Annotated in this window: 55 protein-coding genes (1 of these 55 running past the window's edge); 30 read left to right on the top strand and 25 right to left on the bottom strand. The window is 65.1% G+C overall.

The genetic code is table 11. From position 1 onward, the window contains the following. Positions 1–327: the 3' end of a heavy metal translocating P-type ATPase gene (locus ACYVOC_RS15285; RefSeq protein WP_461162352.1), read on the top strand. It extends 2,007 nt beyond the left edge of the window; the window shows 327 of its 2,334 coding nt (coding positions 2,008–2,334); its start codon lies beyond the left edge, outside the window; it ends in the stop codon at positions 325–327. Between the two features lie 2 nt (positions 328–329). On the opposite strand, the gene ACYVOC_RS15280 is transcribed toward ACYVOC_RS15285, so the two are convergent. Then, positions 330–1,430 (bottom strand): alkene reductase, encoded by a 1,101-nt coding sequence (locus ACYVOC_RS15280; RefSeq protein WP_116006208.1) that lies wholly within the window; start codon positions 1,428–1,430, stop codon positions 330–332. Between the two features lie 233 nt (positions 1,431–1,663). Between ACYVOC_RS15280 and ACYVOC_RS15275 the strand changes: the two genes are divergently transcribed. Then, entirely contained in the window at positions 1,664–2,911 is a 1,248-nt protein-coding gene (locus tag ACYVOC_RS15275) for a YbfB/YjiJ family MFS transporter (protein ID WP_461162351.1), read from the top strand. Between the two features lie 69 nt (positions 2,912–2,980). On the opposite strand, the gene gstA is transcribed toward ACYVOC_RS15275, so the two are convergent. Then, complete coding sequence (gene gstA / locus ACYVOC_RS15270) at positions 2,981–3,589, bottom strand: glutathione transferase GstA (protein ID WP_116005532.1); 609 nt, start codon at positions 3,587–3,589, stop codon at positions 2,981–2,983. A gap of 142 nt (positions 3,590–3,731) precedes the next feature. Next, the gene (locus tag ACYVOC_RS15265) at positions 3,732–4,649 is read right to left on the bottom strand and encodes a LysR family transcriptional regulator (protein WP_461162350.1); all 918 of its coding nucleotides are present in this window, start codon (positions 4,647–4,649) and stop codon (positions 3,732–3,734) included. A 104-nt stretch (positions 4,650–4,753) separates the two neighbouring features. Between ACYVOC_RS15265 and ACYVOC_RS15260 the strand changes: the two genes are divergently transcribed. Together ACYVOC_RS15260 and ACYVOC_RS15255 are read left to right on the top strand one after the other, a co-directional pair. Continuing rightward, entirely contained in the window at positions 4,754–6,400 is a 1,647-nt protein-coding gene (locus tag ACYVOC_RS15260) for an NADH-quinone oxidoreductase subunit L (protein WP_461162349.1), read from the top strand. Beyond that, positions 6,397–8,868 carry a YbcC family protein gene (locus ACYVOC_RS15255; protein WP_461162348.1) on the top strand — a complete coding sequence of 824 codons (2,472 nt, stop codon included), beginning with the start codon at positions 6,397–6,399 and terminating at the stop codon, positions 8,866–8,868. Before ACYVOC_RS15260 ends, ACYVOC_RS15255 begins: the two co-directional genes overlap by 4 nt. Here ACYVOC_RS15255 and ACYVOC_RS15250 read toward each other — a convergent pair. Next, on the bottom strand, positions 8,852–9,109 hold the full coding sequence (locus ACYVOC_RS15250) for a YkgJ family cysteine cluster protein (protein ID WP_461162347.1): 258 nt from the start codon (positions 9,107–9,109) through the stop codon (positions 8,852–8,854). The genes ACYVOC_RS15255 and ACYVOC_RS15250 overlap by 17 nt on opposite strands. Before the next feature lie 68 nt (positions 9,110–9,177). Then, positions 9,178–9,765 (bottom strand): NADPH-dependent FMN reductase, encoded by a 588-nt coding sequence (locus ACYVOC_RS15245; RefSeq protein WP_461162346.1) that lies wholly within the window; start codon positions 9,763–9,765, stop codon positions 9,178–9,180. A gap of 248 nt (positions 9,766–10,013) precedes the next feature. Between ACYVOC_RS15245 and mnmG the strand changes: the two genes are divergently transcribed. The 11 genes from mnmG to ACYVOC_RS15190 all read left to right on the top strand — a co-directional run bounded on the left by mnmG (position 10,014) and on the right by ACYVOC_RS15190 (position 21,007). After that, positions 10,014–11,993, top strand: coding sequence for a tRNA uridine-5-carboxymethylaminomethyl(34) synthesis enzyme MnmG (gene mnmG, locus ACYVOC_RS15240; RefSeq protein WP_461162345.1), 1,980 nt, complete (start codon positions 10,014–10,016; stop codon positions 11,991–11,993). Then, on the top strand, positions 11,990–12,673 hold the full coding sequence (rsmG, locus tag ACYVOC_RS15235; RefSeq protein ID WP_461162344.1) for a 16S rRNA (guanine(527)-N(7))-methyltransferase RsmG: 684 nt from the start codon (positions 11,990–11,992) through the stop codon (positions 12,671–12,673). Before mnmG ends, rsmG begins: the two co-directional genes overlap by 4 nt. A 123-nt stretch (positions 12,674–12,796) precedes the next feature. Then, entirely contained in the window at positions 12,797–13,609 is an 813-nt protein-coding gene (locus ACYVOC_RS15230) for a ParA family protein (RefSeq protein ID WP_116005540.1), read from the top strand. A 45-nt stretch (positions 13,610–13,654) separates the two neighbouring features. After that, positions 13,655–14,194, top strand: a complete 540-nt coding sequence (locus ACYVOC_RS15225) for an RBBP9/YdeN family alpha/beta hydrolase (protein WP_461162343.1) — start codon at positions 13,655–13,657, stop codon at positions 14,192–14,194. A 7-nt stretch (positions 14,195–14,201) separates the two neighbouring features. After that, a complete protein-coding gene (locus ACYVOC_RS15220) occupies positions 14,202–15,122 on the top strand; it encodes a ParB/RepB/Spo0J family partition protein (protein WP_116005542.1) in 921 nt (306 codons plus the stop codon). Between the two features lie 227 nt (positions 15,123–15,349). Then, the gene (locus tag ACYVOC_RS15215; RefSeq protein ID WP_461162342.1) at positions 15,350–16,120 is read left to right on the top strand and encodes a class I SAM-dependent methyltransferase; all 771 of its coding nucleotides are present in this window, start codon (positions 15,350–15,352) and stop codon (positions 16,118–16,120) included. A 318-nt stretch (positions 16,121–16,438) separates the two neighbouring features. Next, complete coding sequence (locus ACYVOC_RS15210) at positions 16,439–17,950, top strand: COG3014 family protein (protein WP_233521187.1); 1,512 nt, start codon at positions 16,439–16,441, stop codon at positions 17,948–17,950. A 39-nt stretch (positions 17,951–17,989) separates the two neighbouring features. Continuing rightward, positions 17,990–18,385: a YcfL family protein gene (locus ACYVOC_RS15205; protein WP_116005544.1), complete on the top strand. Its 396-nt coding sequence runs from the start codon at positions 17,990–17,992 to the stop codon at positions 18,383–18,385. 25 nt (positions 18,386–18,410) lie between these two features. Further along, on the top strand, positions 18,411–19,019 hold the full coding sequence (lpoB, locus tag ACYVOC_RS15200; protein ID WP_116006209.1) for a penicillin-binding protein activator LpoB: 609 nt from the start codon (positions 18,411–18,413) through the stop codon (positions 19,017–19,019). A gap of 14 nt (positions 19,020–19,033) precedes the next feature. Beyond that, on the top strand, positions 19,034–20,002 hold the full coding sequence (locus ACYVOC_RS15195) for a hypothetical protein (RefSeq protein WP_116005545.1): 969 nt from the start codon (positions 19,034–19,036) through the stop codon (positions 20,000–20,002). A gap of 12 nt (positions 20,003–20,014) precedes the next feature. Beyond that, positions 20,015–21,007: an alpha/beta hydrolase gene (locus ACYVOC_RS15190; RefSeq protein ID WP_116005546.1), complete on the top strand. Its 993-nt coding sequence runs from the start codon at positions 20,015–20,017 to the stop codon at positions 21,005–21,007. A gap of 39 nt (positions 21,008–21,046) precedes the next feature. Here ACYVOC_RS15190 and ACYVOC_RS15185 read toward each other — a convergent pair whose 3' ends face one another. The 3 genes from ACYVOC_RS15185 to ACYVOC_RS15175 form a co-directional block, all read right to left on the bottom strand. Then, positions 21,047–21,667, bottom strand: coding sequence for a flavin reductase family protein (locus ACYVOC_RS15185; RefSeq protein ID WP_116005547.1), 621 nt, complete (start codon positions 21,665–21,667; stop codon positions 21,047–21,049). 99 nt (positions 21,668–21,766) lie between these two features. Next, positions 21,767–22,261 (bottom strand): hypothetical protein, encoded by a 495-nt coding sequence (locus ACYVOC_RS15180; RefSeq protein WP_461162341.1) that lies wholly within the window; start codon positions 22,259–22,261, stop codon positions 21,767–21,769. Between the two features lie 316 nt (positions 22,262–22,577). Beyond that, positions 22,578–22,721 carry a DUF3149 domain-containing protein gene (locus tag ACYVOC_RS15175; RefSeq protein ID WP_116005549.1) on the bottom strand — a complete coding sequence of 48 codons (144 nt, stop codon included), beginning with the start codon at positions 22,719–22,721 and terminating at the stop codon, positions 22,578–22,580. Between the two features lie 235 nt (positions 22,722–22,956). On the opposite strand from ACYVOC_RS15175, the gene ACYVOC_RS15170 reads away from it, so the two are divergent. Continuing rightward, the gene (locus ACYVOC_RS15170) at positions 22,957–24,207 is read left to right on the top strand and encodes an MFS transporter (protein WP_461162340.1); all 1,251 of its coding nucleotides are present in this window, start codon (positions 22,957–22,959) and stop codon (positions 24,205–24,207) included. Between the two features lie 86 nt (positions 24,208–24,293). Here the strand turns inward: ACYVOC_RS15170 and ACYVOC_RS15165 are convergent, their stop codons facing one another. Next, positions 24,294–25,718, bottom strand: coding sequence for an FAD-binding oxidoreductase (locus ACYVOC_RS15165; protein WP_461162339.1), 1,425 nt, complete (start codon positions 25,716–25,718; stop codon positions 24,294–24,296). Between the two features lie 91 nt (positions 25,719–25,809). Beyond that, positions 25,810–26,187 carry an EF-hand domain-containing protein gene (locus tag ACYVOC_RS15160; RefSeq protein WP_461162338.1) on the bottom strand — a complete coding sequence of 126 codons (378 nt, stop codon included), beginning with the start codon at positions 26,185–26,187 and terminating at the stop codon, positions 25,810–25,812. A gap of 184 nt (positions 26,188–26,371) precedes the next feature. Here ACYVOC_RS15160 and ACYVOC_RS15155 point away from each other — a divergent pair, with 184 nt between their 5' ends. The 3 genes from ACYVOC_RS15155 to ACYVOC_RS15145 all read left to right on the top strand — a co-directional run bounded on the left by ACYVOC_RS15155 (position 26,372) and on the right by ACYVOC_RS15145 (position 29,195). Then, the gene (locus ACYVOC_RS15155) at positions 26,372–26,938 is read left to right on the top strand and encodes a cob(I)yrinic acid a,c-diamide adenosyltransferase (RefSeq protein ID WP_116006210.1); all 567 of its coding nucleotides are present in this window, start codon (positions 26,372–26,374) and stop codon (positions 26,936–26,938) included. A gap of 203 nt (positions 26,939–27,141) precedes the next feature. Continuing rightward, the gene (locus tag ACYVOC_RS15150; RefSeq protein ID WP_461162337.1) at positions 27,142–28,722 is read left to right on the top strand and encodes a methyl-accepting chemotaxis protein; all 1,581 of its coding nucleotides are present in this window, start codon (positions 27,142–27,144) and stop codon (positions 28,720–28,722) included. Positions 28,723–28,760: 38 nt separating this feature from the next. Beyond that, a complete protein-coding gene (locus ACYVOC_RS15145; RefSeq protein ID WP_133243641.1) occupies positions 28,761–29,195 on the top strand; it encodes a bacteriohemerythrin in 435 nt (144 codons plus the stop codon). 64 nt (positions 29,196–29,259) lie between these two features. Here ACYVOC_RS15145 and ACYVOC_RS15140 read toward each other — a convergent pair whose 3' ends face one another. The 9 genes from ACYVOC_RS15140 to ACYVOC_RS15100 all read right to left on the bottom strand — a co-directional run bounded on the left by ACYVOC_RS15140 (position 29,260) and on the right by ACYVOC_RS15100 (position 38,747). Beyond that, positions 29,260–29,682: a hotdog fold thioesterase gene (locus ACYVOC_RS15140; protein ID WP_116005555.1), complete on the bottom strand. Its 423-nt coding sequence runs from the start codon at positions 29,680–29,682 to the stop codon at positions 29,260–29,262. Positions 29,683–29,769: 87 nt separating this feature from the next. Further along, complete coding sequence (locus ACYVOC_RS15135) at positions 29,770–31,332, bottom strand: acetyl-CoA hydrolase/transferase family protein (RefSeq protein WP_461162336.1); 1,563 nt, start codon at positions 31,330–31,332, stop codon at positions 29,770–29,772. Between the two features lie 47 nt (positions 31,333–31,379). After that, on the bottom strand, positions 31,380–32,696 hold the full coding sequence (locus tag ACYVOC_RS15130; protein WP_461162335.1) for a solute carrier family 23 protein: 1,317 nt from the start codon (positions 32,694–32,696) through the stop codon (positions 31,380–31,382). An 87-nt stretch (positions 32,697–32,783) separates the two neighbouring features. Beyond that, entirely contained in the window at positions 32,784–34,127 is a 1,344-nt protein-coding gene (fahA, locus tag ACYVOC_RS15125; protein ID WP_461162334.1) for a fumarylacetoacetase, read from the bottom strand. Positions 34,128–34,129: 2 nt separating this feature from the next. Beyond that, positions 34,130–34,939 (bottom strand): cyclase family protein, encoded by an 810-nt coding sequence (locus ACYVOC_RS15120; RefSeq protein WP_116005558.1) that lies wholly within the window; start codon positions 34,937–34,939, stop codon positions 34,130–34,132. Between the two features lie 28 nt (positions 34,940–34,967). Next, complete coding sequence (locus tag ACYVOC_RS15115) at positions 34,968–36,287, bottom strand: TRAP transporter large permease (protein ID WP_461162333.1); 1,320 nt, start codon at positions 36,285–36,287, stop codon at positions 34,968–34,970. Next, the gene (locus ACYVOC_RS15110; protein ID WP_116005559.1) at positions 36,284–36,865 is read right to left on the bottom strand and encodes a TRAP transporter small permease subunit; all 582 of its coding nucleotides are present in this window, start codon (positions 36,863–36,865) and stop codon (positions 36,284–36,286) included. The genes ACYVOC_RS15115 and ACYVOC_RS15110 overlap by 4 nt, the downstream gene beginning before the upstream one ends. 116 nt (positions 36,866–36,981) lie before the next feature. Next, positions 36,982–38,055 (bottom strand): C4-dicarboxylate TRAP transporter substrate-binding protein, encoded by a 1,074-nt coding sequence (locus ACYVOC_RS15105; protein ID WP_116005560.1) that lies wholly within the window; start codon positions 38,053–38,055, stop codon positions 36,982–36,984. Between the two features lie 11 nt (positions 38,056–38,066). Further along, on the bottom strand, positions 38,067–38,747 hold the full coding sequence (locus ACYVOC_RS15100) for a TetR/AcrR family transcriptional regulator (protein WP_116005561.1): 681 nt from the start codon (positions 38,745–38,747) through the stop codon (positions 38,067–38,069). 90 nt (positions 38,748–38,837) lie between these two features. Between ACYVOC_RS15100 and ACYVOC_RS15095 the strand changes: the two genes are divergently transcribed. Continuing rightward, positions 38,838–41,054, top strand: coding sequence for an acetoacetate--CoA ligase (locus ACYVOC_RS15095; protein ID WP_461162332.1), 2,217 nt, complete (start codon positions 38,838–38,840; stop codon positions 41,052–41,054). An 80-nt stretch (positions 41,055–41,134) separates the two neighbouring features. Beyond that, positions 41,135–41,767, top strand: coding sequence for a CDP-diacylglycerol--serine O-phosphatidyltransferase (gene pssA / locus ACYVOC_RS15090; RefSeq protein WP_116005563.1), 633 nt, complete (start codon positions 41,135–41,137; stop codon positions 41,765–41,767). 86 nt (positions 41,768–41,853) lie between these two features. Here pssA and ACYVOC_RS15085 read toward each other — a convergent pair whose 3' ends face one another. Next, entirely contained in the window at positions 41,854–42,777 is a 924-nt protein-coding gene (locus ACYVOC_RS15085) for a DMT family transporter (RefSeq protein ID WP_461162331.1), read from the bottom strand. Positions 42,778–42,925: 148 nt separating this feature from the next. Here ACYVOC_RS15085 and minC point away from each other — a divergent pair, with 148 nt between their 5' ends. The 3 genes from minC to minE all read left to right on the top strand — a co-directional run bounded on the left by minC (position 42,926) and on the right by minE (position 44,984). After that, positions 42,926–43,693, top strand: a complete 768-nt coding sequence (gene minC / locus ACYVOC_RS15080; protein ID WP_461162330.1) for a septum site-determining protein MinC — start codon at positions 42,926–42,928, stop codon at positions 43,691–43,693. Positions 43,694–43,898: 205 nt separating this feature from the next. Further along, on the top strand, positions 43,899–44,714 hold the full coding sequence (minD, locus tag ACYVOC_RS15075; protein ID WP_116005567.1) for a septum site-determining protein MinD: 816 nt from the start codon (positions 43,899–43,901) through the stop codon (positions 44,712–44,714). Between the two features lie 3 nt (positions 44,715–44,717). Next, positions 44,718–44,984 carry a cell division topological specificity factor MinE gene (gene minE, locus ACYVOC_RS15070; RefSeq protein WP_116005568.1) on the top strand — a complete coding sequence of 89 codons (267 nt, stop codon included), beginning with the start codon at positions 44,718–44,720 and terminating at the stop codon, positions 44,982–44,984. A gap of 94 nt (positions 44,985–45,078) precedes the next feature. Here the strand turns inward: minE and ACYVOC_RS15065 are convergent, their stop codons facing one another. The 4 genes from ACYVOC_RS15065 to ACYVOC_RS15050 form a co-directional block, all read right to left on the bottom strand. Beyond that, positions 45,079–45,669, bottom strand: a complete 591-nt coding sequence (locus ACYVOC_RS15065; protein WP_461162329.1) for an MOSC domain-containing protein — start codon at positions 45,667–45,669, stop codon at positions 45,079–45,081. Between the two features lie 7 nt (positions 45,670–45,676). Next, on the bottom strand, positions 45,677–46,132 hold the full coding sequence (locus ACYVOC_RS15060) for an SH3 domain-containing protein (RefSeq protein WP_461162328.1): 456 nt from the start codon (positions 46,130–46,132) through the stop codon (positions 45,677–45,679). Positions 46,133–46,244: 112 nt separating this feature from the next. Further along, positions 46,245–46,892: a response regulator transcription factor gene (locus tag ACYVOC_RS15055; protein ID WP_116005571.1), complete on the bottom strand. Its 648-nt coding sequence runs from the start codon at positions 46,890–46,892 to the stop codon at positions 46,245–46,247. Further along, positions 46,889–48,919 carry a sensor histidine kinase gene (locus tag ACYVOC_RS15050; protein ID WP_158550318.1) on the bottom strand — a complete coding sequence of 677 codons (2,031 nt, stop codon included), beginning with the start codon at positions 48,917–48,919 and terminating at the stop codon, positions 46,889–46,891. The genes ACYVOC_RS15055 and ACYVOC_RS15050 overlap by 4 nt, the downstream gene beginning before the upstream one ends. 205 nt (positions 48,920–49,124) lie before the next feature. Between ACYVOC_RS15050 and ACYVOC_RS15045 the strand changes: the two genes are divergently transcribed. The 4 genes from ACYVOC_RS15045 to ACYVOC_RS15030 all read left to right on the top strand — a co-directional run bounded on the left by ACYVOC_RS15045 (position 49,125) and on the right by ACYVOC_RS15030 (position 53,122). After that, complete coding sequence (locus ACYVOC_RS15045) at positions 49,125–50,156, top strand: DctP family TRAP transporter solute-binding subunit (RefSeq protein ID WP_116005573.1); 1,032 nt, start codon at positions 49,125–49,127, stop codon at positions 50,154–50,156. Between the two features lie 113 nt (positions 50,157–50,269). Next, positions 50,270–51,253, top strand: a complete 984-nt coding sequence (locus ACYVOC_RS15040; protein ID WP_116005574.1) for a TRAP transporter substrate-binding protein — start codon at positions 50,270–50,272, stop codon at positions 51,251–51,253. Positions 51,254–51,314: 61 nt separating this feature from the next. Further along, complete coding sequence (locus ACYVOC_RS15035) at positions 51,315–51,842, top strand: TRAP transporter small permease (protein ID WP_116005575.1); 528 nt, start codon at positions 51,315–51,317, stop codon at positions 51,840–51,842. Then, positions 51,839–53,122 carry a TRAP transporter large permease gene (locus tag ACYVOC_RS15030; protein ID WP_116005576.1) on the top strand — a complete coding sequence of 428 codons (1,284 nt, stop codon included), beginning with the start codon at positions 51,839–51,841 and terminating at the stop codon, positions 53,120–53,122. The genes ACYVOC_RS15035 and ACYVOC_RS15030 overlap by 4 nt, the downstream gene beginning before the upstream one ends. Positions 53,123–53,155: 33 nt before the next feature. Here the strand turns inward: ACYVOC_RS15030 and ACYVOC_RS15025 are convergent, their stop codons facing one another. After that, positions 53,156–53,599, bottom strand: a complete 444-nt coding sequence (locus ACYVOC_RS15025) for a flavin reductase family protein (RefSeq protein WP_116005577.1) — start codon at positions 53,597–53,599, stop codon at positions 53,156–53,158. Positions 53,600–53,755: 156 nt separating this feature from the next. On the opposite strand from ACYVOC_RS15025, the gene ACYVOC_RS15020 reads away from it, so the two are divergent. Then, complete coding sequence (locus ACYVOC_RS15020) at positions 53,756–54,697, top strand: M14 family zinc carboxypeptidase (RefSeq protein WP_461162327.1); 942 nt, start codon at positions 53,756–53,758, stop codon at positions 54,695–54,697. 180 nt (positions 54,698–54,877) lie between these two features. Continuing rightward, on the top strand, positions 54,878–55,456 hold a 579-nt coding region (locus ACYVOC_RS15015), incomplete at its 3' end, for an ABC transporter substrate-binding protein (RefSeq protein ID WP_461162326.1).

Raw genomic sequence — 55,456 nt, 5'->3', positions numbered from 1 at the left:
GTGGGCGACGGCGTGAACGATGCGCCCGCGCTGGCCGCCGCCGATGTGGGCATGGCCATGGGCAACGGCACCGACGTGGCCATGCACGCGGCCGGCATCACGCTGATGCGCGGCGACCCGGCGCTGGTGGCTGCGGCGCTCGATATTTCACACCGCACGGTGCTGAAGATCCGGCAGAACCTGTTTTGGGCGTTTGCCTACAACGTGGCCGGTATCCCGCTGGCGGCGCTGGGTTACCTGAGCCCGGTGGTGGCAGGCGCCGCCATGGCGCTCAGCTCGGTCAGTGTGATGACCAATGCGCTGCTGCTCAAGCGCTGGCGGCGGTAGGCTCAGTCCAGCGCCGGGTAGTCGGTGTAGCCCTGGGCGCCGCCGCCGTAGAAGGTGGCGCGGTCGGGGGTGTTGAGCGGGGCGCCGCGCTGCAGGCGTTCTACCAGGTCGGGGTTGGCGATGTAGGGGCGGCCGAACGAGACGATGTCGGCGCCTTCGGCCACGGCGCTTTGCGCCATGGCCAGGTCGTAGCCGTTGTTCACCATCCAGGCGCCCTTGCCGCCGCTGTTGCGGTACACGGCCTTGAGGGCGGCGTAGTCGAAAGGGCGTTCGGGCAGTTCGCGCGGGCCGCCCGTGGAGCCTTCGATGATGTGGATGTAGGCCAGGCCCAAAGGTGCCAGGTGGTGCAGCAGGTAGTCAAACAGCTGCTGCGGGTTGTCGTCGACGATGTCGTTGGCGGGGGTGACGGGCGAGAGCCGGATCGCGGTGCGGCCTGCACCGATTTCGTCGGCCACGGCGTGCACCACTTCCAGTGCGAAGCGGGCCCGGTTCTTGATGCTGCCGCCGTAGTCGTCCTGGCGCTGGTTGGCGCCCGTTTTCAGGAACTGGTCGATCAGGTAGCCATTGGCGCCGTGGATCTCGACGCCATCAAACCCGCAGGCAATGGCGTGGCGTGCGGCGTGCCGGAAGTCCAGCACGATGCCCGGCAGCTCGGATGCGTCCAGCGCGCGCGGCTCGGAGGTCTCGGTGAAGGTGGGAACGCCGTCGCGAAGGAGTACGGTCTTGGTCTTGGCGCGCACAGCCGAAGGGCCGACAGGCGACACATTGCCCGGCTGCAGCGAGGTGTGCGAGACGCGGCCCACATGCCACAGCTGCGCGACGATTTTGCCGCCTGCCTTGTGCACGGCGCTGGTGACTTGCTTCCAGCCGTCGAGTTGCTCTGTGCTGTAGAGGCCGGGCACATCGGCATAGCCCTGGCCTTGCGGGCTGATGGCCACCCCTTCGCTGATGAGCAGGCCGGCACTGGCGCGCTGGGCGTAGTACTGGGCCATGAGGGCCGTGGGAATGGCGCCCGGGGCACGGTTGCGGGTGAGCGGCGCCATGGCGATGCGGTTGTCCAGGGCGATGTCGCCTGCGTGGATGGGTTCGAAAAGGGTCGGCATAGTGGTCTTCAAGGTAAAGCGTTGCGGCCAAGCGTAGTGCTGCTGTGGGCGCAGTGCAATGCTGCAGGCGACAGCAGGGTTCTGGTAGGTGGGGCTCAATCATGGATTGAAAAGGGGCTTGAAGGCAAATTTCACCAGCGGTGGAAGCTATTGTTGTGATAGCAAATTTTGCTGCGAGACAGTGCCTTGTCCCAGGGGCAGGCGCGCCGGGCTGCTGCGGCACAATCTGTGCGATGCACGAACGTCCTTCTCCCGCTCCGGCGCCGCGTGGCCAGGTGGTGTGGCTGGCCCTGGCGCTTTCGCTGGGGGCTGCGGTGTCGCTGGGGATTACGCGCTTTGCCTACGCGCTGCTACTGCCGCCGATGCGCGAAGACCTGGGTTGGTCGTACACGCTGGCGGGGGGCATGAACACGATCAATGCGCTGGGCTACCTGCTGGGCGCTCTGGCCACGCCGCTGCTGCTGCGGCGCTATGCCCCCGGGCCGTTGCTGCTGGCCGGGGCTGTGCTGGCCACGCTGTTCATGGGCTCGTGCGGTTTCTTTCTGGATGCGCCTTCGCTGCTTTTGCAGCGCTTGCTGGCGGGTGTGGCCAGCGCGCTGATCTTTATTGCCGGCGGGCTGATGGCTGCGCGCCTGGGGGCACTGGATGCCCCACGCAGCGGCTTGCTGCTGGGGCTGTACTACGGTGGCACGGGCTGGGGGATCAGCCTGTCAGCATTCTTGGTGCCCGCGGTGCTGGCGGCCGCCCCTGGCCCGCACAACTGGACCTGGGCCTGGTGGGCGCTGGCGCTGGCCTGCGCTGTGGCCACGCTGGGCATGGTGTGGCCGGTGCGCGTGCTGCGCCGCCTGGACGCCGCGCCCGCCGTGGTGCCGGTCGCTTCAGCCCCCGGCGCGCCTGCAACGCTTGCGCCTGTTGCGCCACGGCTGTTTACGGTGCGGGCCTTTGCCCCGGCGCTGGCAGGTTATGCCATGTTTGGCGTGGGCTATATCGGCTACATGACCTTTGTCGTGGCGCTGCTGCGCACACAAGGTGTGGGCAGCGGGGCCATCACGCTGTTTTATGCGTTGCTGGGGCTGGCGGTGGTGCTGTCGTCGCGCATCTGGGCCGGTCTGCTCGACCGCAGCCGGGGCGGACAGGCGCTGGCTTTGCTGAGCGGCCTGCTGGGGCTGGCCACGGTGCTGCCGGCCTTGACGGCCTCGTGGCCGGTGGCGCTCGCCTCGGGCCTGCTGTTTGGCGGGGTGTTTTTGTCGGTCGTCGCTTCGACCACGGCCCTGGTGCGGCACAACCTGCCGTCCTCGCAGTGGGCGGTCGGTATCAGTGCGTTCACCATTGTTTTTGCGGCCGGGCAGATCATGGGGCCCACGGTGGTCGGCGCGATTGCCGACGGCCCGGGCGGGCTGGCACGCGGGTTGGTGTTTTCGGCCGGGGCGCTGTGGCTGGGCGCGCTGCTGGCGTGGCGCCAGCAGGCGCTGCAGGGGTAAGACTTCCCGCACTTACCCGCGTTGCGTGGTCACACGATGGGCCGTGCATCGCGCAGGGCAGCGGAGTGCTTATGCGATCAGGCCTTCGGCTTTCATGGTCGCCACGACGGCGGGGCGCTCGCCCACGCGCTTGCGATAGGCGGTGAGGTGGGGGAGGTGGGCCAGATCCATGCCCACCACGCGCGGCCAGCCGCTCACGGTGAACAGGTAGGCGTCGGCCACGGTGAACTGGCCGCCCATCAGGTAGTCGCGCCCGGCCAGTTGCGCATCTACCCAGGCCAGGCGGCCCAGCAGGCGCTCTTTGACGGCGGTCTTGTATTCCTCGTTCGCGTTGCCGCCAAACAGGGGTGAGAAGCCCTTGTGCAGTTCGGTGCCGATAAAGGTCAGCCATTCCTGCAGTTGGTAGCGCTCGAAACTTCCCGCGGGCGGGGCGAGCTGCTTGTCAGGCACCAGGTCAGCCAGGTACTGCACGATGGCTGGGCCTTCGCGCAGGGTGCGGCCATCGTCGAGCACGAGGAAAGGTACGTAGCCCAGGGGGTTGATCGTGTAGAAGTCGGTACCGTCCGGCAGCTTGTGTGTCTTGGTGGGCGCGGCGATGGCTTCGTGCGGCAAGCCCGCTTCGTGCAGAACGATGTGCGGTGACATGGAACAGGCGCCGGGAGAGTAGTACAGCTTCATGAACGGTTTCCTTGGGTCAAAAGTCGAAGCCGCCATGGTAGGCCCAGCGGTGCGGGCGTGCTGTTGCGTGGGCAGAAACCATGCAGTTCAAGATGCTGTGCCCCGGTGCTGCAGGAGGCGTTGCAGCGCAGGAGCACGCCGATCAGTCCATGGGCTGCACTGCTGTGGTTCCCAGCACCACCGCCTCGGGCCGCTGCAGCAGAGCCTTGAGCAGCGGAGGCTCGAAGTGCCGGCGCACCGAGATGGCGTAGAAGTTTTCGTACAAATCGGGCACCACGCCGTGGTTCACCAGGCGGCCGCTGCGCAGCTCGTCTTGCACCACCACGCTGGGCAGCAGGGCGATGCTGTCGGAGTCGCGCGCCAGCAGGCGCATCAGCGCCATGTCGTCCACCTCGGCGCGCAGCCGGTAGCGGATGCCGCGCTGCTCGCACATCAGGTCGAACGCGGCGCGGATGTCGTTGTCACGCCCGGGCAGCAGCAGCGGCGTATCGGCCAGGTCTTGTGGAAAGCGAAAGGGTTTGGCGCCAGGCCGCGCCTTGCCCACCAGGCTCACGGGCTGGCGCGCGATGCGCTGGCAGCGCCAGGGGTTGTCGGTGCTCGCGTGCACGCGCTGGTTTGACAAGATCAGGTCGAGCGTGTGCACGCGCAGGCGGGCCAGCAACTCCAGCAGGTTGCCCGAGTGCAGCACCAACTCGACGTCATCGCGTTCGAGCAGCGGATGCAAAAAGTTCTCTTGAAAATTGCGCGACAACGTGGCTACGGCGCCGATGCGCAGCACCTGGCGCTCGTCACGGCGGCCCTCGCGCATGAGCGCCATGAGCTCGTTGCCCGAGGCAAAAATCGACTCGGCATAGCCCAGCGCGAGCTGCCCCGCCTCGGTCAGCTGCAGGCTGCGGCCCACGCGCGCAAACAGCGGCTGGCCGAGCTGCTCTTCGAGCTGCCGGATCTGCGCCGACAGCGCCGATTGCGAGACATGCAGGTGCGTGGCTGCGCGCGTGAGGTTGCCCTCTTTGGCAACCGCCCAGAAGTAGTGCAGGTGGTGGAAGTTGAGGCGTGACACCAGTTGAACGTTCTTTTAAACAGTACAAAATGTGCTTAAAAATGCATTTTACAGAATGATTCCAGATCGGCAAAGTCACAGTATTCGTGAGAAAGGACACTGTGATGGCTGGATTTTTTTCGGTGAGCAGTGCGGACTTGCCCTTGTGGCACGCCGCGCTGGTGGGGGCCCCGGCGCTGTGGGCCGGGCTGGCGGCAGCGCTGGTGGCTGGCGTGGCCCGCAAAGACACAAGCCCGGTGGTGGCCTGGCGCATCGCAGGTGTGGCCAGCCTGGCTGCTCTGGTGGCTGCGGGTTTAGGCCTGCTGGCGGTGGCGCTGGGCTCGGCAGGCGTGGGCTACGGGGTCCGCGCCGATGTGGTCGGGGCACTTGCCATGCTGCTGGTGGCCTTTGTGGGCTGGGTTATCGTGCGTTACTCGCAAACCTATCTGCAAGGCGAGCGGCGCGAAGTGCATTACGTGCGCTGGCTCCTGGCCACGCTGGCCACCGTGCTGGTGGTGTTGGCCACGGACCACCTGCTGGTGCTGGCTTTGGCATGGACGGCCACCAGCCTCACGCTGCACCATTTGTTGACCTTCTTTGGTGACCGGCCCGCCGCAGTGGTGGCCGCGCACAAGAAATTCATCGTAGCCCGACTGGCCGATGTGTGCATGCTGGGTGCCGTGGCGCTGCTGTGGATGGCTTACGGCACGCCGCATATCCACGCCATGGTGGCGCAGGCTGCGGGAGCGCCCCTGCCGGGATCGGTGCAGTTGGCCGTGGTGCTGCTGGCATGTACGGCGGTGCTCAAATGTGCGCAACTGCCGTTCCATGGCTGGCTCATCCAGGTAATGGAGGCACCCACGCCGGTGTCGGCCCTGCTGCATGCGGGCATCGTGAACCTGGGCGGCTTTGTGTTGCTGCGTTTTGCCCCGCTGGTGTCTGAGGTGTCTGCTGCGCAAACCCTGCTGGTGGTGGCTGGTGCGGCCACGGCCGTACTGGCGGCGCTGGTGATGACGACGCGCATCAGCATCAAGGTGATGCTGGCCTGGTCCACCTGTGCGCAGATGGGTTTCATGCTGATGCAGTGCGGCCTGGGGGCCTGGGACATGGCGCTGCTGCACCTGCTGGCGCACTCGCTCTACAAGGCACATGCCTTTTTGGGCGCAGGCGGTGCCGTGCGGCGTGCGCAACTGGTGCAACTGACGCCGCAGGCGCCAGCCTGCGGGCTGGGCGCGACGCTGGTGGGTGCTGTCACCGGCATGGCCATGGTGCTTGTCGCCGGTGCTCTGTGGAGCCTGTGGATGCCGGGTTTGGTGGCATCGCCTGCGATGTGGGTGCTGGCGGGTGTGGTGTCGCTGGCGCTTACGCCCCTGGTGCGGGCGCAAGCACAAAGCGCCTCGTGGATCGCGTTGGCGGGTGCTGCGCTGTGTGTGGCGCTGACGTATTTCGGACTGCATGTGCTGCTGGGCGGTTGGCTGGGTATGCCAGCGCCGCAGCCGGTGACCGCACTCTGGGTGGGCGCTGCGCTGGCTTTTGTCGTCCTGTTCGTGTTGCAGTCGGTCGTCACCCTGGCCCCAGGGGGGGTGCTGGCGCAGCGTCTGTACCCGTGGTTCTACGGCGGGCTGTTTTTGGATGAAAAGTTCAACAGCCTGGCCTTTGCGCTGTGGGCACCGCCTGCACCTGCGCAGCAGGCCACCGCTTTGCCCATGCTGTCCGTGGTGGCTGCCCCGCCCGCACACCTGCATCCCGCCGCCTCTGGAGTGACACCATGACCGCACTTGCCCAGGACATCGATCGGGCCTGCGCCTGCATTGCGCCCACTTGGCCGCTGGACCAGTTCATTGCCGTCAACCCTTACTGGGGCTGGGTCGATAAGCCCATGCCACAGGCGGCGGCGGCATTGGAGGCCTTGGGCGGCACGCGCCTGACCATGCCGCGCAACTGGTTCGCCGCGCAGTGGCAAGCGGGGCATTTGCAGCGCCAGCACCTGCAAGCAGCAGCAGAGCGTGCCGCAGGCGACACCGCCGCTGCAGGCCGTGTGGAGCAGGAGGTCAATGCCCTGGTGGCTGCGCTGGAAGCGCCCACTGCTCCCTCTTTGCACCGGCTGCCCCTCATCACGGATCTGCGCGATGCCGGTGTGCCCCCACGCCCTGGGGTGTCGTGGGCTGAGATGGTCACGCACCAGGTCAGCCAGCACTGCGCGGCATTTTTTGACACGCAGCAGGCCAGCTGGGGCATGCCGCAGTCGGCGGGCTTGTGGGGCACCTGGCGCCAGCAGTTGGCAGTCGACCATGGCCTGCCGTGGCACCACGGCCATGCGGCGCTGGCCCAGCGGCTGGCGGCTTTGCCCGGCGATGCGCGGGCGGTGATTGCGCAGGCGCTGGCCGGGCTGGGCATGGATGCGCGCGGCCAGGCCGCTTACCTGAGCGCAGTGCTCATGGCGATCGGCGGCTGGGGCGCCTGGTGCGCATATGAGCGCTGGCAGGCGCGGTTGGCAGGCAAAGACGACGACCAGCTGGAGCAGCTTTTGGCGATTCGCCTGACCTGGGAATGGTTGCTGCACGACGATGCGCCGACGGGTACGGTGCCCGCAGGCTGGGCCGCGCAGTGGAGTGCCGCCGATGCCCTGGCCCGGCAATGCGAGGGCGCCCAGGCGCTGGACTGGCTGCTGCAGGACGCGCTGGAGACGGCCTACCAGCAGCCCTTGCTGGCGGGGTTGTCGAAGGCTGCGGCGGCCCCCGCCAAAGCACCCCAAGTGCAGGCACTTTTTTGCATCGACGTGCGCTCGGAAGTCTTTCGCCGGGCGCTCGAAGGCGTGGATGCGAGTGTGCAAACCCGTGGCTTTGCCGGGTTCTTTGGCTTGCCCATCGCCTATGCGCCAGTGGGCAGTGCGCTGACCCGCCCGCAGCTGCCGGGTCTGCTGTCGCCCGCGCTGTGTGTGACTGAAAGCGCGGGCGATGCCCACCTGGCGCAGGTGCTGGCGGGCCAGCGGCGCCGTGCGCTGCAATGGCGTGCACGGTGGGACCAGTTCCGCGCTGCACCAGCGTCGGGTTTTAGCTTTGTGGAATCGCTGGGGCTGCTGTACGGTGCCCAGCTGGCCCGGCAAAGCCTGCCGTCGGGCGCAACGCCTGCGCGCTGGGAAGATGCGGGCCTGCCCCCCGCAGAGGCCGCCAAACTGCGCCCCCAGATGCCCCAGGCCTTGAGCGCGCCCGAAGAGGGCGCTGCCATCGCCCACCGCGTGCTGACTGCCATGGGCCTGGTGCGCGATTTTGCCCCGCTGGTGCTGGTGGCCGGCCACGGCAGCCAGAGCGCCAACAATCCCCACGCAGCCGGGCTGGACTGCGGTGCTTGTGGCGGCCAAACCGGCGAGGTCAACGCCCGGGCGCTGGCCGACCTGCTCAACACTCCTGCGGTGCGCGAGCACCTGGCACCGCTCGGTATCACCATCCCTTCCAGCACGCACTTTGTGCCGGGCCTGCACAACACCACCACCGATGAATTGGTGCTGTTGGATGCCGATGCGGTGCCGCCCAGCCATACCGCCCGGCTAGAGCGCCTGCGGGCCTCTCTGCATGCCGCGGGACAGCGCGCGCGGGCAGAGCGGGCCGCCAGCCTGGGGCTGACAAGCCTCGAAGGCAACCCGCAGGCCTTGCTGCAATCGCTGCGCGAGCGCGCCAATGATTGGGCGCAGGTGCGGCCTGAGTGGGGTCTGGTCAACAACGCGGCCTTTATCGTCGCGCCGCGTGCGCGCAGCCAACATCTGAACTTGGGCGGCCGCGCGTTCTTGCACGACTACGACCACCGCCTGGACCCAGACAACGCGGTGCTCACGCTCATCATGACGGCGCCCATGGTGGTGACGAACTGGATCAACCTGCAGTACCACGCCTCGACCGTGGACAACCGCCGCTACGGCAGCGGCAACAAGCTGCTGCACAACGTGGTAGGCGGGCGGCTCGGCGTGTTTGAGGGCAATGGCGGTGACCTGCGCATTGGCCTGCCGATGCAGTCGCTGCACGACGGGCAGGTGCTGCGCCACACCCCGCTGCGCCTGAGCGTCTTCATCGAAGCGCCGCGCGAGGCCATCGACGCGGTGATGGCGCAGCACGCCGTGGTGCGCGATCTGGTGGGCAACGGCTGGATGCACCTGTTCTGGCTGGAGCCCCAGGGCCCGCGCATGGCGCAGTGCTGGCAGGGGCGGTGGCTGGAGGTGACCCCGCGGGCTAGTCCGGCTGGGTGAGCGCTTCCAATTGCGCCAGATAGTGCAGGGCGTGTGCCTGGTGGGCGCCGCACATCTCCACCGACGGCATGAGTCCAGCACACACCGCAGGTCGGGTGGGTTGGCCAAAGATCAGGCAGCGTGCGTCGTCGCCGAGCTGCACGCAGCGCACCCCGGCGGGCTTGCCCCGTGGCATGCCGGGAATCGGCGAGCTGATGGAGGGTGCGGTGCAGCAGGCGCCGCAGCCGGGGCGACAATCCATGCGACTATCGTTTCAATAGCTACCCGCGCTTGCCCAGTAAGCGCTAGTGGCTGTTTCTGCTTGAAGTTTCAAGCGTGACTCGCGTGCAGACGGTCTGCGGCCCACAGCACCTGCTCCACGACGCCGTGCACGCGCTGGCGGTGTGCCTCCTGCACCAATGCGCCGTGCTCATCGAAGGCGCTGGCGGCCTGGCCCAGGGCAAAGGCGCGCGGGGCCAGCCAGCATTCCAGGTTGATGAGCAGCGGCGCCAGATGGCTTTGCGAACGCAGACCACCCAGGGCGCCGTTGGACGCACTGAGCATGCCCACGACTTTGCCGCGAAAAGGTTTGACGCCATCCTGCCAAGCGGGGTCGCCCTTGACGGGACTCGACGCCCAGTCGATGGTGTTCTTGAGCAGCGCGGTGTAGCTGCCGTTGTATTCCGGCGAGCAGATAACCCAGGCCGGGTGCTCCCACAGTAGTTGTTTGAGGCGCAGCACATCGGGCGGTGTGCCACGTGCCTCCAGGTCTGCGTTGTACATCGGGATGTCAAAGTCCGACAGCTCCAGCAGGGTGGTGTCGGCGCCTGCATCGCGGGCCGCGTCGGCTGCTACCTGGGCCAGGCGGCGGTTGAAGGATTGCTGGCGGGTGCTGCCCGCGAAGACGAGAAGTTTCATGTCTGGCATTGGATCACAGGCCTGCCGCAGGAAAACTGCAGCCGGTACAAGCCCCTCGGTCGGGGGTGTGTTTCACGTGGAACACTGCGGCGCCATCTCCACGCAAAAACATCGGCACCACAGTGCATGCGCAAAGGTGGGAAAATTACGCCCCTGCGTCTGCCCCTGTGTGGGCGCGGTATCCGCCTTCGAGAAGTTCTCAGGCGGTTGTTTGTTGACTATCGGGCCCGTGGGCCCCGGAGCCTTGCATGTTGTACCCCCAGGAATTTGATGTCATCGTTGTCGGCGGAGGCCATGCAGGCACCGAAGCGGCGCTGGCGGCCGCGCGCATGGGCTGCCGCACGCTACTGCTCACGCACAACATCGAGACACTGGGGCAGATGAGTTGCAATCCGTCCATCGGGGGTATCGGCAAGGGCCATCTCGTGAAGGAAGTGGACGCGCTGGGTGGTGCCATGGCGCTGGCCACGGATGAGGCGGGGATCCAGTTTCGGATTTTGAACAGCAGCAAAGGCCCTGCAGTGCGCGCCACGCGGGCACAGGCCGATCGCATTCTGTACAAGGCTGCCATCCGGCGCATGCTGGAGAACCAGCCGAACCTGTGGTTGTTCCAACAGGCGGTGGACGATCTGATGGTGGAGGGTGACCGGGTGGTGGGCGCCGTCACGCAGGTGGGTATCCAGTTTCGCAGCCGCACGGTGGTGCTCACGGCAGGCACTTTTTTGGACGGCAAGATCCACGTAGGCCTGAACAACTATGCCGCAGGCCGCGCGGGCGACCCCCCTGCAGTGAGTCTTTCGAGCCGCCTCAAAGAGCTGCAGTTGCCGCAGGCGCGCCTGAAAACCGGCACGCCGCCGCGCATCGATGGGCGCAGCATCGATTTTTCGAAATGCGAGGAGCAGCCCGGTGACGGTATGCCCGGCGGCATCAACGAAGGGCATGTGCCCGTGTTCAGCTTCATGGGGAATGCAGCCATGCACCCCCGGCAGGTGCCGTGCTGGATTACGCACACCAATGCGCGCACGCACGACATCATCCGCAGCGGCTTTGACCGCAGCCCCATGTTTACCGGCAAGATCGAAGGCGTGGGACCGCGCTACTGCCCGAGCGTGGAAGACAAGATCAACCGTTTTGCCGACAAGGAGAGCCACCAGATTTTCCTGGAGCCCGAAGGTCTGACGACGCACGAGTTCTACCCCAACGGTATCAGCACCAGCCTGCCCTTCGATATCCAGTACGCCTTGGTGCGCAGCATGCAAGGGCTGGAGAATGCGCACATCCTGCGGCCCGGTTATGCCATCGAATACGATTATTTCGACCCGCGCGCACTCAAGAGCAGTTTTGAGACGCGCCAGATCCAGGGGTTGTTCTTTGCCGGGCAGATCAATGGAACCACAGGCTATGAAGAGGCTGCGGCCCAGGGTTTGTTTGCCGGTGCCAATGCTGCACTGCAATGCCGGGGCGAGGCGGCCTGGCTGCCGGGGCGTGATGAGGCCTATCTGGGCGTGTTGGTGGACGACCTCATTACCAAGGGCGTGACCGAGCCCTACCGCATGTTTACCAGTCGGGCAGAGTTCCGCCTGCAACTGCGTGAAGACAACGCCGACATGCGCCTCACCGAAGCAGGGCGGCGTATGGGGCTGGTGGACGATGCGCGCTGGGATGTTTTTAGCCGAAAGCGCGATGCTGTTTCACGTGAAACGGAGCGCCTCAAAGCAACCTGGGTGAATCCGCGCAACTTGCCTGCGGCAGAGTCTGAGCGGGTGCTGGGCAAAAGCATCGAGCATGAGTACAACCTGTTCGAGTTGCTGCGCAGGCCCGATGTGGACTACGCCAATCTGATGTCGCTGGATGACGGCAAGTATGTTTCGCCCGATGTTTCACGTGAAACACTGGGTGTACTCAGCGAGGCTGTAGTGGAGCAGGTGGAGATCGCTGCAAAGTATGCGGGCTATATCGACCGGCAGAAGGGGGAGGTGGAGCGTGCAACGCACTTTGAAAAACTGCGCCTCCCGCTCGATCTGGACTATATGCAGGTGACGGCCCTGAGCATCGAGGCGCGCCAGGTGCTCAGCCGTCACCGGCCTGAAACCCTGGGCATGGCTTCGCGCATTACGGGCATTACGCCAGCGGCCATCTCCTTGTTGATGGTGCATCTGAAGAAGGGTGGCTTTAAAGATTTTGCTCTGACGCGCTCTGGTCCGGTCGATGGCGAGGTTGCGGCATGAGTGCGGCATTGCAGGCGCGCCTGGAGGCGGGCGTCCAGTCCCTGGGGCTGAGGTTGGACGCTGCGCAAATTGCACACCTGATGGATTTTTGGACCTTACTGCAAAAGTGGAACAAGGTTTACAACCTGACCGCCGTGCGCGACCCTGAGGAGATGTTGACGCACCACCTGCTCGATAGCCTGGCCGCTGTGCTGCCGTTGCAGCGGCATGTGGCGCAGGCGGGCCTGGCAGTGCCGGTGCGCCTGCTGGATGTGGGCTCTGGCGGCGGCTTGCCCGGTGTCGTTTTTGCGATCTGCTGCCCTGGGGTGGATGTGAGTTGTGTGGATACGGTGGGCAAGAAGGCTGCCTTCATCCAGCAAGTGGCGGTGCAGTTGCGCCTGTCCAACCTGCACGGTGTGCATGCCCGGGTGGAGTCGCTTGCCACACCTTTTGATGTGGTGAGTTGCCGGGCCTTTGCGGCATTGGCAGATTTCACCCATTGGTCCCGCGAGGCGCTGGCACCGCACGGCGTGTGGCTGGCGATGAAGGGCAAGCACCCGGAGGACGAACTGGCGGCGTTGCCCGCTGATGTGCAGGTGTTTCACGTGGAACAACTCGCAGTGCCGGGCTTGGGCGCCGAGCGCTGCATTGTCTGGATGCGCCCGGCAGCGCAAGATGGGCGGGGTGGGGCGGTCGCGTAAACTCGGGTGATTGGTGGTGCCCGTGTGTGCCAACCCCGTCATTGTCCGCGTGCGGGAAAAATTCGCAGGCGTGTTCTTCATCGGCTTTGGCATCACGCTGGCCTTTTCCAAGTAAAGCATCCTATGGCCAAGATTTTTTGCGTTGCAAATCAGAAGGGTGGTGTCGGCAAAACCACTACCACCGTCAATTTGGCGGCGGGGCTGGCCAAGATTGGCCAGCGCGTGCTGATGGTCGATCTGGACCCCCAGGGCAATGCCACCATGGGATCGGGCGTGGACAAACGCAGCCTGGAGCTCACGGTGTACGACGTGCTGCTCGAATCTTCCTCAGTGCAAGAGGCGGCTGTGTTGGCAGAAAAATGCGGTTACTGGGTGCTGGGCGCCAATCGTGAGTTGGCCGGTGCCGAGGTGGAACTGGTGGAACTGGAGCGCCGCGAAAAGCGACTCAAGACCGCGCTGGCCCAGGTCGATGGTGACTACGATTTCGTGCTTATCGACTGTCCGCCGTCACTCTCGATGCTCACGCTCAATGGTCTGTGTTCGGCGCATGGCGTGGTCGTTCCCATGCAGTGCGAATATTTTGCGCTCGAAGGCCTGACCGATCTCGTCAACACCATCAAGCAGGTGCATGCCAACCTCAATGCCGATCTGCAGATCATTGGCCTGCTGCGCGTCATGTTCGACCCGCGCATCACGCTGCAGCAGCAGGTGAGCGAACAGCTCAAGGACCATTTTGGCGACAAGGTGTTCCACACGGTGATCCCGCGCAACGTGCGCCTGGCCGAGGCACCCAGCTACGGCTTGCCTGGTGTCGTGTTCGACCCTGCGGCCAAGGGCAGCCAGGCCTTCGTGGAATTCGCCCAGGAAATGGTCGACCGCGTTCAGCGCATGCCCGCTCCCGCAAAAATTGAAGCGAAATTGGCTTCTGGCGCTTGATGGTCAAGCGTGAGTAGCTATCAAAACAATAGTACACAATCGTACATGGCATCTTCCAACATCCTGCTGCTGCCCGGGTGGCAGAATTCCGGGCCGGGGCATTGGCAAAGCCACTGGGAAACGTTACATGGCTACCAGCGCGTCGAGCAGCACGACTGGATGCGCCCGCTGCGTGGTGACTGGACAGCGCGGCTGGACGAGGTGGTGGTCGATGCCGACGGCCCCGTGGTGTTGGTGGCACATAGCCTGGGCTGCATTCTGACCGCGTGGTGGGCGGCACACTCGCAGCACACCGCCAAGGTCCGTGGCGCCTTGCTGGTGGCGCCGGGCGATGTCGAGCAGCCCGACGTGGCCGGGTACCTGCCCGGCTGGGCGCCCATTGCACGCCAGCGCCTGCCTTTCCCGTGCGTGCTGGTGGGGAGCCGCAATGATCCCTATTGCCGCTTCGAGCGGGCGCAGGCGCTTGCCAATGGTTGGGGTGCGCGCTTCATCGATCTGGGGGCGCGCGGCCACATTAATGCCGAATCGAACCTCGGTGTCTGGCCTGAAGGCCAGACACTGTTGCACTCCTTGTTGAAAGACTGAATCCACCATGGTGACCAAAAAACCCAAAGGCCTCGGCCGTGGACTCGAAGCATTGCTAGGCCCCAAGGTGGCCGAAGCGGTGGAGCAGGCGCAGGCCGCCGATGCAGGCCTGCCCAGCAGCCTGCGCTTGGACGATATGGTGCCTGGCATGTACCAGCCGCGCACACGCATGGACGAGGGCGCTCTGTACGAGCTGGCCGAATCCATCAAGGCCCAGGGCATCATGCAGCCGATTCTGGTGCGCCGCCTGGCCGAGGGCGAGAGCGCGGGCAAGTATGAAATCATCGCGGGCGAGCGGCGTTTCCGTGCGGCGCGGCTGGCGGGGCTGGCCAGCGTGCCCGTGCTGGTGCGCGACGTGCCCAACGAGGCCGCCGCCGCCATGGCGCTCATCGAGAACATCCAGCGCGAAGACCTCAATCCGCTCGAAGAAGCCCAGGGCCTGCAGCGACTGGTGAAAGAGTTTGGCCTGACACATGAGCTGGCGGCCCAGGCCGTGGGCCGCTCGCGCAGCGCAGCCAGCAATCTGCTGCGCCTGCTCAACCTGGCCGAACCGGTGCAGACCATGCTGATGGCCGGCGACATCGACATGGGCCATGCGCGTGCGCTGCTGTCGCTCGACCGTGCGGCGCAGATCACGGCGGGCAGCCAGATCGCGGCCAAGAAGCTCTCGGTGCGCGAGGCCGAGGCCCTGGTCAAGCGCATTGGCGCCGATTTCAGCCTGGTGCCGCAAAAGCCCAAAAAGGAAAAATCCCGCGACCTCAAGCGTGTGGAAGAAGAGTTGTCTGACCTGCTCATGGCCGACGTGGAAGTGCGCGTGAAAAAGCGCGTGAAGCGGGCAGGGCGCATGGAAGACATGGGTGAGCTGGCGATCCAGTTCGGTTCGCTCGAGGCTCTCAACGGCCTGATCGACAGGCTGCGCGGTCATTGAATTCCCGTGGTGTGACATAGCGCACGCCACGCTGCGCTGCGGGCGTGCGCGTGGTATGAAAAGCACCGTGGTCGGCCTACACTGGCACGTGGACACGGGAGAGGCGGCGCATGCAGCGCTCGCTGCCCGGGTTGCTTGTATCGGAGCCGGCATGACCCCTTTTTACCGCCCCTTCTCTTGTTTGTTGCTGGCACTGTGCCAGCACACCATCGCTGGGCGTTGAATCCATGGCCTGGCTGTGGCGTCCTCCCTGGCCTTTGCCCGCGCTGCTGGCCTGGGGCAGTGCCTGGTTGCTGTTTCTGGGGCTGCAGCGTATTACGACGCCTGTACTGGCTTTGTTGCTGGCCTGCACTCTGGCTACAGCAGCGAGCGTGCTGGGCAGCAACTGGTGGCGGCGCGGGTTGATCGCCGCCGGGTTTCCGCTGGCACTGGCCCTGGCGGGCGGCGCGGCGGTGCCCGCCTGGGCTTGGCTGGTGCCGCTCGTATTGTTGGCGTTGGTTTATCCGCTCAATACCTGGCGCGATGCGCCCCTGTTTCCCACGCCACCCAACGCCTTGCAAAGTCTGGCCGCCCAGGTGCCGCTGGCACCGGGCGCGCGCGTGCTCGATGCTGGTTGCGGCCTGGGCGATGGACTGCGTGCTTTGCGCAGCGCCTACCCCCAAGCCCGGCTGGAAGGAGTGGAGTGGAGCTGGCCGCTGCGCTTTCTGTGCGCCTTGCGTTGCCCCTGGGCCCAGGTGCGCCGGGGCGACATGTGGCGTACCGACTGGAGTGCCTACCAACTGGTGTATCTTTTCCAGCGCCCGGAAAGCATGGCCCGTGCCGCCGCCAAGGCACAGGCCGAAATGGCGCCAGGCACCTGGCTGGTAAGCCTGGAATTTGCTGTACCCGGCGTACTGCCGCAAGCGCAGCTGCGCTTGCCGGGCAGCCGGGTGGTCTGGATTTACCGCATGCCTTTGTGCGCGAGTACGCGAAGAACGGCGGAGGTGGCGCATGGCTGATCAAGTGCGTTTTTGTCCTGGTCGTGGCGCCTGCTTTTGGAGAAGCTGCAGACAGCTTCTTACACAAAATGGTCTGGATACAGGCAGAAATAAAGGGTTGCATTTGCTACATTCCCTGCTGGCTGCTGAAACACCAAGAACCAGATACCAGCAGCCGGGGGCTATGCCGTTTGCGCAGTCAAGGCGCGCCAGAGGGGGCGCGAGCGTCGATGCGGCCGCCCTTGCCTGTGCATCCTCGGCGCTGCGGCCTGACCGCAGTGGTGGTGGGGTGGCCGGGCCTTTCCTGGTCGACCCATTCAATTCACTGCAAGGACATCCATGAAATTCTGGCCATTGCCGCACGCCCGACTGTGGGGCGCACTCGTTCTGGGCATCGCCCTGACCGGCTGCGCCAACATGCAAAGCCACGACAAGTTGGCTTCCGAGATGCAAACCGCAGGCCAGACCAATGGCATCCCCGCCGCGCTGGCGCGGCTGGAGGCCTCGGCCACTACGGCCGACGAGAAGGCGGCGCTGCTTTACAACATGGAACGCGGCGAGCTGCTGCGCATGGACCGCCGCTACGAAGACAGCACGGGCGCCTTCATGCTGGCCGATACCAAGGTCAAAGAGTGGGAAGAAACCGCCCAGACCAATCCCAGCAAGCTCATGGGCACCGTGGGCGCTGCGCTGATCAGCGAGCGCCTGAAGGCGTATGAAGGCCAGGATTATGAAAAAGTCTGGCTGACCACGCGCCTGGCGCTCAACCGCCTGGCGGTGGGCGATTTTGAAAACGCCCGCGTGGACATCAAGCGCACCCACGAGCGCGAAGCCATCATTGCCGAGTTCCGTGCCAAGGAAACCCTGGCAGCCGAAGAAGAAGCCAAGTCCAAGGGAGCCGCTTCCGGCAGCAAGGAGATCAACGGCTATCCCGTCGAGACGCTGAACGACCCCGAGGTGCTGGCGCTCAAGAATGGCTACTCCAACGCCCTGTCGCACTACCTGGCGGGCTTCCTGTACGAAGTGCTGGGCGAATCGGGCCTGGCCGCACCCGGCTACCGCAAGGCGATTGAACTCAAGCCCGAAACCGGCGTGCTCGAAGAAGGCCTGCGCGGCCTGGACAGCCGCACCAGCTTCACTTGGAAGCGCCGCCAGCGCATGACCGACGTGCTCTTCCTGGTTGAAGCGGGCGATGCCCCGGCGCGCAAACCCAAGGCCTTTACGCTGCCTGTGCCCACGGGCAGTGGTCTGGTAACTGCCAGCCTGTCCTACCCGGTGATCGAGCCCTCGAATGACCCCTTGCTGAGCCAGCTCTCGGTGGCCGGTTACGACTTCAAGCTGGAAAAAGTCGTGGACGTGAACGTCATGGCACGCCGCGCCCTGAAGGACGAAATGCCGGGTATGGTGTTTCGTGGCGTCACCCGCGCCATTGCCAAAGGCGTGCTGCAGAACGAACTGCAAAAACGCGGCGGCCTGATCGGTGGCCTCATCGGCGCTGCCGCCTCCGTGGCGACCGAACAGGCGGACGACCGCATGTGGCGCATGCTGCCCGGCCGCGTGTACGTGGCCCGCGGCTACCTGCCGCCCGGTGAGCACCGCATCAGCATCAATGGCCGTCTGATCGACCAGCCCATCCAGATCGATGGCCAGTACGCCTTGGTGCCATTGCGTATTTACCACAACAGCGTGCTGACCGGCCAGGTGGCCAGCATCGGCCAACTGGCCGCGCAGGCCGCAGCGCCCGCACCGCAAAAACCTGCCGTGGTGGAAGCCGCAAAGCCGGAAAAGCCGGTGCGTGCACGCCGTCCAGCCCGTACCCCACGCCCGGTCGCCGCTCCTGCGGCCCAGTAAGGCATTGAATTGACAGCAACTCCTCGAAAGGAACACCGCATGACCCCCCGCATGACCCTGGCCGCCTTGTGTACGGCCATTCTGACGCTGGCCGGTGGCGCACAGGCCCAGCAGCACGACCCGGCCACACCGGTTGCGGTGGCCTCCAAGGTTGCGCTGCGTGGCGAAGCCAACAACATCGCCGTGCGCGAGATCCGCATCGTGCGCAAGAACGACGTGCTGGTGGTTCAGGCCGACCTGGCCAACATGGGCCGCAGCGACCGCACCGTGTTCTACCGCTTCAAGTGGCTGGACAACGTGGGCAACCAGGTGGGCGACGGTGAGTCGTGGAAGCAACTGGGCGTGCTGGGCCTGGGCCAGCAGACCATCAAGAGCGTGGCGCCCGGCGGCGCAGCCACCGATTTCCGGATTGAGATGAACGTAGAAACGCGCTGAGCGCAGCGCCTTGCAGGAGAAAACCATGAAAAAGACTTTCCAACGCCCCCTCGCCTGGGGTCTGGCGGCAGCCACGCTGCTGCTGGCCGGCTGCCAGAATCTCTCGTCTCCCGTCATCCGCTTTGACCGCCAGGTCAACTACGGCGACGCCAAGGGCGTGGAGCTGGTGACCAACGAGTTCGGCTCGTCCGATCTGCAGATGATTGCCGAGAAGATGACCGGCAGCCTGCTGGAGACCGGCATCTTCCAGGGCCGTCCCACGGTCACCATCTCCACGGTGAAGAACAAGACCAGCGAGTACATCGACACGACCAATGTGATGAACTCCATCCAGACCGCGCTGGTCAAGTCAGGCAAGGTGCGTTTTGTGCGCTCCATCAAGGAAATGCAGTCGGGCGTGGACGAGCTGCAGCGCCAGAACCAGAGCGGTCTGTACAAGCAGAACAGCACCGCAAAAATCGGCAACATGACGGCCGCCAAATACAGCATGGAAGGGGAGCTGACCAGCATCGTCAAGCAAAGTGCCTCGACCAAGGATGTGTACTACAAGTTCACGCTCAAGCTGTTTGACGTGGAAGAAGGCACCATCGAATGGCAGGACGAAAAAGAAATCCGCAAAACCAGCACCCGCTGAGCCAGGAGCCCACCATGCAACGCAAAACCACTTTGAACGCGGCCCTGGCCGTCCTGGCCGCTACGGCCCTGGCCTGGGGCAGCGCGGCCCAGGCCCAGAATGCGGCCCCCCGCATTGCGGTCACCGATCTGGCTTACGCCCAGCGCGTGTCCGAGTATTTCATGGCGGGCCAGTATCAGCGCAGCAGCCAGATGAGCGCGCAGGGCAGCAGCGGCGGTGGCTACAGCAATGGGCCTTACAGCGGCTCGGGCTCGCACCACAGCCAGGGTTCCATGCAGGCCTCCGAGCAGGCCAGCGGCACCTACGTGGCCGGGCGCTACAGCTACATCGAGATGCGCGAACTGGGGGGCTACACCAACGACATCAAGGGCGCCATCCTGCAAGGCACCTACTTCAAGCTCGTGCAGGGCAAGGGTTTTGACGCGGGTGCGCCGCAAAACTCCAAGGCCGAGCAGGTCCTCAACCAGGTGCAGGGTGGCAAGATGGCCAAGCCGGTGCGCCAGAACGATGTGACCGACGTGATTGCCCGTATCAAGAAGGGCGAGTTCAAGGGCGCAGACTACGTGCTGTTCGGCGTGGTCTCCAGCATCGAGTTCACCGATGCGCTCTCGCCCTTGCAGGGCACGACCAGCGCGACGCGCCAGTACGGCCTGCAACTGCTGGCCGACTTTTCGCTGATCAACACCAAAACGTATGAAATCAAGGCGGCGTTCTCGGCACAGGGCGCGGGCAATGACACCAAGATTCTGTCGAACCGGGGCGACATTGCGCCGCCCAATCGCTCCAAGGTTATGAAGGAAACCTCGATCAGCCTGGCGAACGACGTGTACCAGCAGTTGGCCGGGCAACTGGGCTACACCGACGCCAACCTCGCGCGCGGCGTGCGCTCGGCGCCGCCGCCCCTGCCGGGCGGTGGCCAGCCGTATCCGGGGCAGCCCATGCCCGCGCCCCAGCCGCAAGAGCAGGTCATCATCCTGCGCTGATGGCGGGCTGGCGTGGCCTGTCCTAAGGCAGCTTCCCAGGCCAGCCCGGTGCTGGCCTTTTTCTTGGGCGCGGCGCTGGCGTTGGGGGGCTGCGCCCGCCCGCCAGCGGTTTCAACGTTGGAGAGCGTCCAGGCGGTCGAGGGATCGGCATCCGCATTCCAGGTGCACCCGCTTCCCGCAGCGCAGGGCGCCACCTTGCTGGCCCTGGAACGCGCACCCCGGGTGCTGCCCTTGCGCTACCGCGTCATCGTGGTGCCTGGCTCAGGCTGTGCGGGTATGGGGGCCTGGGCCGACCGTTACTTTGCCGGGCTGCTGCACGCCCAGGTGCTGGTGTTGCACAAGCGTGGCGTGCACCCCCATGCGCGCACCGCGCCGGGTGATTGTCCGGCGTCCTTTGTGCAGTCCGATGCCCTGTCCACATGGCAGGCGGATGCACAGACCGCCGTGCGGGCCTGGCAGGCCTCTTTGCCGGGCGGCGATGTGTTGCCCACGGTCTTGGTGGGTATTTCTGAAGGGGCCGAGTTGTTGCCCGCCCTGGCGCCCGAGGTGCCGCGGCTGGCCGGTCTGGTGCTGCTCTCGGCCAGTGGCCTGGACCCGCACGAAGCGGCCGCGCTGCAGGCAAAGCGCCTGGGCGCCCTGACCGAATGGGAAGCCCTGGACCGCTTGCAGGCCAGCCCTGCGCGGGGCAGCACCGTGGCCCAGGGCCGCAGCCTGCGCTACTGGCGCGACCTGTGGCATTGGCGCCTGGCCGAGCCTCTGCGCAACGGCCCCTGGCCGCTGCTGCAGGTATGGGGCGAGGCCGATGCCTTGGTGCCCCAAGAGGCCTACCAGGCCTTTGCCCGGCGCGCCCAAGGGCGGGCGGCGCCGTACTGCGCCCGCAGCCTGCCCGGCACAGACCACGGCCTGCAGACCGCCACGCGGGATGGCGTGCAGCAGGTATGGGCCTGGCTGGAGCAATGGGCGCGGCAACCGGCTCTGGGGTTGTGCGCCCCGTTGCAGCGCTGAACGGAAGGGCTCGTGGCCTGTAATGTAGGGTTGTCCGCGTCAGCGCGGGCGCTGCATGCGAAAGCGCTGCTGTGGCCCCACCGTGAAGTAGTCCGCAGGCCCACCGGCCCGCAAAATGGGCGCCGCCTGTGCCGTGTCGTAAATGCCGTCCTTCAGCAGAGCCTTGTCGATATACACCGCCACCACCTCGCCCAGCACCAGCCAGGTGGGTACAGTCTGGCCGTCGGCGCGCTGCAACTGCACGATTTGGGTGCAGCGGCATTCGAAGCTGACGGGGCTCTCCTGCACCCGTGGCGCGCCGATCAGACGCGAGGGCGCAGGGGTCAGCCCGGCCAGTGCAAATTCATCCGTTTCTGGGGGCACGCTGGCGCTGGTCTGGTTCATGGCCTCGGCCAGGGGGTGCGTCGCCAGGCTCCAGCCAAATTCACCCGTCGCTTCGATGTTGCGCAGTGTGTCCTTGGCCCCGATGCTGGCAAAGCCGATGATGGGAGGCACGTAGTTGAACGCACTGAAAAAACTGTAGGGCGCCAGGTTCAGGCTGCCGTCGGGTGCGCGGGTGGAAATCCAGCCGATAGGGCGCGGCCCCACGATGGCGTTGAAAGGATCGTGCGGCAGGCCGTGGCCCAGGCGCGGTTCATAGAAATGGGTGTCGGTGTTCATGGTAGGGTCTGGATTTTTTTGCTACTCAAAATATAGCTGTTGGCGCTTGCTGGATAAGCGCTAGAAGCCAAAAACACTGAAACCCTGCAGAGCCTCGGCTCAACGCAGCGCCAGCGGTGCGGCGTCTGCGCCGAGCTGAAACACGCCCACGGCCGCCACCAGCTGGCGTGCGTGCTGGTCCAGGCTGTCGGCGGTGGCGGACGATTCTTCCACCAGCGCGGCATTTTGCTGCGTGACCTGGTCGAGCTGCTCCAGGTTGCTCGCCTGTTCTTCGGTGCGCTGAGGCAGGTCGAGGCTACCCGTCGCCACCTCGCTCGCACCAGTGGCAATGCTGTTGCTGCTCTTGCGCACCCGCTGCTCGGTGGAGCGCGCCTGCAGCGCTTCGCGCGGGGCGCGCTGCAGCTGCATCAGTTGAATTTCCTGTGCGGCCGCGATGGCCGGGGCCACGCCGGAGAGTGCGGTCGCCGACCGGGCCAAAGACGCCAGGCCGGTCGAAAGCACCAGCCCCAAGGGCACGGCCAGCATGGCCAGGATCAGCCGACCCACCAAGAGGAATTTACGCGACAGACGCAGGTCGTCGATCAGCTGTTGCATGGCATGCCTTTCAAAAACGGGTTTGCGTTTTTTCGGAGGCTGCATTGGGCCGGTATCGATGCGCGTGTCTCCATTCCAGGTCTTGGATAGGAGCACCCACGGGCAGGCAGCGGGCCAAGGAAGCGCGCCCCATTTTGCGCCAGACCATGCCGTTTGCTTTCGGCAAAACCCGTAGTTTTCAGGCGGTGCCGGGCGCAAAGGATGCTTGCTGCGCCGAGCCCAGCCAACGCCTCAGGGCGTCACAGGGGGGGCGCCGCAGGTGCAGCCCCGTGCCCATGGCCGATCGCCCTGCGGGTGTCTCTGCAGAGAGGAATTTTCAGCCGCGCTGGTCCTGGGGTGGCTCATTCATCTTGCGGCGGATCACTACGGCAAACGCCAGAATGCCCACCAGCATCATGGCGATGCCGATGATGCTCATCAACCCATAGTCGGTCGAGAAAAGGTCGGTCAAGGCTTTCATGGCAGTCGCTCCCGGTTAAATACACAAATTATTTAAGGTTATTGTGCGGGCCGGAAGGCCTTTTTACGTTGACGCAAGTCAACGTATGCCCTGCTTGGAGTGGGGCTATTGGCGCATAGGCGTGGCCTGGCCCCGAGAAAACGCCCGCGCGCCAGTCGGCTGCGGGTCTGCCCGCATGCTGCGCCCCACAACCCCCACCAGGAAAAGCTTGCGGACAAGTTCTAAGATCCGTCCCATGACCACGACTACTGCGGGCACGCTCGGCCCTGTCCCCCTGCGCAAAGATGCACACACCATCGGCCTCATTGGTCTGGCGCATGGCACCTCGCATTTTTTCCACCTGCTACTGCCGCCGCTGTTTCCCTGGCTGATTGATGAGTTTGGCCTGAGCTACTCGGAGCTGGGCCTGCTGGTGTCGGTGTTTTTCGTGGTCTCGGGCGTCGGGCAGGCGCTGGCCGGTTTTGTGGTGGACCGCGTGGGCGCGCGCCCCGTGCTGTTTCTGGCGCTGTGCAGTTTTGTCCTGGCGGCTGTATCGGCCGGGCTGGCGCAGGGCTATGCCGGGCTGATGCTGGCCTCGGCCCTGGCCGGGCTGGGCAATGCGCCGTTTCACCCGGTGGATTTCACCATTTTGAACAAGCGCGTATCGCCCCAGCGCCTGGGCCATGGCTTCTCCGTGCACGGCATCAGCGGCAACCTGGGCTGGGCGGCTGCACCTGTTTTCATGGCGGGTATCGCCGCAGCCACCGGCTCCTGGCGCACGGCCTGCTTTGCGGCGGCGGTGCTGGCCGTCTGCGTGCTGGCGCTGCTGCTGTGGCAGCGCGCGGCCATTGACGACCGCCAGGGCCGCTGGGCGCACCAGGCCAAGGGCGGCGCCGCGGCGCCCGCCGAGCACCCTATGGCATTTCTGCGCCTGCCCTCGGTGTGGATGTGCTTCTCGTTCTTCTTCTGGAGCACCTGTGCCCTGAGCGCCATCCAGAGCTTTGCCAGCCCTGCATTGCAAAAGATGTACGGCCTGCCGCTGAGCGTCACGGCCATGGTGGTGACGGGCTACATGCTGTGTGGTGCCGCCGGCATGGTGGTGGGCGGCTTTCTGGTGGGCCGCGTGGAGCGGCTGGAGAGGGTGATCGGCATCTGCCTGATGGCTTCGGCCGCGCTGCTGGTGCTGGCAGGCAGTGGCGTGCTGCCCGGCATGGCGGTGCTGGCCGTGACATCGCTGGCGGGCCTGGGTACCGGGCTGGCCGGCCCCTCGCGCGACATGCTCATCAAGCAAGCCGCCCCGCCGGGCGCCACAGGCCGCGTGTATGGCACGGTGTATTCGGGCCTGGACCTGGGCTTTGCACTGGCCGCCCCGGTGTTTGGCGCGCTGCTCGACCGGGGCTGGATCAGCGGCATCTTCTACGGCTCAGCGCTGGCGCTGGCGCTGGGCGTGGCGTCGGCGGCACTGGTGGGTGGGGGCGTGGCGGCGCGCAGGCTGCGGGCCGTGTGACGCCGCACAAAATTTTGCCAAAAATGCCTGTAACGCAATAAATACAAGCGCTTTAAGCTATATAAAAAATAGCATTAAGCGCATGCCTACAGGGTAAAAATCTTGCCCGGGTTCAGGATATTCTTCGGGTCCAGGGCTTGCTTGATGGCGCGCATCATGTTCACCGCGCCACTGCCCGCCTCGTCCCGCAGGAAACCCATTTTGTGGATGCCCACGCCGTGCTCGCCCGTGCAGGTACCGCCCATGGACAGTGCGCGGGCGACCAGGGTGTGGTTCAGGGCCTCGGCGCGCTCGCGCTCTTCGGGCCGGTTCGGGTCGATGAGGTAGCCGAAGTGGAAGTTGCCGTCGCCCACATGGCCGACCAGAAAGTAGGGCAGGCCACTGGCATCGGCCTCTGCAATGGAGTCGAGCAGGCAGTCGGCCAGGCGCGAGATGGGCACGCAGGTGTCGGTGGAAATAGCGCGGCAACCCGGGCGGCTTTGCACGGCCGCAAAGTAGGCGTTGTGCCGTGCAGCCCACAGGCGTGTGCGCTCTTCGGGCGTGCTGGCCCACTCAAAGGCGTTGCCGCCGTGTTCCTTGGCGAGCTCTTGCACGGTTTCGGCCTGCTCTTGCACGCTGGCGGGGGAGCCGTGAAACTCCATCAGCAGCATGGGCTCTTCGCGCAAGCCCAGTTTGCTGTGCTGGTTGACCATGCGCACCGAGTGGGCGTCGATGAGCTCACAGCGCGCAATGGGCACGCCCAGCTGGATGGTCTGGATGACGGTGTGCACCGCCGCTTCGATGCTCGGGAACGAGCACACTGCCGCCGACACCGCCTCGGGCAGCGGATACAGGCGCACGGTCACTTCCGTGATGACGCCCAGCGTGCCTTCGCTGCCCACGATCAGGCGCGTGAGGTCATAACCAGCGCTGCTCTTCTTGGCGCGCGTACCGGTGCGCAGCACCTCGCCCAGGGCGGTCACCACTTCCAGCGCCAGCACGTTCTCGCGCATGGTGCCGTAGCGCACGGCGTTGGTGCCGCTGGCGCGCGTGGCGGCCATGCCGCCAATGCTGGCGTCGGCGCCGGGGTCGATGGGGAAGAACAGGCCTGTGTCCTTGATCGCGTCGTTGAGCTGCTTGCGCGTGATGCCGGGTTGCACCGTCACGGTCAGGTCTTCGGCATTGATGGAAAGTACCCGGTTCATGCGGTTCACATCGATGCTGATGCCGCCTTGCACCGCCAGCAGGTGGCCCTCGAGCGAAGAACCTGCGGCATAGGGAATGACGGGTACGGCGTATTCATCGGCCAGGCGCAAGGCGTCTTGCACGTCCTGCGTATTTTCGGCAAACACCACGGCCGAGGGGGGCGGGGCTTGCAGTGAGCCTTCGTCGCGCCCGTGCTGTTCGCGCACAGAAAGCGCCGTAGAGCATTGCGCGCCAAAGCGCTGTTGCAGCGCCTCCAGAAAAGCCTGCGGCACAGGCCGCAGGGCAATGGTGGGAAGCAGGTGAGAGGCTTGTGCGGGGGCATTCATCGGTGGTCTCCAGTGCGTTCAAAAGAATACCACCGGGCCCCCTGCGCTGCACCCTGCCCGTCACCGGCGTGTCAGGGTGCGCATGGTTTCGTCAGGGCTTGGCGCCTTCGTCGAATTCGTTGCGTGACAGAGCGCCGTCGTGGTTGGTGTCGAGCTGCTCAAAGCGGTTGCCAATGGCCGGCAGTGCTTTGGCTTCCTCGGCGCTGAGCTTGCCGTCACCGTTGGTATCGGCGCGGTCAAAGGCGGCGCTGGCCGGGGAGGGGGCCGCCGTAGGGCTGGTGTGGCCGGAAGGGGATTTGGGCATCGCGCCCGTGGTGAAGGGGCTCTGGCCCGTGGTTTGTGCGGGTGCGGTGGGTGACGGGCTGGTTTGGGCATGCAGCGATGCGCTGCCGCCCAGCGCCATCGCGGTGATCAGCATCACGCTGCGGGTATCAAAAAATTGGGGGCTCAAAAATGTGGTTCGTTTCATGGGTGGCGTCCTTTGCCAGAGTTGATCAGGACTTCATTGCACTGCAGCAAGGCGCCCGGCGCTAGCACTTTTGCCTGCTGTTGCCTGCACCAACATTTGTGCGCGCGGTGTAAGAGCGTGTTCATACCAGGGTGTTTCGATGGTCAGCGACAATGCGGGCCTGATTGCACGCAAGGACGTTTTCATGGGCAAACGACTCACACAGATCGCCACGCGCACGGGCGACGATGGCACCACCGGCCTGGGCGATAACACGCGCGTACCCAAGCACCACTTGCGGGTGCAGGCCATGGGCGATGTGGATGAACTGAACTCGCACATCGGCCTGCTGATGTGCGAACCTTTGCCGCAAGAGGTGCGCGAGCTGCTCATTGACGTGCAGCACCAGCTGTTCAATCTGGGCGGTGAACTGTCCATTCCCGGGTTTGAGTTGCTCAAAGACGCAGCGGTGCTGCAACTGGACCAGGCACTCGAAGTCCACAACGCCACGCTGCCGCGCCTGCAGGAATTCATCTTGCCCGCCGGCACCCGCGCCGCCGCGCAGGCCCATGTGTGCCGCACCGTGGCCCGCCGCGCCGAGCGTGCCGTCGTGGCGCTGGGCAGCCAGGAGGCTGTGCGCGAAGCGCCGCGCCACTACCTCAATCGCCTGTCAGACCTGATGTTCGTGCTTTCGCGCGTGCTCAACCGCATGGATGGCGGCGACGACGTGTACTGGAAAAGCGAGCGTCTGGCGCGCTCAGCACAAGACTAGCGCAAGGCCAGATTCGTTATCAAAAACAAAAACGAAGTTACAGGCGACTTCTTTATCGGGCCGAAGCTTTCCTCCTTGATTTTTAGCGAACGACTGACCCCGTACGTTCCGTACGACAAACGCGCTGCCAGCGCGGGCGCACGCTAAACGGGCAAAATGCTTGATTTGCAAGCATTTGTATCCGAACCGGGGGACATATGAAGATGGGTGATCTGAAGATTGGCACGCGCCTGGGACTGACGTTCGGGCTGCTCATCGTGATGATGCTGGCCATTGTGGTGGTTGGTTTGTTGCGTTTCAGCTCGGTGGCGCAGGCCAACACCCGCATCATCGAAGAGGACTGGGTCAAGGCCGAGGCGGCCAACGTCGTCAACGCCACCACGCGGGCCAACGCCCGCCGCACCATGGAACTGGTGCTGGTGACCGAGGCCGCCCAGCTCCAGGCCATCAAGGCGGACATTGCCGTCAACAAGAAAACCATTGACGACGCCCTGGCGACGCTGGAGCAGAAGGTGCATCTGTCCGAAGGCAAGGCTCTGCTCGCCCGGCTCAAGGACCTGCGCGGCAAATATGTACTGTCGTTCACCCGGGTGGCACAACTGGTCGATGCAGGCGACCGCGAGGGTGCTGTCCAGTTGCTCAAGACCGAGACCCTGCCCTCGCTCGATGCATTGCAGGAGCCCATCAATGGCCTCACGGCGCTGCAGAAAAAGCTGGCCGAGACCGACGGGGCGCAAGTGTTGGCCGACATCCGCAGTGCCCGCACCATCATGCTGGTGCTGGGCCTTGCGGGCCTGCTGGTGGGTACGGCCTTGGCGTATGGCATCACCGTGTCCATCACCCGCCCGCTGCGCCGTGCCGTGAGCGTGGCGCAAAGCGTTGCCGCCGGAGACCTGGGCAGTCAGATCGAGGTGACGGGCCGCGACGAGACCGGCGAACTGCTGCAGGCACTGAGCGACATGAACGGCAGCCTGGTGCGCATCGTCTCCGAGGTGAGCCGGGGCTCCGAAGCCATTGCAACGGCTACCAGCCAGATTGCTGCGGGCAACACCGACCTGTCGTCGCGCACCGAGGAGCAGGCCAGTGCGCTGGAGCAGACGGCCGCCTCGATGGAAGAGCTGGCCGATACCGTCAAACAGAACTACCAGCACGGCAAACACGCCAACCAGATCGCCGAGTCGGCCTCGCAGGTGGCGGTGCAGGGCGGCGCCGTGGTCTCGCAGGTGGTGCAGACCATGGAGCAGATCAACACCTCCTCGCGCAAGATCGCCGACATCATCGGCGTGATCGACTCCATCGCCTTCCAGACCAACATCTTGGCGCTCAACGCCGCCGTCGAGGCCGCGCGCGCAGGCGAGGAGGGCCGGGGCTTTGCCGTGGTGGCCAGCGAGGTGCGCAGCCTGGCGGGCCGTTCGGCCTCCGCCGCCAAGGAGATCAAGGGCCTGATCGAAACCTCGCTGAGCAACGTCACTGCGGGTTGCCAGCAGGTCGAGCGCGCCGGCAGCACCATGGACGAAATCGTGGTCAGCGTGCGCCGGGTGACCGACATCATGGGCGAGATCACCTTGGCCGCCCAGGATCAGTCGTCCGGCATTGACCAGATCAACCAGGCCATGGGCCAGATGGACCAGGTCACGCAGTCGAACGCGGCTCTGGTGGAAGAGGCGGCCGCGGCAGCGCAGTCCCTGGAGCACCAGGCGCAGGGCCTGGTGCGCACCATCAGCGTGTTCAAACTGGGCCCGCAGGGCGCCCCCGCCCTGGCCTACCAGTCCACAACGGCCTGAGCCTACCCACCAGAAAACCCGATAACGGAGAACAAGCAGTGGCTTATTTTGAATGGGCACAGGACATGGAAATCGACCAGGGACCGGTCGATCAGGATCACCAGACGCTGGTCCGGCAGGTTAATGAGCTGCACACGGCCACCAGCGAGGGCCGGGGCCAGGAGATCGTGGCCCGGCTGCTGGACGATCTGGTGCGCGACACCATCGAGCACATCCGGCGCGAGGAGCGCTGGATGGAGACCCTGAACTATCCGGGCTTGGCCGAGCACAAGGCCGGACACGAACGCTTCGTGGCCGATCTGCGTGCCCTGCAGGCCCAGTACGCGGCCGGCAGCATCACCGTGGCGCCCCGGCTCTCGTCCTTGCTGCGCGACTGGCTGTCATTGCACATCCGGCGCTACGACAAGGACATCGCGGTCCATTTGCGCAAGATGAAGCGCGAAGCGGCACGGACGCCCCGGGCAAGCGCCTGAACCGTACCCCAATCGCTGGGGCGCCGTCCAAGACCAGCGGCACAGCCGCACAGGGAGATGAACCTTATTTTGGCGCCAGAATCGCCATGGTGATGCGCGAAACACAAGTGAGTTCACCCGCATCGTTCACCATGTCGATCTGCCACACCTGTGTCGTGCGGCCGATGTGCACAGCGCGTGCCGTGCCCGTCACCCAGCCGCTGGTGGCGGCGCGCAAGTGGTTGGCGTTGATGTCGAGGCCCACGCCGCGGTGGCCTTCGGGGCTGGCGTAAAAGGCGCCGATCGAACCCAGGGTTTCGGCCAGTACCACACTGACGCCACCATGCAGCAGGCCGAAGGGTTGGCGTGTGCGCTCATCGACCGGAACGCGGCCCACAAGGTAATCGTCGCCGACTTCGACAAATTCAATGCCCAGGTGGGTGACGGCGGTGTTCTCGCTGGTGCGGGTGCACTCTGCGAGCGTGATGGGTTTTTTCCAGATCGACATGGTTTTCCTTGTAGAGCGGCGCACCGCATGGGCGCCCGGATGCTGGAAATTACCAGAGCGGCGCAGGGTCGGTGCGTCGCCGGGGCGTCAGCGGCGCATGTTGCCTGTTTCCACGTAGCGCTGGTGCCAGGACAGGGCTTCGTCCAGCAGGTGCGGCGTGTGACGGCCGACCGGATTGGCCTTGGCCCGTGCCAGATAGTCGCGCAGCTGCGGGCGGTAATCGGGATGCGCGCAGCGCTCGACGATGAGCTCGGCACGCTGTGTGGGGGACTTGCCCCGCAGGTCGGCCAGGCCTTGCTCGGTCACCAGGATCTGCACGTCGTGCTCGGTGTGGTCGACGTGGCTGACCATGGGCACGATGCAGGAGATGTCGCCGCCTTTGGCCAGCGAGGGCGTCATGAAGATGGAGAGGTAGGCGTTGCGCGCAAAGTCGCCCGAACCGCCAATACCGTTCATGATGGCCGAGCCCATGACGTGGGTGGAGTTGACGTTGCCGTAGAGATCGGCCTCGATCATGGCGTTCATCGCAATCAGGCCCAGGCGGCGGATCACCTCGGGGTGGTTGCTGATCTCCTGTGGGCGCAGCACGATGCGCTGGCGGTAAAAATCAAGTTCGGCCAGGAAATCCTGCATGGCCGCCGGGCTGAGCGAGAGCGCGGTGGCCGAGGCTGAATCGAGCGTACCGCTTTTGAGCATGGCGAGCATGCCGTCCTGCAGCACCTCGGTGTAGGCGGTGAGGTGCTTGAACGGCCCGGCGTCCAGCCCCGCGAGCACCGCATTGGCGATATTGCCCACGCCCGACTGCAGGGGCAGAAGCTCTTGCGGCAGACGGCCCAGGGCCACCTCTTGCTGCAGGAAATCGATGATGTGGCCGGCAATGCGCTGCGAGGTTTCGTCCGGCGGGCTGAAGACCGAGTTGCGGTCAGGGTGGTTGGTGCACACCACGGCCACCACCTTGTTGGGGTCGACCTGCAGGTACGGCCCGCCAATGCGGTCGTCCGAGTGCAGCAGCGGAATCGGCACACGGTTTGGAGGTCGGTCGGTACCGTAGTAGATGTCGTGCATGCCTTCCAGTGCAGCGGGTTGCCACTGGTTCACCTCGAGAATGATCTTGTCGGCCTGGTCCAGCCAGGTTTTGTTGTTGCCCACCGAGGACGAGGGAATGAGCCGTCCGTCGGGCAACACGCCCGCCACTTCGACCACGGCCACGTCGAGCTTGCCAAAAAAGCCGAACCACACGTAGGGCGCAACATGCGAGAGATGGATGTCCATGTACTGCATCTCGCCGGCGTTGATTTGTTTGCGGCAACTCGGGTCGGACTGGTAGGGCATGCGCATGCTGATGCCCTGTGCCTGGGCCAGTACGCCATCGAGTTCGGGCGCTGTCGATGCGCCCGTCCATAGGCCGATGCGAAAGTCTTCGCCGCGTGCGTGCGCCGCCTGCATGCGCTGCGCCAGTGCACCCGGCACGGCCTTGGGGTAGCCAGCGCCGGTGAAGCCGCTCATACCCACGCGGTCGCCTGGCGCGATCAGGGTGGCAGCTTCATCGGCCGACATCATGCGGCGGCGGAATTCGGGATACAGAACACGGTCTTCGAACAAAATGCGGCCTCCGGCAGACAAAAAAACATGCGCCCGGTGGGGGCGCATGGAAAGAGAGATTTTATCGGCCTCCAGGCCGAAACAAAGGGTTTTCCCTAGTTGGCGGATTTTGTATGTGGTGCAGATGCGCCATCGCGGTTGAGCAGCGCGTAGAGCACGATGGCGCCAAAGGTCGCGGTGCCAATGCCGCCCAGCGCAAACTGGCCGAACTTGAGCGTGAAGTCGCCCGTGCCCAGGATGAGCGTGATGGCGGCCACGATGAGGTTCTTGTTCTGCGAGAAATCGACCTTGTTGTCCACCCAGATCTTGGCGCCCGCCACCGCAATCAGGCCAAACACCACGATCGAGACACCGCCCATCACCGGCAGCGGAATCGCCTGGATCACGGCGCCAAATTTGGGGCTGAAGCCCAGCAGCACGGCGATCAGCGCGGCCACGAGAAACACGGCGGTCGAGTAGATTTTGGTCGCAGCCATCACGCCAATGTTCTCGGCGTAGGTCGTCACGCCCGTGCCACCGGCGGCGCCGCTGACCATGGTGGCAATGCCGTCGCCAATGAAGGCCCGGCCCATGTACTGGTCGATGTTGCGGCCCGTCATGGCGGTCACGGCCTTGATATGGCCCAGGTTTTCGGCCACCAGGATGATGACCACCGGCACGATGAGCAGCATGGCGTTGGCGCTGAACACCGGCGCTGCAAAGCTGGGCATGCCCACCCAGGGGGCATTGACCACGCCTGAGAGATCCAGCGGCTTGCCCAGGCCCATGCCATTGGCCAGCACGGCGTACACGATGCTGGCGAGCACCAGACCCACCAGAATCAACAGCCGCTGCACCATGCCGCGGGTCAGTACCGCCACCAGGCCTACGCTCACGAAGGTGAGTACCTGCATCCAGCTGTCAAAGTTGCTCGCTGCCATGTTCTTGACGGGAATACCGGCCAGGTTCAGGCCAATCACCGCGACCACCGCACCGGTAACCACCGGCGGCATAAAGCGCTCGATCCAGCCCGTACCGATGGCCTGGACGATGAAACCGACCAGGGTGTACACCGCCCCGCAGGCAATGATGCCGCCCAGCGCGAGCCCGATGTTGGCGTTCGGCCCCTTGCCGGCGTAAGAAGTGGCGGCAATCACCACGCCAATGAAAGCAAAGCTCGACCCCAGATAGCTGGGCACCTTGCCCCCGGTGATCAGAAAGAAGATCAGCGTGCCAATGCCGCTCATCAGGATGGCCAGGTTGGGGTCAAAGCCCATCAGGATGGGTGCCAGCACCGTGGAGCCAAACATGGCAATCACGTGCTGCACGCCCATGGCCCCGGTCTGCGGCCAGGGCAGGCGCTCGTGTGGCCCGATGACGCCGCCCTGCGCCAGTACATCGGCGCTTTTCTCCTGCCAGTCAAACATTCCCATGCTGCTTCCCTCCATGTAACGATGGCCGCGATGCTACGCGAAACAGGCCCTTGGCGGGGGCCGGCTACGGCGGTTGAAACAGCGGCCTCAGCCCGCTGCTGTGGGGGCTTGGGCCGGCAGCACCGTGCCCCGGCATTCGCCAAAGCCAATGCGCGCGGCGCCGGGCTTTTCACACCAGCCGCGCAGGATCACGGTGTCGCCGTCGGCCAGAAAGGCACGTTCTTCGCCCGTTTCCGCCAGCACCAGGGGCTGTGTGCCCGCGCGGCTCAACTCGACCAGCGCGCCCGCTTCTTGCGGTGTGGGGCCCGAGATGGTGCCGGTGCCCAGCAGGTCGCCGCTTTGCAGGTTGCAGCCGCCCACGGTGTGCTGCGCCAGCATTTGCGCCACGGTCCAGTACTGGTGGCGAAAACTGGTGCGCGAGAGTTCGGTCGGGGGCAGCGCCTGGCGGCGGTGCTGCGCCGTCTCCAGGCCCACCGTGAGCTGCACGTCCACTCCGCCATGGGCGCGGTTGGCGGGGGCGTCCAGGTAGGGCAGGGGCTGCGGATCGGTGGCGGGGCGTTCGACCGCGGGTACGCGAAAGGGCGCCAGCGCCTCCATGGTCACGACCCAGGGCGAGACACTGGTGCAGAAGTTTTTACCCAAAAACGGCCCCAGCGGCGCCATTTCCCAGAACTGGTGGTCACGGGCCGACCAGTCGTTGAGCAGCCCCATGCCAAAGATGTGCTCCTCGGCCTGTGCCAGCGGCACGGGCTCGCCCAGCGCATTGCCCGGGCCGACGTAAATGGCCATCTCCAGCTCGTAGTCCAGCCGAGCGCAGGGGCCATGCACCGGCGCGCTGGCGCCGGGGGGCAAAGCCTGGCCCCAGGGTCGGTGGAAGGCTGTGCCGCTGACCACCACGCTCGACGCCCTGCCGTGGTAGGCAATGGGCAGCCACTGGAAGTTGGGTGTGAGCGGCTCGTCGGGCCGGATGAATTGGCCCACATTGCGTGCGTGGTGGATGGAGGTGTAGAAGTCGGTGTAGTTGGCCACGCGCACCGGCAGCGTGTATTCCACCGCCACCTGCGGTGTGAGGCAACCGCGCAGCGCCTGCACGGCTGCGCCCTCGGCGCCGTCCTGCAGCAGCGCAAACAGCCCATGGCGCAGCGCCTGCAAGGCCTCGCTGCCCAGGGCCATGAGTTCGTTGAGCTGCGGGTGGGCACCGGCCAGAGCGGCTTGGTGGGCCAGGCCGTCCAGGCAGCCCGCCACCGCCACGCGCGCCAGGTCAATCACCTGGTCGCCAATGGCCACGCCGCCCCGCCAGGGTTCGTCGCCGCTGTGGTGGCGGAACACGGCGAACGGCAGGTTCTGGATCGGAAAGTCGCAGCCCGGCTGGTTGGCTGATGCCACCCAGCTGCGCGCAGCCGGGTCGTGGGTGTGGTTGAGGTGCGTCATGGTCAGGCCTTGGCAGGGAGCAGGGCATCGTCAAAGATGGCGACGGCGCGCGTCCAGCCCGCCGAGGCGCCGCGAATCTTGTGCGGGAAGCAGCTGATCATGAAACCCGTGTGCGGCAGGGCTTCGAGGTTGTGGAGCTTTTCCAGGTGGCAATAGCCAATGTCGCGTCCGGCCTTGTGGCCTTCCCAGATCAGGCTGGCGTCGTGCGTCTGGCCGTACTTCTGGGCGGTGTGCACAAAGGGGGCGTCCCAGCTCCAGGCATCGGTGCCTGTCAGGCGCACACCGCGTTCGAGCAGGTACATGGTGGCCTCGTAGCCCATGCCGCACCCGGCGCTCACAAAATCGTCGTGTCCGTAACGCGAGCCTGCGCGCGTGTTCACCACCACGATCTCCAGGGGGCTGAGCACATGGCCGATACGGGCCAGTTCGGCTTCCACATCCTTGGCCGTGACCACGTAGCCGTCGGCAAAATGGCGAAAGTCCAGCTTCACACCGGGCTGAAAGCACCATTCCAGCGGCACCTGGTCGATGGTGATGGCGGGTTTTTTGTCACCCAGGGCCTTGTCCTGGGTCGAGTGGAAGTGGTAGGGCGCGTCGAGGTGCGTACCGTTGTGCGTGGAGAGGTTGACCAGCTCCACGGCCCAGCCCTCGCCGTCGGGCAGGTCTTCCTTTTTCAGGCCGGGAAAGAAGGGCGCGATCTGCGCGAAGGTGTTCTCATGGCTGAAATACTGGATCTTGGGCGCAAAGGCCGGTGGGTCGGAGATGACGTCGTTCTCCAGGTAGATCGACAGGTCGACAAAGGTGCGGGGCATGGGGAGACCTCCTTGGGCAGGGAAACGGTCAGCGCAACAGCACCAGGCTGATGGCCGGGAAGAAGATGAGCAGCAGCAGCACGCCCAGCATCATGAGCGTGAAGGGCGCTGTGCCGCGAAAAATATCGCCGAGCGAGATGCTCTCGTCCTGCAGCGTGCTTTTGATGACGTAGACCGACAGACCAAACGGCGGTGTCAGCAGTCCGATCTCGACGGCCACCACGGTCACCACGCCGAACCAGATCAGGTTCATGCCGAACTGCTCGGCCAGCGGCAGCATCAGCGGCAGCACGATGAGCAGGATGGACGAGGAGTCGACCACCATGCCCAGCGCGATCACGATCAGCACATAGAGCATCAGAAACGCCGTGGCGCCCAGCCCAGCCTGCGCCATGGTTTCGACCAGGAATTGCGGCATGCCTGACATGGCCAGCATGCGCGTGTAGATGGTGGCGCAGATGATGAGAAAGCTCACCGATACCGTGACGTGTCCGGTCTCCGTCAGCACGCTCCACAGCGTGCGAACATTGAGCTTGCCGCGCAGTAGCGCAATCACCAGCGCCAGCGCCGCGCCCACGGCCCCCGCCTCGGTGGCTGTGAAATAGCCTGCGTACAGGCCGCCGAGCACCAGCACGATCATCAGCACACTGGGCACGAGCTTGCGCAGCAAGGTGCCCACGGGCATCAGCACCATGTCTTCGATGGGTTGGGGTGCACCGCTGGCATACACCGAGCGCGGCCAGACAAAAGACATCACGACGATGCCCAGGGTGTAGGCCAGCGCCAGCAGCAGGCCCGGCACAATGCCCGCGGTGAACAGGTCGCCCACCGACTGGTTGGACAGGAAACCGTACAAAATCATCAGCAGGCTGGGCGGGATCAGCATGCCCAGCACCGATGACCCCGCCACCACGCCCACGGCGAACTTTGGCTGGTAGCCAAAGCGCAGCATCTCGGGTACGGCCACGCGCGTGAAAACCGCGGCCGAGGCAATCGATACCCCCGTGATGGCTGCGAACACGGCGTTTGACGCCACCGTGGCCACGCCCAGGCCGCCGCGCAGGCGCCGCAGCAATTGGTTGGCCACCTCGAACGCATCCTTGCCAATGTCGGCATGGGCCACCAGGAAGCCGGTGAGCACAAACAGCGGCACCACGCCAAAGATGTGGCTGGCAATGGCGTCCTGGCTGGCCTGCGCCAGCAGGTGGGCGGCAATGCCGGCATCGTCCTTGATGAGCCACACGCCGATGAACGAGACGACGGCCAGCACCACGGCCACATGCATACCGGCCCAGATCAGTGCCAGCATCAGCACCAGCGACGCGCAGGCCACCAGGGTCGGGCTCACGCCTTGCCTCCCCGGCGCAGTGCGGCAAAGCGCTTCAGGTCGGCCCAGGCCAGCAGCACGAAGGTGGCGAGCGTGGCCGCCAGACCGATCAGCATGACGAGGCGCACCGGCCACACCGGCGCCGTAAAGTCGCCGATCGCGCCCACATATTCGCGGATGCGGATGGACTCCCACAGCGGCTCCCAGGCCGCCCAGAGAATGGTGGCCATCAAGGTTGCCCCGACCCCATGGAAGACGGCGTGCAGCAGCGCGGCCCCCTGCGGGTGGCTGCGCTCCAGGCCCTGCAGCAGCACATCGGCGCGTGTGATGCGGCCGCTGTGCAGCGTGTCAGCCAGTTGCAGGAACACGATACCCACGATGGACAGCGACACCAGCTCCGTCACCCCGCGCACCGGCGCATTCAACAGGTTGCGGCCTAGCACATCGGTGTTGATGAGCAGCATCAACAACACGATCCACAGCGTGCCCAGTGCGTTGAGCGCCTGCACCACGCGGTGGAACTTCCACGGCAGCGGCTGGCGGTACGAGTCGGTTCCCGCTGCCGGTGGGTGGGTTTCTGAAGTAACGGAATGCGCCATGGGCGAGTGTCCTTATTCTGTTTCCAAATCATTCGGGTCTAGGCGCGAAGCCGCTGACAGTGCTGTGTAGCACGGCAAGGCGAAGCAACAACGACACGGATGGTTTAGAAATGGAATTACTTGGCGGACCAGTCGCGTGGCAGGTCAGTTCCCGCCTTCTTCAGGCCATCGACGTAGCCCTTGAGCACCTGCTCGGCGGGCAGGCCCTTGCCCTGCAGGTCGGCGGCCCAGGTTTTGGCGATGGGCGGCAGGGCTTCGGCCCAGCGCTTGCGCTCGGGGGCGGGCAGTTCGCTGATCTTGGCGCCGCCCTCTTCCATCTTCTTGAGCAGGCCTGCGGCCGCCGTCGTTTGCGCGGCGGCAAAGCGCACGCTGTATTCGTCGCCCACCTCGCGGAAGATTTTCTGGACCTCGGGCGGCAGTTTGTCGAAGCGCCCTTTGTTCATGGCAATGCCGCCCGCGAACTGAGAGCCGAAATTGACCTTGGTGATGTAGGGCGCCACCTCGTGTACCTTGGCTCCCCAGGCGCCGGTGGCAAAGGTGACAACCCCGTTCGATACGCCGGACTTGATGTCCTCGTAGTAGGTGTTCAGGTTGCCTGCCACGGCGACCGCGCCCGTGCCCTGCACCCAGTTCGCGGACGGGCCGGGGGCGGTGATTTTCTTGCCCTTGAGGTCGTCGATGGACTTGACCGGGAAGTGGGTCCACAGGTGGTACGAATCGAGCGCTGCCCCGCCCAGGTACACCAGCCCGTTCTTGGTCCAGGCCTGGCCCATCGCCGGTATATCGTGCTGCAGCTGGGCGACCACTTTGGTGACGGTGCCAATGTCTTCGGAGCCGAACGGCGCGAAGTAGCTCACGTTCTGCAGCGGAAAGCGCGGCGCCTCGAACAGGGTGCCGACAAAGCCGATATCGGCCACACCGTCGGCAATACCCTTGGATTCGCTGCCGATCTTGATCAGGGTGCCGCCCCAGGCCCGCGTCCAGTCGATCTTGGTTTTTCCGCCCGCATCGGCCAGGCGTTTGTCCACTTCCGGGATGAAAAATTCGTCGATCAGCTTGACCCACAAAAACACCGGCGGGTGTCCGCCCGCCGCGGTGAGCCGCAGGGTTTGCTGCGCATGGCTGGCGCCGGTGGCGGCGCAGCACAGGGTTGCGGCGACGGCGGCGATCTGGAATGAACGGCGGTGCATGGAGGTCTCCTTCAGGTGGACGGATGGGCTGGCAGCAGTGCGGCGATGCCTGCGGTCATGAAATCGATGAGCAACGAGGCGGCCTGCGGATCGTGGGAGGTATTTGCGCCGCATGAGAGGCGTTCTACCCGGTGGTCGATCAGGTGGTGCAAAAGCGCCCCTATGGTGAACTGGTAGGCCCAGGCAGCCTGCGCGCGTGGGGCTCCTGGCCGCGCAGCGTGCAGGGCATCAATGAAGGCGTGCGCCATGGGGTCGAAGTAGTCGGCCAGCACGCGCTCGGTATCGGGGGTGCGGTAGGTCAGCTCGCGTGCCACCAGTTGCGCGTAGTACTCACCCTCGCAGCTGGCGCGCATGGCCAGCACGGGGTTCACAAAGGCCTCGACGATGCGCCGCAGGTAGCTGCCGTCACGGGGGCTGGCCTGGGCCTGTTGCAGTAGGGCCAGGCGGGCGTCAATGGTGCTGCGCCAGTGCGCGAAGATGGCATGGAACAGCTCATGCTTCTGCCCGTAGTAGTAGGCGACCAGCGCCAGGGGCACCTGTGCTTCCAGGGCAATCTGGCGGATGGAGACCGCGTGGTAACCGTGCTCGGCAAACAGTTTCTCGGCCGCCAGCAAAATGGCTGCACGCCGGTCGGGGCGGTTGTGCACCGCCGCGCGGGCGCGGGTTTTGGGGGGCGTGGAAGGCGCTGCCATGGCGTTTGATTGGACGATTGTCTAAATTGTTTGTACAACCGTACAAACCCTGTGCCGCCCCGGGCGCGTACGCGCTACCCTGCCCACCGTATGCAAGCGCCCTATCTTCCCCAAATCCGTCTCTTTCAGAACTGGCTGCACGAGCAGCGTGGCCTGTCCTTCGACGACTACGACGCCTTCTGGCGCTGGTCCATCACCGACCTCGATGCCTTCTGGCAGAGCGTGTGGGACTACTTTGACATCCAGTCGCCCACGCCGCACAGCGCGGTGCTGGCGCGCAACACCATGCCCGGAGCGCAGTGGTTTCCCGGTGCCCAGGTCAACTATGCGCGCCAGGTGCTGCGCCATGTGGATGCGGCGCACGCCGCGGGTGTGCCGGCCATCGTCAGCAGCAACGAAAAGCGCGCGCACCGCGAGATGACCTGGCCCGAACTGCGCCGCCAGGTCGCATCGCTGGCACTGCACCTGCAGGCCCAGGGCGTGCAGCCGGGCGACCGCGTGGCCGCCTACCTGCCCAATGTGCCCGAGGCCATGGTGGCGTTTCTGGCCACGGTCAGCATCGGCGGTGTGTGGAGCATCTGCGCGCCCGACATGGGCACGCACGCCGTGCTCGACCGTTTCCGGCAGATTGAGCCCACGGTATTGATTGCCGTCGATGGCGTGACCTATGGCGGCCGCGACCACGACCGATTGCCCGTGCTGGACGAACTGCGTGCGGCCTTGCCCAGTCTGCGGCATACGCTGCTACTGGGGAATCTGGATGCTACTATTTCAATAGCTGGTTGCGCAAGCTGGAAAAGCGCTACAGGCAATTTTGACCCTAAAGTTGAGGCGTTTGAGCCCCTGTGGCTGCCGTTCGACCACCCACTGTGGATTGTCTATTCCAGCGGCACCACCGGCCTGCCCAAGCCCATCGTGCACGGGCACGGCGGCATGGTGCTGGTGCAAATGCAGTTGGGCGCCCTGCACAACGACCTGGGCTGCAGCTATGCGCCCAACAGCCTGGGCGAGCGCTACCACTGGTACAGCTCCACCGGCTGGGTGATGTGGAACGCCCAGGTGGGCGGCTTGCTGGCCGGTACCACCTGCGTCATTTTTGACGGCAACCCCGGCGGCAGCAAAGAACGCCCGGACTGGGCCACGCTCTGGCGTTTTGCGTCGGAGACCGGTGTGACCTTCTTTGGCGCGGGGGCGGCCTTCTATGCCGCCTGCATGAAGGCAGGTATCACCCCGCAGGACTGCGGCGACCTCTCGCACATCCGCGTGCTCGGCTCCACGGGCTCGCCGCTGTCTGCCGAGGTGCAGCAGTGGGGAACGCGCTTCATGGCGCAGGCCTGGGCCGCCGCGCCGGGCCGCCCCAAGCAAGGCGCGGCCCCCTCGGGGGGCAGCGATCCACACGCATTGGGAGAGCGTGGGGGCGACATGAGCACCGCCGGGCCGCCCCAAGGTGCGAAGGCCCCCTTGGGGGGCAGCGATCCACACGCAGTGGGAGAGCGTGGGGGCGACATCTGGTGGTGCAACATCTCGGGTGGTACAGACTTTGCCGGTGCCTTCATTGGCGGCAACCGCGAGCTGCCGCAAACCCCCGGCAAGATGCAGTGCCGCATGCTGGGCGCCGCCGTCGAGGCCTGGGACGCACAGGGCCGCCCGGTGCTCGATGCGGTGGGCGAACTGGTGTGCGCGCAGCCCATCCCGTCCATGCCGCTCTATTTGTGGAATGACCCCCGGGGCGAGCGCTACCTTTCCAGCTACTTCGACATGTTCCCGGCAGGCCATGGCCGCCAGCCCGGTGGGGGCGACGGCCCGGCAGCGATGGGGGCCGTCTGGCGCCATGGTGACTGGATCCAGATTGGCGCCGACGCGGACGGTGGCTGCGTGATCTTCGGCCGATCGGACGCCACCATCAACCGCCACGGCCTGCGCATGGGCACCAGCGAGCTCTACAGCGCCGTCGAGGCCCTGCCCGAGGTGCTCGACAGCCTGGTGGTGGACCTCGAATACCTGGGCCGCGAGAGCTATATGCCCCTGTTCGTGGTGCTGCGCCCGGGCCACACGCTGGACGACGCCCTGCGCGCGCGCATCAACGGCGCCATTCGCACGGCGCTCAGCCCGCGCTTTGTGCCCGACGATATCTTTGCCGTGGCCGAGGTGCCCCGCACCCTGAGTGGCAAAAAGCAGGAACTGCCCATCAAAAAGCTGCTGCTGGGCCAGCCCATCGAAAAGGTGGTCAACAAGGACGCCATGGCCAACCCAGGCTGCCTGGACTGGTATGTGGCGTTTGCGGCAGACCACGCGGCGCGGCGCTGAGCCGCGACGGTGTCGGCCTACACAGCGCGCGCGCAGAGCGCTTTCATAATGGGCCACCCTTACCCGCCGCAAAGCTGCCCATGACCGATTCCAGCGCACCGCGCCCCAAACGCTTTTCCATGATCCGCGAGTTCCACCTGGCCGACTGGTTCACGCTGGGCAATGCCGTCTGTGGTGTGGGCGCACTGTTTTCCAGCATGAGCTATCTGGAAACGCACGATGTGCTGCATATCTACTTTGCCTGCGGCCTGGTGCTGGCGGCGCTGGTTTTCGATGTGTTTGACGGGCGCATCGCGCGCTGGCGGCAGAAAAGCTCGGCCATGGGGCGCGAGCTCGATTCCCTGGCCGACGTGATCTCGTTTGGCGTGGCGCCCGCCATCATTGCCTATGGCTGCGGCATGCAGGGGCTGTATGACCGCATCGTTCTGGCCTACTTCGTGGCCTGTGGCGTATCGCGCCTGGCGCGCTACAACGTCACGGCCGAAACGCTGTCGGGCGAAGACGGCAAGGTGCGCTACTTTGAGGGCACCCCCATCCCCACGTCCATCGTGCTGGTGGGGCTGCTGGCGCTGGCCGCCTACATGGGTGCCGTGCGCGAGAACCTGTGGTTTGGCAAGGTGATGATTGGCGGTTTCACGCTCCATCCTCTGGTGCTGCTGTTTGCGGTGTCGGGGTCGCTGATGATCAGCCGGATCCGTATTCCCAAGCTCTGAAGCTTTCACCGTCGGTTCTTGGGGTTTTAAAAATAATAGCTGCTAGCGCTTGATGGGCAAGCGTTAGAGGCATATTTCATTCAAAATCACGCTGCTGCAGGCCGCCGGTTCACCAGCACGATTCCCGCCGCCACCAGGGTCAGCGCGGCCAGCAATCCGGGGGTGACAGGCTCACCCAGCCACCAGGCGCCGAACATCAGCGCAAACACGGGGGTCAGGAACACAAACACCGAAATCTTGGTAGCTGGGTAGTGCGCCAGCATCCACATCCACGCCAGGTAGCTCGCAAAGGCGCCCAGCAAGGCCTGCACCAGCAGCGACATGGTGGCGAAGGCGCTGAAATGAAAGTCCCAGCGCTCGCCCAGCGCCAGCGACAGCAGGGGCAGCACCGCCGTGCTCACCGCCACTTGGTAGAACAGTTGCTTGGCCGGTGCCACATGGCCCAGCGGCGTGCTGCGGATGACCACCGTGGTCAGCGCCCACAGCAAGCCGCCCAGCAGGCCCAGCAGGTCGCCCACCCAGGCGCGGGGCAGGGCGGCATTTGCGGGGCCCAGCAGGCCGTCGCCCATGGCCAGGCCCACGCCGACGAAGGCGCCCGCCAGGCCCACCCACTGCCAGCCGCGCAGGTCCTCGCCGGGAATGAAGCGCGGCAGCAGGATCGCCATCCAGAACGGTGCGCAGTACAGGAACACCGTCAGCCGCGATGCCGTGGTGTACTGCAGGCCGATGTAGATGCAGGCAAATTCGGCCGCGAACAGCGCCCCCGCTAGCAGGCCGCCGCGCACGGCCCCCACGGGCTCGCCCGCGCTGCCCAGCGGCACGCCGCGCCAAAGACACCACGCCGCCACGGCCATCGTGGCCAGGGCAAAGCGCACAAAGGCCTGGAACACAGGCGCCACCTCGGTGACGGTGGCTTTCACCAGTACTTGCTGAAAGCCCCACAGCATGCAGCAGGCCAACAGGAGAGAAATGGCGAGGGTGTCGAGATGGTTTTTGCGGGTCTGCGGCATGGCGCATTATCAGAGCGCCTTGCAAGCAGTGCAGGCGGCGCCGGGCTGCAACCGCTTGCTACAGGATGGGTGTGGGTGTCACGGTACACTTCGCGGCATTCGGGCGCCTTTGTTTCTGGCGCCCTCTTTTTCGTACTCACCCTCTTCCATGGCCGTTGACACGGCGGGCCACGCCCGCACCAGTTTCGATCTTAAAAGCGCTTCGCTGCCCGTGGTGGCTGTGGTGCTCAAGACGACCGACGCCGCGCAGTTCGCGGCCGATCTGGCCGAGCGCGTGGCCGATGCCCCGGGTTTTTTTGACAATGACCCGGTGCTGATCGACCTGGCTCCGGTGCGCGAGGCCGACGCCACCATCGACTTTGCCTGCATCGTGTCCGCGCTGCGCCGCCACAGCACCCTGCCCGTGGCCGTGCGCGGCGGCAACCCTGCCCAGATGGACGCCGCCCGCGCCGCAGGCCTGACCGCAGCGCCCGATGCACCGCCCGCCCGCGCTGAGGCCCCTGCCGCCCCAGTACAGGAAGTGGTGCGCGAGGTCATTCGCGAGGTTGAGGTGGAAGTGGTGCGCGAAGTGCCCATGCCCGGCCCCGGCACTGTGGTGGTGGACAAGCCCCTGCGCTCGGGCCAGCAGGTCTATGCGCGCGGCGCCGATCTGGTGGTGCTGGCCATGGTGAGCTTTGGCGCCGAGGTGATCGCCGATGGCAACATCCATGTCTATGCTCCGCTGCGCGGCCGTGCCATCGCCGGTGCACGCGGCAACACCGAAGCCCGTATTTTTTCGACCTGCCTGGAGCCGCAGCTCGTCTCCATCGCGGGCATCTACCGCACTACCGAGACTGAGTTGCCCGCCGACGTGCGCGGCAAGCCGGCCCAGGTGCGGCTCGACGGCGAGAAGCTCCTCATCGAAGCGCTCCAGTGAGACACCCCCCTATGTCGCTTCGCTCCTTCCCCCCGCTCTCGCAGCGCTACGCGCTGCGGGCAGGGGGACGCAGCCAGCGCGGCGGGGCGGCCCTTGCGCGGCTGCCCTGGCATGGACCGCGGCCATGCCGAGCGTCATTGCGCTGCATGCGCACCCTGATCACTGATATTTCATCCAACAGCAACCCCTCGAGAGACCTCTACACATGGCAAAAATCGTCGTCGTGACCTCCGGCAAGGGTGGCGTGGGCAAGACCACCACCAGCGCCGCTTTTGCTTCCGGCCTCGCCCTGCGCGGCCACAAGACCGCCGTGATCGACTTTGACGTCGGTCTGCGCAACCTCGACCTCATCATGGGGTGTGAACGCCGCGTGGTGTATGACCTCATCAACGTCATCCAGGGCGAAGCCAACCTGAACCAGGCGCTGATCAAGGACAAGAACTGCGACAACCTGTTCGTGCTGGCCGCCAGCCAGACGCGCGACAAGGACGCTCTCACGATCGAGGGCGTGGGCAAGGTGCTCAAGGACCTGGCCGCGATGGACTTTGAGTACATCGTTTGCGACTCGCCCGCCGGCATCGAGAGCGGCGCGCTCATGGCCATGCACTTTGCCGATGAGGCGCTGCTGGTGACCAACCCCGAGGTGTCCTCGGTGCGTGACTCGGACCGTATCCTGGGCATGCTGGGCAGCAAGACCATGCGCGCCATCGAGGGGAGCGAGCCTATCAAGGAGCACCTGCTGATCACCCGCTACAACCCCGGCCGCGTGCAGGAGGGACAAATGCTGAGCCTGGAGGACATCCAGGACATCCTGCGCATCAAGCTCATCGGCGTCATCCCCGAATCCGAGGTGGTGCTGCAGGCTTCCAACCAGGGCCTGCCCGCCATCCATCTGCAGGGCACGGACGTCTCCGAAGCCTACAAGGATGTGATCGACCGCTTCCTGGGCGAAGACAAGCCCCTGCGCTTTATCGATGCCGAAAAGCCCGGCTTCTTCAAACGCCTGTTCGGGAGCAAATAAGCCATGGCGTCTTTCCTCTCCTTCCTGCTGGGCGAAAAGAAAAAAACAGCCAGCGTTGCCAAGGAACGTCTGCAGATCATCCTGGCGCACGAGCGCAGCGGCCGCAATGCTGCCGAGCCCGACTACCTGCCGGCGCTGCAGCGCGAGCTGGTGGCGGTGATCAGCAAGTACGTCAAAATCAACCCCGACGACCTCAAGGTGAGCCTGGAGCGCCAGGACAACCTTGAAGTGCTCGAAGTGAAGATCGAGCTGCCCGAGGCGGCGCGCTGATATTTTTGAAAACAGAGGTCAAATTGGCCTCTGGCGCTTATGGGGTAAGCGCTAGCAGCTATCAATTTTATATAGAAGACGCTGCAGCGGCGCCTCAGCGCGCGTGTTTGGCCCACTTGCCGGCCAGCGCCTGCGCAATGCTCAAGCTCCGCTGGCCCGGTTGCAGCCAGCCACTTTGCCCGGCGGCCAGGGTTCCCGGCTGCTCGGCCGCCAGGTAGTAGCCACAGTTTCCCGTTTGTGCCATGGTGCGGCCCGCCTGGGCAAAGCCCATCACCACATTGAACTTGTAGCAAGGTTCACGGGGCGCGGTGATGCGCAGCACACAGTTGGGAAAGTGCAGCCGGTCGCCCACATACACCTCGTGCTCCAGCAGGCCTTCGACCGTGAGGTTCTCGCCCATAAAGCCCCAAGGCAGGTCTTCGTCAAACAGGCTGACACTGCGCTCGCGGCGCTGCGCCTGCCAGAAAGCATAGTGCGCGGCAGGATAGGCGTAGACGGCCTTGTCCAGGCCGCCGTGCACGCTCAGGTCGGCCTGCTCGTCGCCATCGAGCCCGAGGCGGCCCACACGCACCGCGCCTGCCACGGCGTGCTTGCCAATGGCCGAGAGCACGCTGCGCTCGCCCGCACGCAAACGCTGGCAGCCACCCACGTTCACGCTGAGCAGCCGCAGACCAGGTGTTGCCATGGGCGGTTTACCAGCCCCACAACAGGCGGCGCGCCACCCAGCCGCGCGGGCCGCCGTCTTGCTGCACCTTCACCCAATCGCTGCGCCGCTCCAGGGTGCGCAGCACTTCGCCCCGGGTGGCCTTGCCAACGATGGGCGAGCGGGTGCTCGGGCTGCGGCGCAGGTTGACGACCTTGCTTTTGACGATGTGGTGGGCCTTCTTGCCGACCAGTGGGCGAAAAATCCAGCCGGTGTCGTTTTCGAAATCGCGCACCTGCAACCACTGCCCTTTGCGGCGGGTGACCTCCAGCGGGTAGCCCTTGGACAGCACCCACAGCGCTTCGTGCTGGGTGCCCGCATCGGCACGCAGATTCACCTCGGCCCGCTCTACGCTCACCATTTCGCGCGCCTGCGCGCCGGTGGCGGCGGTCAAACAAAGCGCCAGGGAGATCAAAAAACGGGGAAGGTGGTGTAAGCGAGACATGAGGCTCCAGTTCAAAAACGGGCGTGGCCCGGGGTGTAGGAGCTTCCGGATTGTTCCAGCCTGGGCTGGAATGTCAAAAAGGGCCTGTTTCCCGCAGTCCAGCACATGGTTTTTACGGGCTGTCCGTGCCGCCGGGTGCGGGCACTGCCTGCAGGCGGCCCAGTTGGTGTGCCAGTTCAATGGCCGAATGCACGCCCAGCTTGGCGAAGATGTTGGCGCGGTGGAACTCCACCGTGCGCTGGGTGATGCCCAGATGGTCGGCGATGGTCTTGTTGTAGTGGCCGCACAGCAGCTCGTCGAGCACCTCGCGCTCGCGCTGGCTCAGGCTGACCAGGGCGCCGCGCAGGCGCTGCGCTTCGCCCTGGGCCTGCTGCTGCGCGCTGGCGGCGGCCAGGGCCTGTTCCACGCGGTCGACCAGCAGGTTGTCCTGAAAGGGTTTTTCGAGAAAATCCCAGGCGCCGTTCTTCACGGCGGCCACCGCCATACCCACGTCGCCATGCCCGGTGAGAAACAGCACCGGCCACGGACAGCCCAGCTGCGTGAGCTTTTCAAACGTGTTCAAGCCCGAGAGCGGCTCCATGCGGATGTCCATCAACACCACGGCATGCCCCCAGTCGTCCTGGCGCACCGCGGCGGCCTTGAGGAAGGCGGGGCCGCCGTCCCAGGCGGCCGTGCGGTAGCCGCGCGAGTCGAACAGCCAGGCCAGGCCGTCGCGCACGTCCGGGTCGTCGTCAACGATGTGGATGGCAACGCGGTTCATGGGGTCTCCTGCAATGAGGGGCTGGTGGGTGCGCCGTCCAGCGGCAGCCAGACGGTAAAGCGGGCGCCGCCCAGGTCGGCGTCACGCGCCACCTCGATACGGCCATGGTGCGCCTCGACGATGGAGCGGCAAATGGCCAGGCCCATGCCCATGCCGCCGTCCTGGGTGCTGAAAAAAGCATTGAAGATGTGCTCGTGGTCTTCCTCGCTCACGCCGGGGCCGCTGTCGGCCACACACAACTGCGCCATGCGGGGTTCGGTGGCCGCCTGCACCCAGACGCGCACCTGTCCGGGCTGGTGGGCTCCCCGGGCAGCCCAGCCCAGGGCGTTGGCAACCAGGTTGGTCACCACATGCTCCAGCAACAGGCCGTCGGCCTGCACCCACACCGCGCCCCGGGGGGACAGCGCCTGCAGGGCCACACTGGGCGGGGGCGTCTGCGTGGCCACGCAGCGGCGTACAAAACCGGTCAGATCAAAGCGCTGGTACGACAGCTCGCGCTGGCGTGCAAAGGCATTCACGCGCTGGATGATGCCCCCGGCCTTGTCCGAGAGGCGGGCCATGCGGGCCACCACGGGCGCCACATCGTCCAGGGCAATGCTGCGGTCGCGCAACCGGTTGAGCAGGCCGTTGGCAAAGCTGCTCAGTGCGCCCAGGGGCTGGTTGAGCTCGTGCGCCAGGGTCGAAGCCACCTCGCCGATGGCGACCAGGCGGCCTGAGGCCTCCAGCTTTGCCTGTTGCAGCGCGGCCAGCCGCTGGGCGCGCTTGCGCTCGCTGATGTCGAGCACCGAACTCATCCAGCCGACCTGTTCGCCCCGTGCGGTGGTCAGCGGCGATTCGTGGATCAGCACATCCACCAGATGGCCGTCCCGGTGCTGGAACTGCACCTCCAGGCCTTCGTCACGGGTGCCCTGGGCGATCACATCGCGGTGCAGCACGCCCAGCTCTCCGGCCTGGTGTGCGGGCCAGTAGGGCATGGGCGCTGACTGGCCCACCAACTCAGTGGCGCTATAGCCCACCATGCGGCAAAACGCCTCGTTCACATACAGCACCTTGCCATTGCGCGCCCAGGCACGCAGGCCAATGGTGACGGAGTTTTCCATGGCCGTGCGCAGTACCACCTGCGCCTGCAACAGCGCCTGCACATGCTGGCGCTTGCCAATGTCGCGCCGCAGGGCGAGCAGGCTGACCAGCATGCCCAGCAAAAACAGCAGCGCCACCAGCAAAAAAATACGCGGCACCGTCGCGGGCTGGGTGTCCAGCGGGGCTACTTCCACAAAAAGGTCGGTGCCCGGCAGGTTCATCGGCGCCAGGTAGGTGCTGGGGCCATCCGGTTCGGCGGCGGAGGCGTCGGCGCCATCCGTCACCAGCCGCACGCGGTGGCTCTGGTGGAACCAGGGGGGCACCAGCCCTTGCACGCAGGCATCCATGGCCAGTGCGGCCACATAGTTGCCCACAAAAAGGCCACGCTCAAAAAATGGCACGGTCAGCCAGACGGTGTCGGTCTGCGTACCATCGGCCTGGCGCATGGGCCCGGCGTAGGCGGACCGGCGCAGGCCTGCGGCAATGTCGAGCATGCTCGACAGTGCCTCGGCATTGGCCGGGTGGGCCTGGCTTTCGGCGCGCCAGCGGGCGGGCAGGCCTTCGGGCCCTGCAGCCTGCCAGCCGTGCCAGAGGATGGCGCCCGGCGCATTCCACAGCAGTCCGCCCTGCATGGTGGGCTGCACGTGCGGGGCGCGGGGAAGGGGTATCACGGCCTGGCGCGCCAGCACCAGCAAGTCTTCTTCGAGGCGGTTGAAATGAAAGCGCACGCTTTGCTCCAGCCACTGGCCATCGGCCACGCGCCGCCGTTCTTCTTCCTCGTTCTCGAAGGCATTGAGGTACAGCACCAAAGCCACCACCGATGCCACCACCAGCAGCAAAAAGCCCAGCATCCACCAAAGCGCACGGCGGTTGCGTGGGGCCTGGCCGGGCAGCGTCTGCTGCAGCAGGGCAAAGTCCAGGGGTTGTGGATCGGGCAAGGGTTGCATCGGATTAGGGTTGGCGCGCGTTAGGAGGCTGTCGGACTTGGAAATCGTCGGCTGCAAATTGACCTCAGCGGTCCATTTTTCACCGTCTTTTTGCCCCATAGCCGGGCTATGGGGCTGCAAATCCGGCAAAAACTGTCCTCGCTGGGGCCAATTTTCGCTATCGACGCTCCAAGTCCGACGGCCTCCTAGCCGTAGCATAGCGACCATGGGAACGATCGACACACAGGCTCCAGGCTTCAAACGCCGCAGCATGCTGCACGGGCTGGCGGCTGCGGCGGGCTCGGCTGCCGGGCTGGCACGTGCCGCGCCTGCGGGGCTGACGATCCGGCTCTCGCACGTGGTCGCCGAGGAAACGCCCAAGGGCCTGGCGGCGAATCGGTTCCAGGCACTGGTGGAGGAACGCTCGGGCGGGCGCATCGCGGTGGTGGTCTATCCCGATGCGCGCCTGTATGGTGACCATGACGAAATGCAGGCCCTGCAACTGGGCGCCGTGGAGATGCTGGCGCCTTCGCTGTCCAAGTTCGGGCGCATCGGCTTCCCTGAGTTCGAGCTGTTTGACCTGCCCTACCTTTTTCCGGATCTGGCCAATGTGCGGCGCATTACCCAGGGCGCCCTGGGGCAGCGCATGCTCGACCGGCTGGCGCGCCAGCGGCTGGTGGGGCTGGGCTTCATGGACAACGGGTTCAAGCACATGAGTGCCAACCGTCCCTTGCTGGAGCCAGCCCATTTTGTGGGCCTGCGCATGCGCATCCAGGCCTCGCGCGTGATTGCGGCGCAAATGCGCGCCCTGGGCGCACGGCCGGTCACGCTGGCCTTCAGCGAAACGCGCCGGGCCCTGGCTGCGGGCGTGGTCGATGGCACGGAAAACCCGATCTCCAATTTCTGGACCCAGTCCATGCACGAGGTGCAGACCGACCTGAGCCTGACGCAGCACGCCTACCTGGGCTACGCCTTCGTCGCCAACCAGCGTTTCTGGGAGTCCATGTCCGTGCCCGACCGCACCTTGGTCAGTGAGGCGCTGCGCGAGGCACTGCACTTTGGCAACCAGATTGCGGACACCCAGAACGACAAGGCCCTGTCCGCCCTGCGCGAGGCGGGGGGCACGCGCATCCATGTGCCCACATCGGCGCAAATGGCCCTGATGCGCAAGGCCGTAGAGCCGGTGCATGTGGGGCTGGCGCGGCGCATCGGCGCGGCATGGCTGGACGATGCACGCAAGGCCATCGATGGCGGTTGATTCAGGGTATTCCCTGATGTCTGAACTGTTGAAGCCCACAGTTGCCTCGGCCGGTGAGTATTTGTATCGTTCAGCCAGTCCCGTTCTGGGCCCTTTCAACTTTGGAGACACCCATGAAATTCACTTTGAAGCTTCTGGCCGCCAGCACGCTGCTGGCCTTTGGTCTGGGCGCGCAGGCCGCCCCCATCGTCATCAAGTACAGCCACGTGGTAGCCGATGTGACGCCCAAGGGCAAGGCTGCGCTCAAGTTCAAGGAACTGGCGGAGAAGGCGCTTCCCGGTAAGGTCGAGGTACAGGTGTTCCCCAACAGCCAGCTGTTTGGCGACGGCAAGGAAATGGAAGCCCTGCTGCTGGGCGACGTGCAGATCATTGCGCCATCGCTGGCCAAGTTCGGCAAATACACCAAGCAGGTACAGATTTTTGACCTGCCTTTCCTGTTCGATGACATCCAGGCCGTGGACCGCTTCCAGGCCAGCCCCGAGGGCCAGAGCATGCTCTCGTCCATGTCCAAGAAGGGCATCATGGGCTTTGGTTACCTGCACAACGGCATGAAGCAGCTTTCGGCCAACACCAAGCTGCTCAAACCCGAAGATGCCAAGGGCCTGAAGTTCCGCATCCAGGCGTCTGACGTGCTCGAAGCGCAGTTCAAAGCCGTGGGTGCCAACCCGCAGAAGATTTCGTTCTCCGAGGTGTACCAGGCCCTGCAAACGGGTGTGGTCGATGGCACCGAGAACCCCTGGTCCAACACCTACAGCAAGAAGTTCCACGAAGTGCAAAAGTACATCATGGACACCGACCACGGCGTGCTCGACTACATGGTCATCACCAACGCCAAGTGGTGGGCTGGTCTGCCACCCGATGTGCAAAAGGGCTTGAAGGCTGCGATGGATGAATCCATTGCCTATGGCAACAAGGCCGCCTTCCAGGAAGCCCTGTCGTTCCGCGACAAGGTGATTGCCGACAAGAAGGCCGAGGTTGTGCCCATGACCAAGGAGCAAAAAGCAGCATGGCGCGCCGCCATGAAGCCCGTATGGAAGAAGTTTGAAGGCGAAATCGGCAAGAACCTGATTGACGCGGCATTGCGCGCCAACCAGTAAGCCGGAGCACACCTGAGCCCATGGCCCCGGCACGACCGGGGCTTTTTTTGGAGCAATTCTGATGAAAATCCTCAATAGCCTTGAAGAGTGGATCATCTCCCTCATGCTGCTGGCCATGACGGGCCTGACGTTCCTGCAGGTGGTGATGCGCTATGTGTTCAACAGCGGATTCACCTGGGCGCTGGAACTGACCACAGTGTTTTTCGCCATCATGATCTTTGTGGGCGTCTCCTACGGGGTGCGCGTGGGTTCGCACATCGGGGTGGACGCGCTGGTCAAGCTGCTCTCGCCGGCCAAGCGCAAGTTTTTTGGCGTGCTCGCGGTGGTGCTGAGCCTGGTGTATGTGGGCTTTGTGCTGGTGGGCTCGATGGAGTACGTGCTCAAGATGAAGGACGTGGGCATCGAACTGGAAGACATGTCCATCGAGCGTTGGCAGATATTGGCGGTGATGCCTTTGGGCATGGCCTTGACCGGGTTTCGTTTTTTGCAAATCTTCTATGACCTGATCACCGGCCGCGCCGATTCTTTGCGCCTGGCCGACGAAGCCGCAGAAGCCATGGGCCTCAAGGCCACGGAGGACAACGAATGAACACGCTCGTACTTTTTGCGCTGCTCTTTTTCTGCATGGCGATTGGCATGCCCATCGCCATCAGCCTGGGGCTCTCCAGCATCATCACCATTGTTTTCTTCTCGCAGGATTCGCTGGCCAGCCTGACGATCAAGATGTTCGAGACCAGCGAGCACTACACGCTGATGTCGATCCCCTTCTTCGTACTCGCCGGGGTGCTGATGTCCACTGGTGGCGTGGCCAAGCGCATGGTGAATTTCGCCATCGCTGCGGTGGGGCATTTGCGCGGCGGTCTGGCCATTGCTTCGGTGCTCGCCTGCATGCTGTTTGCGGCCGTGTCGGGCTCCAGTCCGGCCACCGTGGTGGCCATTGGTTCGATCGTGATTGCCGGCATGGTGAAAAACGGCTACCCCATGGAGTTCGGCGCGGGTGTCATCTGCAACGCCGGCACGCTGGGTATCCTGATTCCGCCGTCCATCGTGATGGTGGTGTATGCCGCTGTGACCGAGGTGTCGGTGGGCCGCATGTTCATGGCGGGCGTCATTCCCGGCCTGGTGCTGGGCTTCATGCTGATGTTTGCCGTCTGGTGGCGCGCGGGCAAGCTCAAGGTCACGCCGCCTCCCAAGGCCAGCGTGGGCGAGGTGCTGCGTGCGCTGCGCGAGTCGATGTGGGGCCTGGCGCTGTTGGTCATCATCATGGGCGGTATCTACGGTGGTGTGTTCACGCCCACCGAGGCTGCCGCTGTGTCAGCGGTGTATGCGCTTTTCGTGGCGGTGTTCATCTACCGCGACCTGAAGGTCAAGGATCTGCCGCACGTCTTCCTGGAAGCGGGCCGCACCACGGTGATGCTGATGTTCATCGTGGCCAACGCCTTGTTGTTTGCCCACGTGCTGACCACCGAGCGTATCCCGCAGACCATTGCCGAGCACATCATGGCCGTGGGCATGGAGCCCTGGATGTTTCTGGCGGTGGTGAACGTGATTCTGCTGATTGCCGGCAACTTCATGGAGCCCACCGGCATCATCCTGATCCTGGCGCCCATTTTCTTCCCGATCGCCACGCAGCTGGGCATCGATCCCATCCACCTGGGCATCATCATGGTGGTGAACATGGAGATCGGCATGGTGACGCCTCCGGTGGGACTCAACCTGTTCGTCACCAGTGGAGTGACGGGCATGAACCTGGTGCAGGTGACGCGAGCCGCCTTGCCGTGGCTGACGGTGCTGCTGGTGTTCCTGGTGATGGTGACCTACATCCCGCAGATCAGCTTGTTCTTGCCTGACCTGGTCATGGGCCAGTAAACCCAACGGGGCCTTGGCCCCGTTTTTTTTGGGTCAGAGCGGATGCTCCGTATAAAAGCGCCCGCCGTGGTAAAGCAGCGGCGCGGCGCCCACGTGGTGGCTGCAGCGCTCGACCTCACCGACAAAGATCACATGGTCGCCTTCGTCGTAGCGGCTGCGGTTGAAGCACTCGAACGTTGCCACGGCGCCCTCCAACAGCGGCGCATGGTTCACCCCCGGCCGGTGCTTGACACCGGCCCACCGGTCGACCCCCCGTTGGGCAAAACGTTCGGCCAGTTCCTTCTGATCGGCGGCCAGCACATTGATGGCGTAGTGCGAGCCGGTGGCCAACACCCCCATGGAGGCTGCGCTGCGCGACAGGCTCCACAGCACCAGCGGTGGCGTGAGAGAGACCGAGTTGAACGAACTTGCCGTCAGGCCCACCAGGTCGCCCGCAGCGCTGCGGGCCGTCACGATGGTCACACCTGTGGCAAACATTCCCAGGGCATCGCGGAACTCGCGTGCGGAAAAACTGGGGGGGAGAGGCTGGGAAGAACGGTGCACGTGAAGGGAAGAATGGGGCGGGCTATTATCGCCCCGGTGCCCAAACCCTGCTGCTGCGGGGAGATGCGCGCTGCTCCAGCGACCGTTCCCATGCCCACACCCCTGATTTCTGTTCTGAAGGCGCTGCTGTGCGTTGCCGCGGCGTTCACGCCTCTGTCACACCCCAGCGCTTCTGAGTGGCACCGTCCTCCCTTGCAGGCCAGCGCGCAGCCGGGTGCCTGTGACCTGTTCTTGGCGCGCCTGCCCGGCGTGGCGCGCGCCCTGTGCCAGGACGCGCGACTGGTGCCCAGTGGCAGCGTATCGCGGCAAGGGCGGCCGCTGTACTGGCGCGATGTGTTGCCGCAAGGCGCCATGCCGGGCGCTACCGTTACGCCCTTGCGGGTGTTGGTGGTGGGGGCCATGCATGGGGATGAACTGACCTCGGCCTCGCTGGCGCTGCACTGGATTGGACTTGCCGAGAAGGCGCCACAGCCCGTGCACTGGCGCTTCATCCCGGTGCTCAACCCCGACGGCCTGCTGGCGCGCCGCCCCACCCGCGTGAATGCCCGGGGTGTGGACCTGAACCGCAACTTCAACACCCCGGGCTGGGAGCGCGATGCCCCGCACTACTGGGAAAAACGCACCCGCAAAGACCCACGGCGCTGGCCGGGGCCTGCGCCGCTGTCCGAGCCGGAGTCGCGTTTCCTGCACGAGCAGATGGCCCAGTTCCGCCCGCAATTGGTCGTCAGCATCCATGCCCCCTATGGCGTGCTCGATTTTGACGGCCCGCACGAGCCGCCCTTGCGTCTGGGGCACTTGCGCCTGGACCGGGTGGGTGTCTTCCCCGGATCACTAGGGCATTACGGCGGCGTGCAGCAGGGCATGCCCGTCGTCACCATCGAGCTCGACCATGCGCTGCGCATGCCGCGTGACGCCGAGGTGCGCTCCATGTGGCGCGATCTGCTGCGCTGGATGGACACCCGGCTGTTGAACGCCGGGCTGCCGGAAGCGGTAAAAAATAATGGAAAAAATGCCTCTGGCGCTTATGAATAAAGCGCTAGCAGCTATGAAAAATGTAGTTTATGGGGCGCTCCGCAACCGTATGGCCCGCCCTCCCGGCCCACCACAGGCCTGACGAACGACTGACGGCACGCCCTGCGGCAGGGAAAGTGTGGGGCCGTGGCCCTTGCGGCAGGGGCTATGCTGCGCCCTTTCCTGGAAGGAGCACTCCCCATGAGACGGATACCCGCATGGCTGGCCATCGCTGCTGGCGCCTTGACTTTGGTCGCAACGCCGTTGTTGCACGCCCAGGAAGGCAACGTCGTACGGGTGGGAGTGATTGGCCCGTTCACCGGCCCGTCGTCCGACTTCGGCAAGCCCATGCTGCAAGGCATTGAATTGGCGGTGGAGGAGATCAATGCCGTAGGCGGCTACGTGGGGCGGCCCCTGCAACTGGTCATCAAGGACGACCGGGGCGACCCACAGACGGGTTTGACCGCTTCGCAAGAGTTGGCTGCACAGGGTGTCGTGGCCACCATTGGCTTTTGCAACACGGGGGTGGCGCAAAAATCCCTCGATGTGTTCCAGAACGCCAAGATTCCGCTCATCGTGCCCTGCGCCACCGGCACGCCGATCACGGCCAAGTTCCCGGCGCCCGAGAGCTACATCTTCCGCACCTCGGCACGCGACAGCATTCAGGCACCATTCGTTGTGGACGATATCGTCAAGCGCGGCTGGACTAAGGTGGCGATTTTTGCCGACACCACCGGCTATGGCGAAGCCGGGCTCAAGGACGTGGAGGCTGCGCTGCAG

This window comes from Simplicispira piscis (assembly GCF_054783455.1).
This window is presented reverse-complemented; position numbering and strand designations above follow the sequence as displayed.

Coding starts and splice junctions, on each gene's coding strand:
- ACYVOC_RS15135 (WP_461162336.1), bottom strand. CDS start 31,332: ATGCGCCCCCACCGGGCGCATGTTTTTTTGTCTGCCGGAGGCCGCATT.
- minE (WP_116005568.1), top strand. CDS start 44,718: ATGGCGTCTTTCCTCTCCTTCCTGCTGGGCGAAAAGAAAAAAACAGCC.
- ACYVOC_RS15100 (WP_116005561.1), bottom strand. CDS start 38,747: ATGGCAGCGCCTTCCACGCCCCCCAAAACCCGCGCCCGCGCGGCGGTG.
- ACYVOC_RS15220 (WP_116005542.1), top strand. CDS start 14,202: ATGGTGACCAAAAAACCCAAAGGCCTCGGCCGTGGACTCGAAGCATTG.
- ACYVOC_RS15165 (WP_461162339.1), bottom strand. CDS start 25,718: ATGAATGCCCCCGCACAAGCCTCTCACCTGCTTCCCACCATTGCCCTG.
- ACYVOC_RS15095 (WP_461162332.1), top strand. CDS start 38,838: ATGCAAGCGCCCTATCTTCCCCAAATCCGTCTCTTTCAGAACTGGCTG.
- ACYVOC_RS15195 (WP_116005545.1), top strand. CDS start 19,034: ATGCAACGCAAAACCACTTTGAACGCGGCCCTGGCCGTCCTGGCCGCT.
- ACYVOC_RS15050 (WP_158550318.1), bottom strand. CDS start 48,919: ATGCAACCCTTGCCCGATCCACAACCCCTGGACTTTGCCCTGCTGCAG.
- ACYVOC_RS15230 (WP_116005540.1), top strand. CDS start 12,797: ATGGCCAAGATTTTTTGCGTTGCAAATCAGAAGGGTGGTGTCGGCAAA.
- ACYVOC_RS15175 (WP_116005549.1), bottom strand. CDS start 22,721: ATGAAAGCCTTGACCGACCTTTTCTCGACCGACTATGGGTTGATGAGC.
- mnmG (WP_461162345.1), top strand. CDS start 10,014: ATGTTGTACCCCCAGGAATTTGATGTCATCGTTGTCGGCGGAGGCCAT.
- ACYVOC_RS15085 (WP_461162331.1), bottom strand. CDS start 42,777: ATGCCGCAGACCCGCAAAAACCATCTCGACACCCTCGCCATTTCTCTC.
- ACYVOC_RS15020 (WP_461162327.1), top strand. CDS start 53,756: ATGCCCACACCCCTGATTTCTGTTCTGAAGGCGCTGCTGTGCGTTGCC.
- ACYVOC_RS15140 (WP_116005555.1), bottom strand. CDS start 29,682: ATGTCGATCTGGAAAAAACCCATCACGCTCGCAGAGTGCACCCGCACC.
- minD (WP_116005567.1), top strand. CDS start 43,899: ATGGCAAAAATCGTCGTCGTGACCTCCGGCAAGGGTGGCGTGGGCAAG.
- minC (WP_461162330.1), top strand. CDS start 42,926: ATGGCCGTTGACACGGCGGGCCACGCCCGCACCAGTTTCGATCTTAAA.
- ACYVOC_RS15030 (WP_116005576.1), top strand. CDS start 51,839: ATGAACACGCTCGTACTTTTTGCGCTGCTCTTTTTCTGCATGGCGATT.
- fahA (WP_461162334.1), bottom strand. CDS start 34,127: ATGACGCACCTCAACCACACCCACGACCCGGCTGCGCGCAGCTGGGTG.
- rsmG (WP_461162344.1), top strand. CDS start 11,990: ATGAGTGCGGCATTGCAGGCGCGCCTGGAGGCGGGCGTCCAGTCCCTG.
- ACYVOC_RS15245 (WP_461162346.1), bottom strand. CDS start 9,765: ATGAAACTTCTCGTCTTCGCGGGCAGCACCCGCCAGCAATCCTTCAAC.
- ACYVOC_RS15110 (WP_116005559.1), bottom strand. CDS start 36,865: ATGGCGCATTCCGTTACTTCAGAAACCCACCCACCGGCAGCGGGAACC.
- ACYVOC_RS15160 (WP_461162338.1), bottom strand. CDS start 26,187: ATGAAACGAACCACATTTTTGAGCCCCCAATTTTTTGATACCCGCAGC.
- ACYVOC_RS15180 (WP_461162341.1), bottom strand. CDS start 22,261: ATGCAACAGCTGATCGACGACCTGCGTCTGTCGCGTAAATTCCTCTTG.
- ACYVOC_RS15250 (WP_461162347.1), bottom strand. CDS start 9,109: ATGGATTGTCGCCCCGGCTGCGGCGCCTGCTGCACCGCACCCTCCATC.
- ACYVOC_RS15205 (WP_116005544.1), top strand. CDS start 17,990: ATGACCCCCCGCATGACCCTGGCCGCCTTGTGTACGGCCATTCTGACG.
- ACYVOC_RS15025 (WP_116005577.1), bottom strand. CDS start 53,599: ATGTTTGCCACAGGTGTGACCATCGTGACGGCCCGCAGCGCTGCGGGC.
- ACYVOC_RS15120 (WP_116005558.1), bottom strand. CDS start 34,939: ATGCCCCGCACCTTTGTCGACCTGTCGATCTACCTGGAGAACGACGTC.
- ACYVOC_RS15225 (WP_461162343.1), top strand. CDS start 13,655: ATGGCATCTTCCAACATCCTGCTGCTGCCCGGGTGGCAGAATTCCGGG.
- ACYVOC_RS15255 (WP_461162348.1), top strand. CDS start 6,397: ATGACCGCACTTGCCCAGGACATCGATCGGGCCTGCGCCTGCATTGCG.
- ACYVOC_RS15215 (WP_461162342.1), top strand. CDS start 15,350: ATGGCCTGGCTGTGGCGTCCTCCCTGGCCTTTGCCCGCGCTGCTGGCC.
- gstA (WP_116005532.1), bottom strand. CDS start 3,589: ATGAAGCTGTACTACTCTCCCGGCGCCTGTTCCATGTCACCGCACATC.
- ACYVOC_RS15040 (WP_116005574.1), top strand. CDS start 50,270: ATGAAATTCACTTTGAAGCTTCTGGCCGCCAGCACGCTGCTGGCCTTT.
- ACYVOC_RS15060 (WP_461162328.1), bottom strand. CDS start 46,132: ATGTCTCGCTTACACCACCTTCCCCGTTTTTTGATCTCCCTGGCGCTT.
- ACYVOC_RS15065 (WP_461162329.1), bottom strand. CDS start 45,669: ATGGCAACACCTGGTCTGCGGCTGCTCAGCGTGAACGTGGGTGGCTGC.
- ACYVOC_RS15130 (WP_461162335.1), bottom strand. CDS start 32,696: ATGGGAATGTTTGACTGGCAGGAGAAAAGCGCCGATGTACTGGCGCAG.
- ACYVOC_RS15260 (WP_461162349.1), top strand. CDS start 4,754: ATGGCTGGATTTTTTTCGGTGAGCAGTGCGGACTTGCCCTTGTGGCAC.
- ACYVOC_RS15185 (WP_116005547.1), bottom strand. CDS start 21,667: ATGAACACCGACACCCATTTCTATGAACCGCGCCTGGGCCACGGCCTG.
- ACYVOC_RS15155 (WP_116006210.1), top strand. CDS start 26,372: ATGGGCAAACGACTCACACAGATCGCCACGCGCACGGGCGACGATGGC.
- ACYVOC_RS15170 (WP_461162340.1), top strand. CDS start 22,957: ATGACCACGACTACTGCGGGCACGCTCGGCCCTGTCCCCCTGCGCAAA.
- ACYVOC_RS15045 (WP_116005573.1), top strand. CDS start 49,125: ATGGGAACGATCGACACACAGGCTCCAGGCTTCAAACGCCGCAGCATG.
- ACYVOC_RS15035 (WP_116005575.1), top strand. CDS start 51,315: ATGAAAATCCTCAATAGCCTTGAAGAGTGGATCATCTCCCTCATGCTG.
- pssA (WP_116005563.1), top strand. CDS start 41,135: ATGACCGATTCCAGCGCACCGCGCCCCAAACGCTTTTCCATGATCCGC.
- lpoB (WP_116006209.1), top strand. CDS start 18,411: ATGAAAAAGACTTTCCAACGCCCCCTCGCCTGGGGTCTGGCGGCAGCC.
- ACYVOC_RS15210 (WP_233521187.1), top strand. CDS start 16,439: ATGAAATTCTGGCCATTGCCGCACGCCCGACTGTGGGGCGCACTCGTT.
- ACYVOC_RS15275 (WP_461162351.1), top strand. CDS start 1,664: ATGCACGAACGTCCTTCTCCCGCTCCGGCGCCGCGTGGCCAGGTGGTG.
- ACYVOC_RS15055 (WP_116005571.1), bottom strand. CDS start 46,892: ATGAACCGCGTTGCCATCCACATCGTTGACGACGACCCGGACGTGCGC.
- ACYVOC_RS15105 (WP_116005560.1), bottom strand. CDS start 38,055: ATGCACCGCCGTTCATTCCAGATCGCCGCCGTCGCCGCAACCCTGTGC.
- ACYVOC_RS15280 (WP_116006208.1), bottom strand. CDS start 1,430: ATGCCGACCCTTTTCGAACCCATCCACGCAGGCGACATCGCCCTGGAC.
- ACYVOC_RS15150 (WP_461162337.1), top strand. CDS start 27,142: ATGGGTGATCTGAAGATTGGCACGCGCCTGGGACTGACGTTCGGGCTG.